At 70.0% G+C, this 54,832-nt stretch carries 56 protein-coding genes, 1 tRNA gene and 1 other RNA gene (2 of these 58 cut by a window edge); 31 read left to right on the forward strand and 27 right to left on the reverse strand.

Going from position 1 to position 54,832, the window contains the following annotated elements:
* Window positions 1–673, reverse strand: partial view of a 7-cyano-7-deazaguanine synthase QueC gene (gene queC, locus ABVN73_RS10140; protein WP_353857882.1) — the 5' portion only. Its footprint begins 23 nt before the window's first position; 673 of the gene's 696 nt are visible here — the first part of the coding sequence; the start codon lies at window positions 671–673; its stop codon lies off the left edge, out of view.
* Between the two features lie 343 nt (window positions 674–1,016).
* Here queC and ABVN73_RS10145 point away from each other — a divergent pair, with 343 nt between their 5' ends.
* From ABVN73_RS10145 to ABVN73_RS10165, 5 genes are all read left to right on the forward strand, one after another.
* Window positions 1,017–1,190 (forward strand): hypothetical protein, encoded by a 174-nt coding sequence (locus ABVN73_RS10145; protein ID WP_353857883.1) that lies wholly within the window; start codon window positions 1,017–1,019, stop codon window positions 1,188–1,190.
* Window positions 1,191–1,310: 120 nt separating this feature from the next.
* Complete coding sequence (locus ABVN73_RS10150) at window positions 1,311–2,330, forward strand: branched-chain amino acid ABC transporter permease (protein WP_353857884.1); 1,020 nt, start codon at window positions 1,311–1,313, stop codon at window positions 2,328–2,330.
* Window positions 2,327–3,100 (forward strand): ABC transporter ATP-binding protein, encoded by a 774-nt coding sequence (locus tag ABVN73_RS10155; RefSeq protein WP_353857885.1) that lies wholly within the window; start codon window positions 2,327–2,329, stop codon window positions 3,098–3,100. The genes ABVN73_RS10150 and ABVN73_RS10155 overlap by 4 nt, the downstream gene beginning before the upstream one ends.
* Complete coding sequence (locus tag ABVN73_RS10160) at window positions 3,100–3,801, forward strand: ABC transporter ATP-binding protein (RefSeq protein ID WP_353857886.1); 702 nt, start codon at window positions 3,100–3,102, stop codon at window positions 3,799–3,801. The genes ABVN73_RS10155 and ABVN73_RS10160 overlap by 1 nt, the downstream gene beginning before the upstream one ends.
* Window positions 3,791–4,633, forward strand: a complete 843-nt coding sequence (locus ABVN73_RS10165) for an alpha/beta hydrolase (protein WP_353857887.1) — start codon at window positions 3,791–3,793, stop codon at window positions 4,631–4,633. The genes ABVN73_RS10160 and ABVN73_RS10165 overlap by 11 nt, the downstream gene beginning before the upstream one ends.
* Window positions 4,634–4,713: 80 nt before the next feature.
* On the opposite strand, the gene ABVN73_RS10170 is transcribed toward ABVN73_RS10165, so the two are convergent.
* A tRNA-Ser gene (locus ABVN73_RS10170) sits at window positions 4,714–4,803 on the reverse strand.
* A 209-nt stretch (window positions 4,804–5,012) separates the two neighbouring features.
* Here ABVN73_RS10170 and rplU point away from each other — a divergent pair.
* From rplU to ABVN73_RS10195, 5 genes are all read left to right on the forward strand, one after another.
* Window positions 5,013–5,330 (forward strand): 50S ribosomal protein L21, encoded by a 318-nt coding sequence (gene rplU, locus ABVN73_RS10175; protein ID WP_014239459.1) that lies wholly within the window; start codon window positions 5,013–5,015, stop codon window positions 5,328–5,330.
* A 33-nt stretch (window positions 5,331–5,363) separates the two neighbouring features.
* Window positions 5,364–5,642, forward strand: coding sequence for a 50S ribosomal protein L27 (gene rpmA / locus ABVN73_RS10180; protein WP_174441246.1), 279 nt, complete (start codon window positions 5,364–5,366; stop codon window positions 5,640–5,642).
* 146 nt (window positions 5,643–5,788) lie between these two features.
* Window positions 5,789–7,018 (forward strand): GTPase ObgE, encoded by a 1,230-nt coding sequence (gene obgE, locus ABVN73_RS10185; RefSeq protein WP_353857888.1) that lies wholly within the window; start codon window positions 5,789–5,791, stop codon window positions 7,016–7,018.
* Window positions 6,963–8,171: a glutamate 5-kinase gene (proB, locus tag ABVN73_RS10190; RefSeq protein ID WP_353857889.1), complete on the forward strand. Its 1,209-nt coding sequence runs from the start codon at window positions 6,963–6,965 to the stop codon at window positions 8,169–8,171. Before obgE ends, proB begins: the two co-directional genes overlap by 56 nt.
* The gene (locus ABVN73_RS10195; RefSeq protein WP_353857890.1) at window positions 8,168–8,851 is read left to right on the forward strand and encodes an HAD family phosphatase; all 684 of its coding nucleotides are present in this window, start codon (window positions 8,168–8,170) and stop codon (window positions 8,849–8,851) included. Before proB ends, ABVN73_RS10195 begins: the two co-directional genes overlap by 4 nt.
* A gap of 22 nt (window positions 8,852–8,873) precedes the next feature.
* Here the strand turns inward: ABVN73_RS10195 and ABVN73_RS10200 are convergent, their stop codons facing one another.
* Entirely contained in the window at window positions 8,874–9,617 is a 744-nt protein-coding gene (locus ABVN73_RS10200; protein ID WP_353857891.1) for a sulfite exporter TauE/SafE family protein, read from the reverse strand.
* Window positions 9,618–9,726: 109 nt separating this feature from the next.
* Window positions 9,727–10,590 (reverse strand): cytochrome c, encoded by an 864-nt coding sequence (locus tag ABVN73_RS10205; RefSeq protein ID WP_353857892.1) that lies wholly within the window; start codon window positions 10,588–10,590, stop codon window positions 9,727–9,729.
* 198 nt (window positions 10,591–10,788) lie between these two features.
* Here ABVN73_RS10205 and ABVN73_RS10210 point away from each other — a divergent pair, with 198 nt between their 5' ends.
* The 9 genes from ABVN73_RS10210 (at window position 10,789) to ABVN73_RS10250 (ending at window position 20,076) form a co-directional block, all read left to right on the forward strand.
* Window positions 10,789–12,069 (forward strand): glutamate-5-semialdehyde dehydrogenase, encoded by a 1,281-nt coding sequence (locus tag ABVN73_RS10210; RefSeq protein WP_353857893.1) that lies wholly within the window; start codon window positions 10,789–10,791, stop codon window positions 12,067–12,069.
* 117 nt (window positions 12,070–12,186) lie between these two features.
* Window positions 12,187–12,804 (forward strand): nicotinate-nucleotide adenylyltransferase, encoded by a 618-nt coding sequence (locus ABVN73_RS10215; RefSeq protein ID WP_353857894.1) that lies wholly within the window; start codon window positions 12,187–12,189, stop codon window positions 12,802–12,804.
* Window positions 12,801–13,241 (forward strand): ribosome silencing factor, encoded by a 441-nt coding sequence (gene rsfS, locus ABVN73_RS10220; RefSeq protein ID WP_149468601.1) that lies wholly within the window; start codon window positions 12,801–12,803, stop codon window positions 13,239–13,241. Before ABVN73_RS10215 ends, rsfS begins: the two co-directional genes overlap by 4 nt.
* Window positions 13,242–13,282: 41 nt before the next feature.
* Window positions 13,283–13,741, forward strand: a complete 459-nt coding sequence (gene rlmH / locus ABVN73_RS10225) for a 23S rRNA (pseudouridine(1915)-N(3))-methyltransferase RlmH (RefSeq protein WP_353857895.1) — start codon at window positions 13,283–13,285, stop codon at window positions 13,739–13,741.
* Window positions 13,742–13,907: 166 nt separating this feature from the next.
* The gene (gene gpmI / locus ABVN73_RS10230) at window positions 13,908–15,473 is read left to right on the forward strand and encodes a 2,3-bisphosphoglycerate-independent phosphoglycerate mutase (RefSeq protein WP_353857896.1); all 1,566 of its coding nucleotides are present in this window, start codon (window positions 13,908–13,910) and stop codon (window positions 15,471–15,473) included.
* Window positions 15,474–15,606: 133 nt separating this feature from the next.
* A complete protein-coding gene (locus ABVN73_RS10235) occupies window positions 15,607–16,896 on the forward strand; it encodes a peptidoglycan DD-metalloendopeptidase family protein (RefSeq protein ID WP_353857897.1) in 1,290 nt (429 codons plus the stop codon).
* The gene (locus tag ABVN73_RS10240; RefSeq protein WP_353857898.1) at window positions 16,897–18,306 is read left to right on the forward strand and encodes a S41 family peptidase; all 1,410 of its coding nucleotides are present in this window, start codon (window positions 16,897–16,899) and stop codon (window positions 18,304–18,306) included. It begins immediately after the preceding gene.
* A 16-nt stretch (window positions 18,307–18,322) separates the two neighbouring features.
* Entirely contained in the window at window positions 18,323–19,573 is a 1,251-nt protein-coding gene (locus ABVN73_RS10245; protein ID WP_353857899.1) for a divergent polysaccharide deacetylase family protein, read from the forward strand.
* Window positions 19,574–19,578: 5 nt separating this feature from the next.
* Window positions 19,579–20,076, forward strand: a complete 498-nt coding sequence (locus ABVN73_RS10250) for an RNA pyrophosphohydrolase (protein ID WP_353857900.1) — start codon at window positions 19,579–19,581, stop codon at window positions 20,074–20,076.
* Between the two features lie 21 nt (window positions 20,077–20,097).
* Here the strand turns inward: ABVN73_RS10250 and ABVN73_RS10255 are convergent, their stop codons facing one another.
* The 6 genes from ABVN73_RS10255 to ABVN73_RS10280 all read right to left on the reverse strand — a co-directional run bounded on the left by ABVN73_RS10255 (window position 20,098) and on the right by ABVN73_RS10280 (window position 26,186).
* Window positions 20,098–20,916, reverse strand: coding sequence for an acyl-ACP desaturase (locus tag ABVN73_RS10255; protein ID WP_353857901.1), 819 nt, complete (start codon window positions 20,914–20,916; stop codon window positions 20,098–20,100).
* 197 nt (window positions 20,917–21,113) lie between these two features.
* Complete coding sequence (locus ABVN73_RS10260; RefSeq protein ID WP_353857902.1) at window positions 21,114–21,527, reverse strand: F0F1 ATP synthase subunit epsilon; 414 nt, start codon at window positions 21,525–21,527, stop codon at window positions 21,114–21,116.
* 90 nt (window positions 21,528–21,617) lie between these two features.
* A complete protein-coding gene (gene atpD, locus ABVN73_RS10265; protein WP_094301858.1) occupies window positions 21,618–23,057 on the reverse strand; it encodes a F0F1 ATP synthase subunit beta in 1,440 nt (479 codons plus the stop codon).
* Window positions 23,058–23,126: 69 nt separating this feature from the next.
* Window positions 23,127–24,017, reverse strand: a complete 891-nt coding sequence (locus ABVN73_RS10270; protein ID WP_353857903.1) for a F0F1 ATP synthase subunit gamma — start codon at window positions 24,015–24,017, stop codon at window positions 23,127–23,129.
* A gap of 70 nt (window positions 24,018–24,087) precedes the next feature.
* Window positions 24,088–25,617, reverse strand: coding sequence for a F0F1 ATP synthase subunit alpha (gene atpA, locus ABVN73_RS10275; RefSeq protein ID WP_094301856.1), 1,530 nt, complete (start codon window positions 25,615–25,617; stop codon window positions 24,088–24,090).
* Window positions 25,617–26,186, reverse strand: a complete 570-nt coding sequence (locus ABVN73_RS10280) for a F0F1 ATP synthase subunit delta (protein ID WP_038526237.1) — start codon at window positions 26,184–26,186, stop codon at window positions 25,617–25,619. The genes atpA and ABVN73_RS10280 overlap by 1 nt, the downstream gene beginning before the upstream one ends.
* A 425-nt stretch (window positions 26,187–26,611) precedes the next feature.
* Here ABVN73_RS10280 and ABVN73_RS10285 point away from each other — a divergent pair, with 425 nt between their 5' ends.
* On the forward strand, window positions 26,612–26,935 hold the full coding sequence (locus ABVN73_RS10285) for a hypothetical protein (RefSeq protein ID WP_353857904.1): 324 nt from the start codon (window positions 26,612–26,614) through the stop codon (window positions 26,933–26,935).
* 75 nt (window positions 26,936–27,010) lie between these two features.
* On the opposite strand, the gene ABVN73_RS10290 is transcribed toward ABVN73_RS10285, so the two are convergent.
* Window positions 27,011–27,514 (reverse strand): cache domain-containing protein, encoded by a 504-nt coding sequence (locus tag ABVN73_RS10290; protein ID WP_353857905.1) that lies wholly within the window; start codon window positions 27,512–27,514, stop codon window positions 27,011–27,013.
* 159 nt (window positions 27,515–27,673) lie between these two features.
* Window positions 27,674–29,932 (reverse strand): primosomal protein N', encoded by a 2,259-nt coding sequence (locus ABVN73_RS10295; protein WP_353857906.1) that lies wholly within the window; start codon window positions 29,930–29,932, stop codon window positions 27,674–27,676.
* A gap of 88 nt (window positions 29,933–30,020) precedes the next feature.
* Between ABVN73_RS10295 and fsa the strand changes: the two genes are divergently transcribed.
* Genes fsa through ABVN73_RS10310 form a run of 3 tightly spaced genes read left to right on the forward strand, consistent with a single transcriptional unit; the run spans window position 30,021 to window position 32,375 of the window.
* Complete coding sequence (fsa, locus tag ABVN73_RS10300; protein ID WP_353857907.1) at window positions 30,021–30,677, forward strand: fructose-6-phosphate aldolase; 657 nt, start codon at window positions 30,021–30,023, stop codon at window positions 30,675–30,677.
* Window positions 30,678–30,687: 10 nt separating this feature from the next.
* Window positions 30,688–31,401 carry a DUF484 family protein gene (locus ABVN73_RS10305; RefSeq protein WP_353857908.1) on the forward strand — a complete coding sequence of 238 codons (714 nt, stop codon included), beginning with the start codon at window positions 30,688–30,690 and terminating at the stop codon, window positions 31,399–31,401.
* A gap of 14 nt (window positions 31,402–31,415) precedes the next feature.
* Window positions 31,416–32,375 carry a tyrosine recombinase XerC gene (locus tag ABVN73_RS10310; protein ID WP_145681411.1) on the forward strand — a complete coding sequence of 320 codons (960 nt, stop codon included), beginning with the start codon at window positions 31,416–31,418 and terminating at the stop codon, window positions 32,373–32,375.
* A gap of 110 nt (window positions 32,376–32,485) precedes the next feature.
* On the opposite strand, the gene lpdA is transcribed toward ABVN73_RS10310, so the two are convergent.
* From lpdA to ABVN73_RS10325, 3 genes are all read right to left on the reverse strand, one after another.
* Window positions 32,486–33,886, reverse strand: a complete 1,401-nt coding sequence (lpdA, locus tag ABVN73_RS10315; protein ID WP_353857909.1) for a dihydrolipoyl dehydrogenase — start codon at window positions 33,884–33,886, stop codon at window positions 32,486–32,488.
* Window positions 33,887–34,094: 208 nt separating this feature from the next.
* Window positions 34,095–34,739, reverse strand: a complete 645-nt coding sequence (locus tag ABVN73_RS10320) for a hypothetical protein (RefSeq protein WP_353857910.1) — start codon at window positions 34,737–34,739, stop codon at window positions 34,095–34,097.
* A gap of 84 nt (window positions 34,740–34,823) precedes the next feature.
* Entirely contained in the window at window positions 34,824–35,705 is an 882-nt protein-coding gene (locus ABVN73_RS10325; protein WP_353857911.1) for an alpha/beta hydrolase, read from the reverse strand.
* Window positions 35,706–35,829: 124 nt separating this feature from the next.
* On the opposite strand from ABVN73_RS10325, the gene ABVN73_RS10330 reads away from it, so the two are divergent.
* On the forward strand, window positions 35,830–35,988 hold the full coding sequence (locus ABVN73_RS10330; protein WP_114857656.1) for an entericidin A/B family lipoprotein: 159 nt from the start codon (window positions 35,830–35,832) through the stop codon (window positions 35,986–35,988).
* Window positions 35,989–36,057: 69 nt separating this feature from the next.
* Here ABVN73_RS10330 and rfaE1 read toward each other — a convergent pair whose 3' ends face one another.
* Together rfaE1 and ABVN73_RS10340 are read right to left on the reverse strand one after the other, a co-directional pair.
* Window positions 36,058–37,503: a D-glycero-beta-D-manno-heptose-7-phosphate kinase gene (gene rfaE1, locus ABVN73_RS10335; protein ID WP_353857912.1), complete on the reverse strand. Its 1,446-nt coding sequence runs from the start codon at window positions 37,501–37,503 to the stop codon at window positions 36,058–36,060.
* A 70-nt stretch (window positions 37,504–37,573) separates the two neighbouring features.
* Window positions 37,574–37,906 carry a hypothetical protein gene (locus ABVN73_RS10340; RefSeq protein ID WP_137139239.1) on the reverse strand — a complete coding sequence of 111 codons (333 nt, stop codon included), beginning with the start codon at window positions 37,904–37,906 and terminating at the stop codon, window positions 37,574–37,576.
* Window positions 37,907–38,071: 165 nt separating this feature from the next.
* Here ABVN73_RS10340 and ABVN73_RS10345 point away from each other — a divergent pair, with 165 nt between their 5' ends.
* From ABVN73_RS10345 to ABVN73_RS10355, 3 genes are all read left to right on the forward strand, one after another.
* On the forward strand, window positions 38,072–39,541 hold the full coding sequence (locus tag ABVN73_RS10345; protein ID WP_353857913.1) for a HAMP domain-containing sensor histidine kinase: 1,470 nt from the start codon (window positions 38,072–38,074) through the stop codon (window positions 39,539–39,541).
* Between the two features lie 150 nt (window positions 39,542–39,691).
* Window positions 39,692–39,856 carry a hypothetical protein gene (locus ABVN73_RS10350; protein WP_353857914.1) on the forward strand — a complete coding sequence of 55 codons (165 nt, stop codon included), beginning with the start codon at window positions 39,692–39,694 and terminating at the stop codon, window positions 39,854–39,856.
* Window positions 39,857–39,889: 33 nt separating this feature from the next.
* Window positions 39,890–40,654, forward strand: coding sequence for a methyltransferase domain-containing protein (locus tag ABVN73_RS10355; protein WP_353857915.1), 765 nt, complete (start codon window positions 39,890–39,892; stop codon window positions 40,652–40,654).
* A gap of 9 nt (window positions 40,655–40,663) precedes the next feature.
* Here the strand turns inward: ABVN73_RS10355 and ABVN73_RS10360 are convergent, their stop codons facing one another.
* Complete coding sequence (locus ABVN73_RS10360) at window positions 40,664–41,200, reverse strand: DUF4405 domain-containing protein (protein ID WP_353857916.1); 537 nt, start codon at window positions 41,198–41,200, stop codon at window positions 40,664–40,666.
* Window positions 41,201–41,388: 188 nt separating this feature from the next.
* On the opposite strand from ABVN73_RS10360, the gene ABVN73_RS10365 reads away from it, so the two are divergent.
* Window positions 41,389–42,777 (forward strand): PAS domain S-box protein, encoded by a 1,389-nt coding sequence (locus ABVN73_RS10365; protein ID WP_353857917.1) that lies wholly within the window; start codon window positions 41,389–41,391, stop codon window positions 42,775–42,777.
* 1 nt (window position 42,778) lies between these two features.
* Here ABVN73_RS10365 and ABVN73_RS10370 read toward each other — a convergent pair whose 3' ends face one another.
* From ABVN73_RS10370 to ABVN73_RS10380, 3 genes are all read right to left on the reverse strand, one after another.
* Window positions 42,779–43,402, reverse strand: coding sequence for a ParA family protein (locus tag ABVN73_RS10370; RefSeq protein ID WP_353857918.1), 624 nt, complete (start codon window positions 43,400–43,402; stop codon window positions 42,779–42,781).
* 11 nt (window positions 43,403–43,413) lie between these two features.
* On the reverse strand, window positions 43,414–45,021 hold the full coding sequence (locus ABVN73_RS10375) for a CHAD domain-containing protein (RefSeq protein WP_353857919.1): 1,608 nt from the start codon (window positions 45,019–45,021) through the stop codon (window positions 43,414–43,416).
* Window positions 45,022–45,116: 95 nt separating this feature from the next.
* Window positions 45,117–46,211, reverse strand: coding sequence for a class I SAM-dependent methyltransferase (locus ABVN73_RS10380; protein WP_353857920.1), 1,095 nt, complete (start codon window positions 46,209–46,211; stop codon window positions 45,117–45,119).
* 150 nt (window positions 46,212–46,361) lie between these two features.
* Here ABVN73_RS10380 and ABVN73_RS10385 point away from each other — a divergent pair, with 150 nt between their 5' ends.
* The gene (locus ABVN73_RS10385; RefSeq protein WP_353857921.1) at window positions 46,362–47,558 is read left to right on the forward strand and encodes a phosphoglycerate kinase; all 1,197 of its coding nucleotides are present in this window, start codon (window positions 46,362–46,364) and stop codon (window positions 47,556–47,558) included.
* Between the two features lie 166 nt (window positions 47,559–47,724).
* On the opposite strand, the gene recR is transcribed toward ABVN73_RS10385, so the two are convergent.
* From recR to ABVN73_RS10410, 5 genes are all read right to left on the reverse strand, one after another.
* Window positions 47,725–48,318, reverse strand: a complete 594-nt coding sequence (gene recR / locus ABVN73_RS10390; protein ID WP_094301833.1) for a recombination mediator RecR — start codon at window positions 48,316–48,318, stop codon at window positions 47,725–47,727.
* Window positions 48,319–48,380: 62 nt separating this feature from the next.
* The gene (locus tag ABVN73_RS10395) at window positions 48,381–48,704 is read right to left on the reverse strand and encodes a YbaB/EbfC family nucleoid-associated protein (RefSeq protein ID WP_353857922.1); all 324 of its coding nucleotides are present in this window, start codon (window positions 48,702–48,704) and stop codon (window positions 48,381–48,383) included.
* Window positions 48,705–48,707: 3 nt separating this feature from the next.
* Window positions 48,708–50,558: a DNA polymerase III subunit gamma/tau gene (locus ABVN73_RS10400; RefSeq protein WP_353857923.1), complete on the reverse strand. Its 1,851-nt coding sequence runs from the start codon at window positions 50,556–50,558 to the stop codon at window positions 48,708–48,710.
* 99 nt (window positions 50,559–50,657) lie between these two features.
* An RNA gene (gene ffs / locus ABVN73_RS10405) (signal recognition particle sRNA small type) lies at window positions 50,658–50,755 on the reverse strand.
* A gap of 135 nt (window positions 50,756–50,890) precedes the next feature.
* A complete protein-coding gene (locus ABVN73_RS10410) occupies window positions 50,891–51,430 on the reverse strand; it encodes a cytochrome c family protein (RefSeq protein ID WP_137103483.1) in 540 nt (179 codons plus the stop codon).
* A gap of 238 nt (window positions 51,431–51,668) precedes the next feature.
* Between ABVN73_RS10410 and ABVN73_RS10415 the strand changes: the two genes are divergently transcribed.
* Together ABVN73_RS10415 and ABVN73_RS10420 are read left to right on the forward strand one after the other, a co-directional pair.
* A complete protein-coding gene (locus ABVN73_RS10415) occupies window positions 51,669–52,457 on the forward strand; it encodes a 3-deoxy-manno-octulosonate cytidylyltransferase (protein WP_353857924.1) in 789 nt (262 codons plus the stop codon).
* A 32-nt stretch (window positions 52,458–52,489) separates the two neighbouring features.
* Entirely contained in the window at window positions 52,490–53,374 is an 885-nt protein-coding gene (locus ABVN73_RS10420; RefSeq protein ID WP_035671375.1) for a prephenate dehydratase, read from the forward strand.
* 122 nt (window positions 53,375–53,496) lie between these two features.
* Here ABVN73_RS10420 and ABVN73_RS10425 read toward each other — a convergent pair whose 3' ends face one another.
* Window positions 53,497–54,832, reverse strand: the 3' portion of a protein-coding gene (locus ABVN73_RS10425; protein ID WP_353857925.1) for a SulP family inorganic anion transporter. Its footprint extends 155 nt past the window's final position; only the last 1,336 of its 1,491 coding nucleotides appear in the window; its start codon lies off the right edge, out of view — the gene reads right to left on this strand; the stop codon is at window positions 53,497–53,499.

Here is a 54,832-nt window from a genome sequence, read left to right on the forward strand (position 1 = left end):
GGTCGGCCAGTCCGGCCTCCGAGAATCCCTTCAGCCGCAGCAGGCAACTGTCGCAGGAGCCGCAGGCGGTGCCGTCCGGCGCCGGGTCGTAGCAGGAGTGGGTCAGGCCGTAATCCACCCCCAGCGCCATCCCGCGGCGGATGATGCCCGCCTTGTCGAGGGCCATCAGCGGGGCGTGGATCCTGAACCGGCTGGTGCCCTCCACCCCCGCCTTGGTGGCGAGGTTCGCCATGGTCTCGAAGGCGGCGATGTATTCGGGCCGGCAGTCCGGGTAGCCGGAATAATCCAGCGCGTTCACGCCGATGAAGATGTCCGACGCCTCCAGCGTCTCCGCCCAGGCCAGCGCGAAGGACAGGAACACCGTGTTGCGCGCCGGGACGTAGGTTACCGGGATGCCCGTCCCCAGCTCCGCCGCGCTGGCGTGCTTGGGCACGTCGATGGCGTCGGTCAGGGCCGAGCCGCCGAAGGCCCGCAGGTCGATGTCGGCGATGACGTGGCGGTCCACCGCCATGGCCGCGGCGACGCGCCTGGCCGCCTCCAGCTCCACCGCGTGGCGCTGCCCGTAGCGGAAGCTGAGCGCGTTCAGCCGGTACCCCTGCTCCCTGGCGATCGCCAGCACCGTCGTGGAGTCCAGCCCGCCGCTGACCAGCACCACCGCATTCTTCGCGTTCATGTCACCGCCTTTTCCCATCGCCACAGGCCGGCCCGGCATAATCCCGTCCTTGGCCCTGGGTCAACGCCGACGACGGATGGTGGACGACTTCCCGTGACCGGATTGAAGCGCTCCTTGTCCCTCCTCGCGGGGTCCCTCCTCGCGGGCCGAGGCCGGCGAGGACTCCGCCCCTCCCAGACACATGCGGTCCTGCACCGGGCGGCGGACGCTCAGGAGAGCCGGAGGAAAGGCACGGCGCGAATCGCGGAACTCGAAGACGATCCAGTGAGGTCCACATCCGGTCCAGGCGGCTGCCCTGCCGTTGGGCTCGCGCTCCCCCACAACCAAAAAGCGAGGCTTGGCCATGGTCACCCCTGCACGACTGGAGCTGGAAGCGTCAGAGGCCGCAGGCGCCGCCTATCTGAGCAGTCCCTTCGTCGACGAGGACCCAGAGGTGCCGGAGCACATGAAGCGCTGCACCGAACGCCAGCTCCTCCAGCGGTCGCGGCGGCGCCACCACGACACGCCCTGGGGGTGACCCGGCAGACATGAGCGGGCCGGCGCGACCTTTTGTGTTCAAGGCCGCCCATCTATGCGAAAAGACGGGCCTACCGATTGGCCTGCCGATTGGTTGACCGCCCCTCTTTTCCGGCCCTCCATGCCCCCGACCGCGCCCCGAACCGCCCTGCTCACCCGCCCCCGCATCGCCCTGCTGATCCTGCTGGCCGTGGCCCTGGCCCTGCCCACCGTCGCCGACTGGATGGGGGAACCCTTCTACGTGCGGCTGGCGACGCGCATCCTGGTCTTCGCCCTGGCGGCGGTCAGCCTGGACCTGATCCTCGGCTTCGGCGGGATGGTCAGCTTCGGCCATGCCGCCTTCGTCGGAATCGGCGGCTACGTCGTCGGCATCCTGTTCGCCCACCAGTCGGACGGATCGACGCTGTTCGGTTTTCCCGGCACGGTGAACGGGCTGATCGTCTGGCCGCTGGCCATGCTGGCCGGGGCGCTGGCGGCGCTGCCGGTGGGGGCCATTTCGCTGCGCACCACCGGCGTGCCCTTCATCATGATCACGCTGGCCTTCGCCCAGATGCTGTTCTACCTGATGACCGGGCTGAAGGCCTATGGCGGGGACGACGGAATCGCGCTGTGGAGCCGCTCCACCCTGCCCGGCCCGCTGAACATCGCCGACCACACCACCTTCTATTACGTGGTGCTGGGGTTGCTGGTGGCGGCGCTGGCGCTGGGCTGGCGGCTGGTCAATTCCCGCTTCGGGCGGGTGATCCGCGGCGCCAAGGACAACGAGCGGCGGATGGCCGCCCTCGGCTACCCGGTCACCCGCTACAAGCTCGCCGCCTTCGTCATCGCCGGGGCGCTGGCCGGGCTGGCCGGGGCGCTGCTCGCCAACGCCACCATGTTCGTCGGACCGCAGTACCTGCATTGGAGCCGCTCCGGCGACCTGATCGTGATGGTCGTGCTGGGCGGCATCGGCACGCTGATCGGCCCGGTGCTGGGCGCCGCCGCCCTCCTGCTGCTGGAGGAGTTCGTGCCGGAGCTGATGGACCTTGCCCACGCCGGGCTGGGCGAGCATTGGAAGATCGTGCTGGGGCCGGTGCTGATCCTTCTGGTGCTGTATGCCCGCAAAGGATTGTGGGGCGTCGTCGCGGGGAGGCGCCCGTGAGCGCCCCCCTGCTGAGCCCCCCTCTGCTGAGCACCGACTCGCTGGTCAAGCGCTTCGGCGGGCTGGCCGCCACCGACGGCCTCTCGCTGTCCGTCGCGGAGGGGGAGTTGCACGCCCTGATCGGCCCGAACGGGGCCGGCAAGACCACCCTGATCGGCCAGCTGTCGGGGGAGCTGACCCCCAATTCCGGGACCATCCGGTTCGACGGGCGCGACGTCACCCGTCTGCCCGTGCACAAGCGGGCCCGGCGTGGGCTGGCGCGCAGCTTCCAGATCACCTCGATCTTCCCCAGCTTCACCGCGCTCGACAACGTGGCGCTGGCGGTGCAGGCCCACGCCGGGCACAGCTTCCGCTTCTGGCGCGACGCCGGGCGCGACCGCCGGCTGACCGACCCTGCCCGCGCGGTGCTGGAGCGGGTCGGGCTGGGCGCGCGGGCCGACACCCGCGCCGACGCGCTGGCCCACGGCGAGAAGCGGCAGCTCGAACTGGCGATGGCCCTGGCGACCGGACCGCGGCTGCTTCTGCTCGACGAGCCGATGGCCGGCATGGGGCCGGAGGACTCCGCCCGCATGGTCGAGCTGCTGCAGGAGCTGAAGGGCGGCGTGACGATCCTGCTGGTGGAGCACGACATGGACGCCGTCTTCGCGCTGGCCGACCGCATCACCGTTCTGGTGCGCGGCAAGGACCTCGCCAGCGGCACCCCGGCCGAGATCCGCAACGACCCGGCGGTGCGCGAGGCCTATCTCGGTGACGAGCTGGAGGTCGCCTGATGCTGCGCGTCGCCAACCTGACCGCCGCCTACGGCTCCAGCCAGGCGCTGTTCGGCATGGAGCTGTCCGTCGACGCCGGCGAGGCGGTGACCCTGATGGGCCGCAACGGCATGGGCAAGACCACGACCATCAAGGCCATCATGGGCCTCGTGGCGCCGACCGGCGGCTCGATCACGTTCGAGGGGGAGGGGATCGCCGGGCGCCCGCCGCACCGCATTGCGCGGGCCGGAATCGCCCTGGTGCCGGAGGGGCGGCAGGTCTTCCCCACCCTGACCGTGCGCGAGAACCTGATCGCCACCGCCGCCAACCGCTTCGCGCGGCGCGATCCCTGGACGGTGCAGCGGGTCCACGCCCTGTTCCCCCGGCTGGCCGAGCGCGCCGGCAACCTCGCCCGCAATCTGTCGGGCGGGGAGCAGCAGATGCTCGCCGTCGGGCGCGCCCTGATGACCAACCCCAAGCTGCTGATCCTCGACGAGGCGACGGAGGGGCTGGCCCCGCTGGTCCGCCAGGAGATCTGGCACTGCCTCGCCCGCCTGAAGGACGAGGGGCAGGCGATCCTGGTGGTGGACAAGAACGTCCACGCCCTCGCCGCCCTGGCCGACCGCCATCACGTCATCGAGAAGGGGCGGCTGGTCTGGTCCGGCAGCTCCGCCGCCCTGCTCGCCGATCCCACGTTGAAGGAGCGCTATCTTGGCGTCTGAACCCCTGTATTCCGGCATGACCGCCGCCGAGATCGACCGCCAGTACAATTTCCGCAAGCTGGTGCCGGAACACCCAGCCTATTTCGCCCGCTGGCAGGCGGAGAGCGAGGCGGCGCGCGCCCGGCTCGGCGGGCGCTATGACATTCCCACCGGCCCGCACCCGCGCCAGCGCGCCGACGTCTTCCCCGCCGGACAGGGCGCGCCGGTGCTGGTCTTCATCCACGGCGGCTACTGGCGGGCCCTGTCGAAGGACCTGCATTCCTTCATCGCCGCCCCCTACGTGGAGCGCGGGGTGGCGGTCGTCCTGCTCGGCTACGGCCTGTGCCCGGACGTGACGATGGACGAGCTGTGCGGCCACGCCCAGGCCGGGCTGGACTGGGTGTTCGCCAACGCGGCCGGCTTCGGCGGCGATCCGAGCCGGGTGGTGGTGTCCGGCCATTCGGCGGGCGGCCATCTGACGGCCAAGCTGGTCTCGGAGAATCGCCACCGCGTGGCCGGCGGCATCCCGATCAGCGGCCTCTACGACCTGGAGCCGATGCTCGGCTTCGAGGTGAACGAGCAGCTGCGGCTCGATCCCGACTCGGCGCGGCGGCTGAGCCCGATCCATGCCGTTCCCGCCCCCGCCCCGCTGCTGATGCCGGCGCTGGGCGGCCTTGAGACCGACGCGATGCACCGCCAGCAGGCCGACTACGCCCTGGCTTGGGCGGCGCAGGGCAACGCGGTGCGGGAGATCGTGGAGCCGGGCGCCGACCATTTCAGCGTGGTCGACCGCTTCGCCCAGCCAGGCAGCGCGCTGTTCGACGCGGCGCTGGCGATGCTCAAGGAGGGCTGAGGGACGCCCAGGGCCGGAAACGAAAAAAGCCTTCCCGGTCGGGAAGGCTTTTTTCGTTTGAGCGTTCGCTCGAATGAGAGTGGCGGATGGGGGGAGATTCGAACTCCCGATACCCTTGCGGGTATGCCGCATTTCGAGTGCGGTGCATTCAACCGCTCTGCCACCCATCCGCTGCCCCGTTTCCGGGGTGGCGCGGAACCTACCCAAAAGCCTGGGGGGATGCAAGCCCTTGTTTGCAAGAAAATGAACGGGAAAATGCCACCATGCCTGTTGACTCCCGGTGGCCCATCGGTTAAATCCCCGCTCTCACGAACGGGCTTGCACCTCAAACGGTGGGCGAGCGGCCCTTCCGTTTGTTTTGAGATAGGCAGTGACGACGATGTTTGCAGTGATCCGCACCGGCGGCAAGCAGTACAAGGTCGCCAATGGCGACGTGATCCGCGTTGAGAAGCTCGAGGCCGAGGCCGGCGCTTCCATCACGCTCAACGACGTGCTGATGGTCAGCGACGGCGGCAGCACCACCCTTGGCACCCCGACGGTTGCCGGCGCTGCTGTGACCGCCGAGATCGTCGCCCAGGATCGCGGTCCGAAGATCATCGTCTTCAAGAAGAAGCGCCGCCAGAACTACCGCCGTAAGAACGGCCACCGCCAGGACCTGACCGTCCTGCGCATCACCGGGATCAACGGCGCCGCCTGAACGGCCGCCGACCAGTCACAGGAGTAACTCCCCATGGCCCATAAAAAAGCAGGCGGCTCCTCGCGCAACGGTCGCGACTCCGCTGGCCGCCGCCTCGGCGTGAAGCGTTTCGGTGGCGAGAACGTCGTCGCCGGCAACATCATCGTCCGCCAGCGCGGCACGAAGTTCCACCCCGGTGAGAACGTCGGCATCGGCAAGGACCACACCCTGTTCGCCAAGATGGACGGCGTGGTGGCCTTCAAGCACAGCGCCCAGGGGCGCACCTACGTCGCCATCGAGGCGGTCGAGGTCCCGGCGGTCGCGGCCGAGTAATCTCGTCCGGCCCGTACGGTGTGTTGGGATGATCGGGGGTTCGGGCAACCGGCCCCCGATTTTCTTTTGTTGATATGGTGGTCACCGCCCCCTTCCCTCGGTTGGAGGACGGTGCGCAAACGGTAGATTGGCCGGCACGGTCCCCGATGAAGTTCCTCGATCAAGCCAAGGTGTATCTGAAAAGCGGCGACGGCGGCCCCGGCGCCATCGCTTTCCGCCGCGAGAAGTTCATCGAGTACGGCGGACCGGACGGCGGCAACGGCGGCCGTGGCGGTGATGTCGTGATCGAGGTCGTGAACGGCCTCAACACGCTGATCGACTACCGCTACAAGCAGCATTTCAAGGCGCAGCGCGGCAACCACGGCATGGGTGCCAACCGCAACGGCGCCAGGGGCGAGGACGTGGTCCTGCGCGTGCCGGTCGGCACCCAGATCCTCGACGAGGATCAGGAGACCGTGCTGCTCGACCTGACGGAGCCCGGCCAGCGGGTCGTCATCCTGAAGGGCGGCGACGGCGGCTTCGGCAACGCCCATTACAAGACCCCGACCAACCGCGCCCCGCGCAAGTCCCACCCCGGCTGGCCGGGCGAGGAGCGCTGGGTCTGGCTGCGGCTGAAGCTGATCGCCGACACCGGCCTGCTCGGCCTGCCCAACGCCGGCAAATCCACCTTCCTGGCCGCGACCACCGCGGCGAAGCCGAAGATCGCCGACTACCCCTTCACCACGCTGGCCCCCAACCTGGGCGTCGTCCGCGCCGGTGACGAGGAGTTCGTCATCGCCGACATCCCCGGCCTGATCGAGGGCGCGCACGAGGGGCACGGGCTGGGCGACCGCTTCCTCGGCCATGTGGAGCGCACCCGCGTGCTGCTCCACCTGATCGACGGCACGGCGGAGGACGTGGTCCAGTCCTACACCACCATCCGCAACGAGCTGGTCGCCTATGGCGGCAACCTCGCCGACAAGCTGGAGATCATCGGCCTGAACAAGGCCGACGCCCTGCTCGACGAAGAGGTCGCGGAGAAGAAGGCGGCGCTGGAGGCGGCGTCGGGTGCGGAGGTGATGGTTCTGTCCGGCGCCACCGGCCAGGGCGTCCAGGCGGTGCTTTACCGCTTGCTCACGCTCATCAAACAGTCCAAGGAAGAGGAGCCCGACGTCATCCAGGCTCCGGTCACGCGCTCCATCCCCCGGCCCCCGGTCGGCCAGAAGATGGACGACGAGTATGCGGGCTGGAACGAGGAGACGGGCGAGTACGACGATCTCCCCGAGGAGGCGGACGACGGCTCCGACTCGGACGGGGACGACTGGGACGATGAAGGCGACGATGACGGTGACGACACCGAACACAGCGGCGACGGCGACGACAACGCCAAAGGCTGAGACCCTCTCCCTGCTTCCCACCCTGCTCCCCACGTTGGTCGAGGCGCGGCGGCTGGTCGTCAAGATCGGCTCCGCCCTGCTCGTCGACGGCGCCACCGGCCAGATGCGCCGCGAGTGGCTGGACGCGCTGGCCGACGACGTGGCCGCCTGCCGCAAGCGCGGCCAGGAGGTGGTGATCGTCACCTCCGGCGCCGTCGCCTGCGGGCGCGAGCATCTCGGCCTCGTCGGCCGCGCCCTGCGGCTGGAGGAGAAGCAGGCCGCCGCCGCCACCGGCCAGATCCGGCTCGCCGCGGCCTATCAGGAGACGCTGGCCCGCCACGGGCTGACCGTCGCCCAGGTGCTGGTGACGCTGGAGGACACCGAGGAGCGCCGCCGCCACCTCAACGGCCGCGCCACCATCGACACGCTGCTCAAGCTGGGCGCCGTCCCGGTCATCAACGAGAACGACACGGTCGCCACCGCGGAGATCCGCTTCGGCGACAACGACCGTCTGGCCGCCCGCGTCGCCCAGATGATCAGCGCTGACACGCTGGTCCTGCTGTCGGACATCGACGGGCTTTACACCGCCGACCCGCGCAAGGACCCCGACGCCCGGCACATCCCGGTCGTCCAGGAACTGACCTCCGACATCGAGAACATGGCGGGCGAGCCGCCGCCCGGCTACAGCTCCGGCGGGATGGTGACCAAGATCGTCGCGGCGCGCGTCGCGCTGGCCGCCGGCTGCCGCATGGTCATCGCCAAGGGCAAGCGCATGAACCCGCTGGCCGCGCTGGAGCGGCGGCCCGAGCAGGGCGGCGCGCTCTGCACGTGGTTCCTGCCCGCCGCCTCCCCCTCCTCCGCCCGCAAGGCGTGGATCGGCGGCAACCTGAACGCCCACGGCGCGCTGACCGTGGACGCCGGCGCGCTGTCGGCGCTCGCCCGCGGGGCCAGCCTGCTGCCCGCCGGTGTGCGCGCCGTCGAGGGCGACTTCGAGCGCGGCGACGTGGTGGTGGTCAAGGCGCCCGACGGGCGCGAGGTGGCGCGCGGCCTGACCGCCTACGCCGCCGAGGACGCCCGCCGCATCGCCGGCCGCAAGAGCCACGAGATCGAGCAGATCCTCGGCTACCGGGGCCGCGACGAGATGATCCACCGCGACGATCTGGTGGTGCGGTGACCGCTTCCCTGTCGGCCCGCCCGCCCCTCCAGGCCATCCTGTGGGACATCGACGGCACGCTGCTGGACAGCGAGCCCTGGCACCAGCGCGCCACCATCGCGGTCTGCCGTGTGCACGGCCATGCCCTGTCCGACGCGGACTACGCGGCCACGCTGGGCGTCGCCTTCCCGGAGCTGTACGCCCGGCTGCACGCCGCCCGGCCCATGGCGCTGACCTTCCGCGAATGGGCGGACGCCATCACCGACCTCTATCTGGAGCGCATCGCCGAGGTGGAGGCGCGGGCCGGCGCCCTGGCTCTGGTCGACGCCTTCGCCGCGCGGGGGTTGCTGCAGGCCTGCGTGTCGAACAGCGGGCGCCGGGTGGTGGAGGCCAACCTGCGCCACATGGGAAGCCCGCATTTCCTGTTCGGCCTCAGCCGCGACGACGTGACCAGGGGCAAGCCCGACCCCGAGCCCTACCTGACCGCCGCCGCCCGTCTCGGCGTGCCGCCGGCGGCCTGCGCGGTGATCGAGGACAGCCCGACCGGCGCCCGCGCCGCCAAGGCCGCCGGCATGCTGACCATCGCCTGGCCGCAGCACGCCGACCTGCTGTTCGACGCCGCCGACCATGTGGTCGCGGACCCGGCGGCGCTGGACTGGGACGGCCTGTGCGGCCTCGCGGAGCGCATGGCGGCGGACTGACCGCCGCCGCGCCGCCGGTGCCTCAGCCCTTGGTGACGAAGAAATAGACCGTCATCGCCACGCCCACGAAAATCACGAACTTGCGCAGGACCGGCGGCGGGATGTGCCGGGCGACGGCGGCCCCGGCATAGCCGCCGGCCATGGCGGCGACCAGCATGATCAGCGCCTCGTTCCAATAGACCGCGCCGCCGAAGACGAAGGCGACCACCGCCACCGCGTTGAGGCAGCCGGACACCAGCGCCTTCAGTCCGTTCATCGCGTGCAGGTCGGTCAGGCCGAAGACGCCCAGCGTCGCCAGGATCAGGATGCCGATTCCCCCGCCGAAATAGCCGCCGTAGATGGCGATGAAGAACTGCACGATCAGCACGGTGTTGTGACCGACCTTGAAGTTGCGGCGGATGTAGGCCGACACCTTCGGGCCGAAGGCGAACAGCACCGTCGCGAACAGCAGCAGCCAGGGGATGACCGCCTCGAACACCCGCTGCGGCGTCCACAGCAGGAGCAGCGCGCCCAGCAACCCGCCGACCAGGCTGACGCCGAGGAAGGCCGGCAGGCTGACCTCCTTGATGCGGCCAAGCTCCCGCCGGTAGCCGTAGGCGCTGGCCAGAGCGCCCGGCGACACCGCCACCGTGCTGGTCGCGTTGGCGTTCAGCGGCGGCACGCCGGCCATGATCAGCGCCGGGAAGGTCAGGAAGCTGCCGCCACCGGCCACGGCGTTGAGCACGCCCGCGAAGAAGGCGGAGACGATCAGCAGCAGGGTCAGCATGGGGCCATAGTCCGGCGGGTGGAAAAAGCCCGCGGACTATGCCCTCTCGGCAACGCTTACGGTACTGCGTTTTCGGCGGTGCGGTAATTCACATGCGGACGTTGTGGGTTCAGCGGACCGGCGGAAGCGTACGGAGATAGGCGACCAGGGCGACCAGCTCGCCGTCGCTCATGGACTTGTAATAGTGATAGCCCATGGGCGGGCTCAGCCGGCTGCCGTCGGGACGTACACCCTCGGTGATGGCCTTGCGGATCTCCGCGTCGGTCCAGCCGCCCAGCCCATGCTCCTTGTCCTGCGTGATGTTGCGGGACACGGCGTTGCCCCACGGCCCCGTGAAGTTGCGCCCGCCGGCCCCCATGCGCGTCGTGTCGAGCCGCCCGTCCGGCAGCATCGGCGTGTGGCATTCCATGCAGTGGCCGAGCGGACCGGCCATGTACGCGCCGTACGTCACCGGGTCCGTACGCGGCACCTCCGCCACCGACCCGACCGGCGGGCCGTAGGCGGCGGGCAGAGCCATGCGGTATTCCGACTTCGGGACAGAATGCCGCACCGGCGGAACGCTGCGCAGATAGGCGACGATGGCGCGCAGGTCGCCGTCCGACAGGCCGCGGTAGAAGCCGAAGGGCATCGGCGGGCCGATCAGGCTGCCGTCGGGACGCCTGCCCTCACGGATGGCGGTGATGAGCTGCTCATCGGTCCAACGCCCGATCCCCGTCTCCGGGTCCGGGGTGATGTTGGAGGCGTAGGCGGTGAAGGGCTCCTCGACGAAGGGGGTCCCGCCGGCCATCTCCCTCCCGGCGACCGGCCCGCCCGGCCCCTGCGGCGTGTGGCAGTTGCCGCAGGCGACGATCCCGTTGACCAGGGCGCGCCCCCGTTCCAGCGGCGAGTCCGGCGGCGTTTCGGCCCAGGCCGCTCCGCCCATCCACAGCACCACGACGGCCACGGCTGTGCCGCGGCGGACCAGCCCGTTCATGGAAGGCTCCCTCACCGATGTCGCATGACGGAACGCTACCCACGCAACAATCCGTGGCCCAGGCGAATTGTTGAGTATTCCGCTCAGCAATTCGGCCTAGCCGCCATGGCTTTCGCGGAAGCGCGGGATCGGCTATGGTTTCCGCCCTTTTTTGCTTTCCGGCCTTTTTGATTGGCGAACGCCACTGGAGTGAGACCGATGTCCGCCCTGCTTGAGACCACCGACGCCTTGCACGATCAGATGTTCGCCCTCGGCCGCGCCGCCCGCGCCGCCGCGGCGGAGCTGGCGACCGTGCCAAGCCCGTCGAAGGATCAGGCCTTGCGGGCCGCCGCCGCCGCGATCCGCGCCCGCAAGGCGGAGATCCAGGCGGCCAACGACGCGGACGTCGCCGCCGCCCGGGAGCGCGGCCTCGCCGGTCCCATGATCGAGCGTCTCGCCCTCAACGACGCCCGCATCGAGGCGATGGCCAAGGGGCTGGAGGACATCGCCGACTTCCCCGATCCCATCGGCGGCGTCATCGCCGAATGGACCCGCCCCAACGGTCTGGCCATCCAGCGCGTGCGCGTGCCGCTGGGCGTCATCGGCATCATCTACGAGAGCCGCCCCAACGTCACCGCCGACGCCGGCGGCCTCTGCCTGAAGTCGGGCAACGCGGCGATCCTGCGCGGCGGTTCGGAGAGCATCCGCTCGTCCCGCGCCATCGCCGCCTGTCTGGCCGACGGGTTGCGCGCCGCCGGCCTGCCGGAGGCGGCGATCCAGCTCGTTCCCACCACGGACCGGGCGGCGGTCGGCCACATGCTGACCATGCGCGACTTCATCGACGTGATCGTCCCGCGCGGCGGCAAGTCGCTGATCCAGCGCATCGCCGAGGAGAGCCGCATCCCGGTCATCAAGCATCTGGACGGCAACAACACCGTCTACGTCGACGCAGGGGCCGAGTTGGAGAAGGCGCGCAAGGTGGTGATGAACGCCAAGATGCGCCGCACCTCGATCTGCGGCGCCGCCGAGACGCTGCTGGTCGACCGCAGGATCGCCGACGCCGTCCTGCCGGTGCTGGTGAAGGACCTGCTGGACGCCGGCTGCGCCGTCCGCGGCGACGCCGCCGCCCAGGCCGCCGATCCGCGCGTGACGGCGGTGACGGCGGAGGACTGGGACACCGAGTATCTCGACGCCATCATCGCCTGCGGCGTGGTGGACGGGGTGGACGGGGCGATCGACCACATCAACCGCCACGGCTCGCACCACACCGACGCCATCGTGACCGAGGACCCGGCGGCGGCGGAGCGCTTCCTGCAGCGCATCGACAGCGGCATCGTGCTGTGGAACGCCAGCACCCAGTTCGCCGACGGCGGCGAGTTCGGCATGGGCGCGGAGATCGGCATCTCCACCGACAAGTTCCACGCCCGCGGCCCGGTCGGCGCCGAGCAGCTCACCAGCTACAAGTATGTCGTGCGCGGCGATGGCCAGACGCGGCCGTGAGGTCCACGGCCCTGGAGCTTACGTCTGCCCTCTCCCCGACCCTCCCCCGCCTTCGGCGAGGGAGGGGGATTGATTCCCTCCCCTGCGAAGCGGGGGAGGTTTAGGGAGGGGGCAAGCATGGCGCCACCCCCCCACCGCTACGCCGGCCCGCTCCATGCCGGCCTGCGCGTCGGGCTGCTCGGCGGGTCCTTCAACCCGGCCCACGCCGGGCACCGGCACATCAGCCTGTACGCGCTGAAGGCGCTGGGGCTCGACCAGGTGTGGTGGCTGGTCAGCCCGCAGAACCCGCTGAAGCCGGTGCACGGCATGGCGCCGCTCGCCGAGCGGCTGGAGGAGGCCCGGCGCACCGCCCGCCATCCAGCCATCCGGGTCACCGCCATCGAGCGGGAGCTTGGCACCCGCTACACCGCCGACACGCTGGCCAAGCTGACGCTTCGCTATCCCAAAACGCGCTTCGTCTGGCTGATGGGGGCGGACAATCTTCGGCAAATCCCCCGTTGGCGGCATTGGACGCGCATCTTCCGGCTGGTGCCGGTTGCAGTTCTCGCCCGTCCAACTTATTCTATAGGGGCGCTTGGTGGCATAGCCGCTCAGCGCTATGCCCGTCGCCGGGTCAGCATGCACAAGGCCAAGGGGTTGGCCGGTTCGAAAACACCGGCCTGGATTTTCCTCCGCAACCCGCTGCATCCGGCTTCGGCGACGGCGATCCGCCGGGCACGCGCCAGCGGGTCGTGACCCTGTATCGCGAGGTAGGTACCATCAACACGTTCATCGAACCGGCCGCGCCCGTTGTGCGGCCCGCGCCCGTTCCCGTTCCCCAGCCGGACGAACTGAAGGCGCTCGTCGAGAAGTCCCTGGACGACGATCAGGCCGAAGACGTCGTCGTCATCGACCTTGCCGGCAAGACCAGCATCGCCGACTACATGATCGTGGCGTCGGGCCGCAACACCCGGCACATCGCCGCCATGGCCATGAAGCTGGCCGACCGCATGAAGCAGGCCGGCCTGCGCGGCGTCGAGGTCGAGGGCCTGAGCCAGTGCGACTGGGTTCTGGTCGACGCCGGGGACGTCATCATCCACCTGTTCCGCCCGGAAGTCCGGACCTTCTACAACATCGAGAAGATGTGGGGTCTGGAGACGCCGCGGCCCTCCGCCGAGCGCATGAGCGCCTGACGGACGACGGTCGGGACGGGTGACGAACGGGAGTCGGACCGATGCGTCTGTGGCTTGCCGCGGTTGGGCGGTCACGGACCGGTCCGGCGCGTGATCTTTATGACGAGTATGCCGGCCGCCTGTCCTGGCCGCTGACCCTGCGCGAGGTCGAGGTGAAGAAGCGCCTCGCCTCCGACGAGTTGAAGCGGCAGGAGGCGGAGCTGCTTCTGGCCGCCATCCCCGCCGGGGCCATCGTCGTGGCCCTGGACGAGCGCGGCAAGACCATCACCAGCGAAGCCTTCGCCGCCAGGATCGGCGGCTGGCGGGACCAGGGTGTCGGCGACATCGCCTTTCTCATCGGCGGAGCGGACGGCCACGGCGACGCCGTGCGGGCGCGCGCCGATTTTCTTTTGGCCTTGGGCGCCATGACATGGCCGCATATGCTGGTGCGAGGCATGTTGGCGGAGCAAATCTACCGTGCCCAGCAAATTCTGGCCGGACACCCCTATCACCGTGCATGACTCCCATTGTGCGCGTGCGCAGGCATGCCATTTTCTGATCCGGACCAAGGCGATGCCCGCGCGAAAGGGGCATCGGCCATAAAAGAACCCCGGCCATAAGAACAATGGCATCAGACCGTTCGACCGAGACCCGCAACCCGACCGTGACAGGCGTATGAGGACCGTGATGACCGAGACCAATCGTCCCCGACCCGTAGTGCTGTGCATCCTGGATGGCTGGGGCTACCGCGAGGAGCGCGAGGACAACGCCATCGCGCAGGGCAACACGCCCAACTGGGACCGGCTGTGGTCGTCGGAGCCGCGCGCCTTCCTGGAGGCGAGCGAGGAGGAGGTCGGGCTTCCCAAGGGCCAGATGGGCAACTCCGAGGTCGGTCACATGAACCTGGGCGCCGGCCGCGTCGTCCGCCAGGATCTGGTGATGATCGACCACGCCATCGTCGAGGGCGAGCTGGAGCGCAACGCCGCGCTGACCAACCTCGCCAAGACGCTGCGGGCGTCCGGCGGGCGCTGCCACATCCTGGGCCTGCTGTCGCCGGGCGGCGTGCATTCGCACCAGGACCACATCGCGGCGCTGGCTGGCGTTCTGGCCCATGAGGGCGTCCCGGTCGAGATCCACGCCTTCACCGACGGCCGCGACGTGCCGCCGCAGAGCGCCAAGGACCAGATGGCCGAGTTCATGGCCGACGTGCACGCCCTGCCCGGCGTCACCGTCGCCACGGTCAGCGGGCGCTACTACGCCATGGACCGCGACAAGCGCTGGGACCGCGTCGCCAAGGCCTACGCCGCGCTGGTCAGCGCCGAGGGCGAAAAGGCCGCCGACCCGATCCAGGCCATCGAGCAGAGCTACGCCGCCGGCACCCACGACGAGTTTATCCTGCCGACCGTCATCGACGGCTACACCGGCATGAAGGACGGCGACGCCATCCTGATGGCGAACTTCCGCGCCGACCGCGCCCGCGAGATCCTGGCCGCCTTCGTCGACCCGGCCTTCGACGGGTTCGAGCGCGCCGCCGTGCCGAAGCTGGCCGCCGCCGTCGGCATGGTCGAGTACTCGTCCACCCTCGCCAAGCTGATGACGACCATCTTTCCGCCGAAATCCTTGACCAAGGTGCTGGGCGAAGTGGTCAGCGAGGCCGGATTGACCCAGTTGCGCATCGCCGAGACGGAAAAGTACCCGCACGTCACCTTCTTCTTCAACGGAGGCGAGGAGCGCGTGTATCCGGGCGAGGACCGCATCCTGGTGCCGTCGCCGAAGGTCGCCACCTACGATCTCCAGCCGGAGATGTCCGCCGCCGAGGTGACCGACAAGGTCGTCGCCGCCGTGGACAGCGGGAAGTACGATCTGGTGGTCATCAACTACGCCAACCCGGACATGGTCGGCCACAGCGGCATCCTGTCCGCCGCCATCAAGGCGGTGGAGGCGGTGGACGCCAGCCTGGGCCGGCTGGAGGCCGCCGTGCGCGCCCAGGGCGGCGTGATGCTGGTCACCGCCGACCACGGCAACTGCGAGCTGATGAAGGACCCGGAGACCAACGGCCCGCACACCGCCCACACGCTGGACAAGGTGCCGCTGGTGCTGGTGAACGGCCCCGCCGGGGTGTCGGCGATCCGCAGCGGCCGTCTAGCCGACATCGCCCCGACGCTGCTCGATCTGATGAAGCTGCCGCAGCCGGCGGAGATGACCGGCAAGAGCCTGATCGACCGCGCCAGCGCGCGGGCCGCCGCGGAATAAGGCAGAACCGGGCATGGGCGCAGGGCGCGATCATCCGGCGGGTGTTGCTCTGCTGCCCCTCCCCGTCTCCGTTGCGCGAGGCACCGGGCGGAGACGGGCGTTTCCCTGGCGGCCGGCCCTGCTGACCGCCACCTTGCTGGTCGTCTCCGCCGCCGCCGCGGCGCAGACCGAGTCGCCCGGCCAGACGCTGAAGCGGGTGGAGCAGGACCTCCAGGCCGACAAGGCCCTGCAACGGCAGCTCGACCGCCAGTCCCAGACGCTCCAGAAGGAGCTGGACGAGCTGCGCGACCGGCTGGTCGGTCTGGCTGACCAGGAACGGGCGCAGGAGGACGAACTCGTCCACCTCGAAGAGTCCCTGACCACCCTGGAAACTCAGGAGCGCAGCCAGGCCGAGAAGCTGGAGGGCGAGCGGCAGCAGATCGCCGCCCTGCTCGCCGCCCTGCAGCGCGTCGCCCGCATCCCCCCGGAAGCGGCGCTGGCCCGCCCGGACGGGCCGGTGGACACGCTGCGCTCCGCCCTGCTGCTGCGCGACACGGTGCCCGCCCTGCGCGCCCGCGCCGACGCGCTGGCCCAGGCGCTGACCCGGCTGGCCGAGACGCGCGAGGCGCTGCAGGCCCAGCGCAGCCGCACCTATGCCGCCCGCCTCACCCTGATCGACCGCCAGAAGGAAATCGGCCAGCTCGTCGCCCGGCGCGAGGAGCTGTCGCGCCAGACCGAGGAGGAGCGGCAGCAGGTCGCCCAGCGCACCGCCCGGCTGACCGGTCAGGCCGCCGACCTGCGCCAGCTGATGGAGCGCATCGAGGCCGAACGCCGCGCCGCCGCCGCCATGGCCGCCAAACGCGAGGCCGAACGCCTGGAGGCGGAGCGCCGCGAAGCCGAACGCCGGCTCGCCGAGCAGCGGGCCGCGGAGCAGAAGCTGGCGGAACAGAAGGCGGCGGAGCAGCGGGCCGCCGAACAGAAACTCGCCGAGCAGCGGGCCGCCGACCAGAGGGCCAGGGCCGAGGCGGAGACCGCCCGCGCCGCGCCCGGCGCGCCCGCCGGGGAACGCCTGCCGGTGGGCGGCCGGGTGACCGTGCGCTACGGCGAGGCCGACCGCTACGGCGCGACCAGCCGGGGCGTCACCATCCAGGCCCGCGCCGGCTCGACGGTGGTGTCACCGCAGGCCGGAACGATCGTCTTCGCCGGGCCGTTCCGCGGCTATGGCCAAATCTTGATCGTGGAACACAGCCACGGATATCATAGTCTCATCGCTGGATTTGGCCGCATCGACACGGCCGTCGGACGGCGCGTGGCCACGGGGGAACCCATCGGCCTGATGCCCGCCGACGGGTCACCCGATCTTTACTTCGAGCTTCGACGTCACGGACAGCCGATCAATCCACAGCGCGGTTTCGGCGCCCCGGAGGGGAAAGGACAAGGGTAGATGAGGATAGTCAAGCGTGCCGCCACCGCCGCGGCCCTGGTGTTTCTGGGGGCCGGCGTCGCCACCGTCACCGCGCAGGTGAACAGCACCGGCAACAGTTCCGAGACTTACCGTCAGCTCAACCTGTTCGGCGACGTGTTCGAGCGCGTGCGCGCCGAATATGTCGAGTCGACGACGGACGAGCAGCTCATCGAGTCCGCCATCAACGGCATGCTCACCTCGCTCGACCCGCATTCCAGCTATCTGAACCGCAAGAGCTTCCAGGACATGCAGGTTCAGACCCGCGGCGAGTTCGGCGGGCTGGGCATCGAGGTGACGATGGAGAACGGCCTGATCAAGGTCGTGTCCCCCATCGACGAGACGCCGGCCTTCCGCGCCGGGCTGCAGCCGGGCGACCTGATCATCCAGCTCAACGGCGAGGCCGTGATGGGCCTGTCGCTGAACGAGGCGGTGGAGAAGATGCGCGGCCCGGTGGGCAGCGACATCAAGGTCACCGTGCGCCGCGGCGAGGCCGGCGAGCCGTTCGAGGTCACGCTGACCCGCGCCGTCATCAAGGTGCAGTCGGTCCGCTACCGCACCGAGGGCGACATCGGCTACGTCCGCATCACCAGCTTCAACGAGCAGACGCAGCAGGGTCTGGAGAAGGCCATCGCCTCGATCCAGCAGCAGTTGGGCGACAAGCTGAAGGGCTACGTCCTCGACCTGCGCAACAACCCCGGCGGCCTGCTCGACCAGGCGGTCTCGGTCTCCGACACCTTCCTGGAGAAGGGTGAGATCGTCTCCACCCGCGGCCGCAAGGCGGAGGAGGGCACGCGCTACAACGCCAAGCCCGGCGACCTCGCCAAGGGCCTGCCGGTCGTGGTGCTGATCAACGGCGGCTCGGCCTCGGCGTCGGAGATCGTCGCCGGCGCGCTGCAGGACCACAAGCGGGCGCTCGTCCTCGGCACCCAGTCCTTCGGCAAGGGCTCGGTCCAGACGATCATCCCGCTGCCCGGCCACGGCGCCATGCGCCTGACCACGGCGCGCTACTACACGCCGTCGGGCAAGTCCATCCAGGCGCTGGGCATCACCCCGGACATCGAGGTGCACCCGGCCCGCGTCGAGGAGACCGACCAGGGTCTGATCCGCCGCCGCGAGAGCGACCTGCGCGGCGCACTGCGCAACCCGGACGCACCCCGCCCGGCCACCACCCAGCCGGCTCCGGCGCCGGGCGCCAGCAACGCTCCGGCCCCAGGGGCGGCTCCGGCAGCGCCGGGTGCGGCGCCGGCCCCCGCCAACGGCAACGCCCCGGCGGCGCCGTCCGCGGAGAATGGCGAGGGCGCACCCAACCAGCCGCCCTTCGACTACCAGCTGGCCCGCGCGCTCGACCTGCTGCGGGGCGTCGCCCTGTTCCAGGCCCGCGCGCATTGAGGGGAGTGACGGGTCCGTGAACGCTGCCGCCCTGCTGGGCCGCCTGAAGCCCGCGAAACGGGAACGTTCCGGACCCGGCCTGCTGGCCCGTCTCCGGCGCCGCAAGGGCGGCAGCGATTCGGACGAGGCTCCGCGCGCGCGCAAGGAGCGCCGCCCGCTGTCGCCCCTCGCCAAGAGGCTGCTCGGCGCCTACGCCGCGCTGGCCCTCGGGCTGGGCGGCCTCGGCGGCTGGCTGGCGATGAACGCGGAGCACACGACCGAGGCGTGGCGGGCCGCCATTCCCAGCGTCGAGGTGGCCGTGAAGGGCGCGCTGCCAGCGGCACCGCCGCCGCCGCCGCCCGCAGCGGCGGCCGCCGTTCCCGCCCAGCCGGCGCCGCCGCCCGCCGCCCCGGCGATTCCCCCGCCCCCCGCCGCGGTCGCGCCGCCTCCGCCGCCGACCGCCGTGGTTGTGAACGAGCCGGTCACCCTGACGCCGGCTCCCGTCCCCGGCTTGGTCGAGGATTCGCGCAACGGGCCGCTGCCGCGCATCGCCGAGGACGGGCGCAAGCCCTGGCAGGTCTACGCCCGTCCCTTCCCCGCCGCCGACCGCCGCCCGCGCATCGCCATCGTGCTGGCCGAGATGGGCATCTCCGGCGTGACCACCGGCAACGCCCTGCAGAAGCTGCCGCCGACGATCACGCTGGCCTTCGTTCCTTACGCCGAGCGGCTGGACAACTGGGTCGAGCGCGCCCGCGGCAAGGGGCACGAGGTGATGCTCTCCGTGCCCATGGAGCCGCAGGACTATCCGCGCAACGACCCCGGCCCCAACGCCCTTCTCACCATGCTGCCGCCCGAGCGCAACATGGAGCGGCTGGAATGGTCGCTGGGCAAGGCGGTGGGCTATATCGGCATCACCAGCACCACCGGCAGCAAATTCACCGCCAACCCCGACGCGGTGACCCCGGTCGTCGCGGCGATGAAGGCGCGCGGCCTGATGGTTCTGGACGCCCGCGCCAACCCGCGCAGCGTCGCTGGCACCCTGGCGGGGCAGGCGGGCGTGCCGCGGGCCTTCGCCGACCGGGTGATCGACCGCGACCTGTCGCGCGGCGCCATCGACGACCAGCTCGCCGAGCTGGAGGCTATCGCCAAGGCCAACGGCGCCGCGGTGGGCATCGGCGCCCCCTACCCCAGCACCATCGAACGGATCAACCTGTGGCTCACCGGGCTGGCCGACCGTGGCATCGCCATCGTGCCGGTCTCCGCCGTGGCCAACATGCAGAAGCAATAAGGCGCATGAGCAAGAAGCCCATTGACCGCGAGTCCCTCCCCTACCGCCCCTGCGTCGGGGTGATGCTGCTGAACGACCGCGGACAGGTCTTCGTGGCCCGGCGCTGCGACAGCAAGGACGCCTGGCAGATGCCCCAGGGCGGCATCGACGAGGGCGAGGGCGTGCATGAGGCCGCCCTGCGCGAATTGAAGGAGGAGATCGGCACCGACAAGGCCGAGATCCTCGGGGAGACGGCGGAGAAGCTGCGCTACGATCTGCCCGACCATCTGCTGGGCAAGGTCTGGAAGGGCCGCTGGCGCGGCCAGGAGCAGGTCTGGCTGGCCGCCCGCTTCACCGGCGCGGACAGCGACATCGACCTCGCCACCGAACACCCGGAATTCGACGCCTGGAAATGGGTCGACGCCGACGACCTGCCCGGCCTGATCGTGCCCTTCAAACGCCCGGTCTACGAATCGGTCCTGGCGGAATTCGCCTCGGTGATCGCGGCGCTGCGGCGGGACTGATTCCCGCCGCGTCCGATCCGCTTACGCGACCTTGGCGAGCCGCTTGGCGCGGCTTTCGATCAGCCACCAGGCGCCGCGGGCGGCGACGCTGTAGAAGCGGGTGTGCGGCTTCAGCCCGCAGGCCTTGAAGACCATCGCCACCGCGCGATCGACGTGCTTGGGCCTGTAGCGGCCGTAGGCGCGGCGCATGTAGGCTTGGTTGTAGGTCTTGTGCGCGTAGGGCTCGCCCTCCGGCGCGTTGGCCGCGTAGTAGGCGTAGGCCAGCTCGTCGTCCTCCGACTCGCCGATGCGCGACAGCGCCACCTTGAGCCGCTGGAACTTGTTGAGCTGCTCCAGCTCCAGATACTTCTTCGTGTAGGTGTAGAAGAGCTTGAAGTGGCGCAGCTCGTCGGCGGCGATGTTCTTGCAGATCAACTTGAGGACCGGCTCGTCCGTCGAGTCGCCGATGGCCGCGTAATAGCTGCTGGTGCCGGTTTCGACCATGCAGCGGGCGATCATCTCGCCGGTGCGCGAGCCGCGGACCGAGGCATCGAGGTCAATCGGCACCTTGTAGCCGGCGCGGAAGCGCTCCACGGCCCGGTCGAAGTCGAAGGTCGGATCGACCAGCTCCGCCCACTTGCCGAGCGCCCGGCCATGCTGGACCTCCTCGACCGCCCAGCCATGCGCGACCTCCTGGAATTCGGGGTCGTCGTGGAAGACGTTGCAGAGATAGGCCGTGTAGTCGTCGGCGTTGAACTCCACCAGGGCCGCCGCCTTGATGAGCGGGACGAGATCGGGATCGACCTTGCCGTGGTCCAGTTGATCCCAGGGAAGCTCTTCGTATTTCCAGTGCAACGCCACACTCCACTCCCGCTGCTGGCCGCCGTTCCGGGCCGGTTGTTCCACGCTCTGACGGAGAATAGGACGATAAAAACAAAAACGCCTCGACGGACGGGCCGGGAGGCGTTCGATCCCCTAGGGGATACTATGTATGGCTGCGATGGCGCAATGCAACGGAAACGGCCCGGCCGGCGGTTGCCGCCGGGCCGCGCCCGCTGTCAATGCGTGGTCGCGCCGGTCGCGTCGAGCTTGGCGCGGGCGACGGCGATCTTCGCCTCCACGCGGGCCTTCTCGTCGTCGGACTTGGCGTCCTCCAGATCCTCGCCCAGGTCGCGGATCTCCTGCTCGACCTTGGCGCGGTCGATCTCGGCGACCGCGATGGCCTCCTCGGCCAGGACGGTGCAGCGGGTCTCGGTCACCTCGGCGAAGCCGCCGGCGACGAACACCCGGTCAACCACGCGGTCAGCCTCGTAGACGTCGATCACGCCCGGACGGACGGTCGAAATCATCGGCGAGTGGCCGGCGAGGACGCCGAAGTCACCTTCCGAACCCGGCACCACGACCATGTCGACGGGCTGCGAGGTCAGCAGCTTCTCCGGAGAGACCAGCTCGAATTCGACTTTATCGGCCATGGGTTTCCTGGTGCCTCTTCATAAGAACCCCCTCCCCCGCGCGGGCGGAGGAGAGGGTTAGCCTCGTTACCGAACGTCAGCCGGACCTGATCAGGCGGCTTCGGCGGCCAGCTTCTTCGCCTTGGCGATGGCTTCGTCGATGGTGCCGACCATGTAGAAGGCCGCTTCCGGCAGGTGGTCGTAGTCGCCGTTCACGATGCCCTTGAAGCCCTTGATGGTGTCTTCCAGGCTGACGAGCACGCCCGGGGTGCCGGTGAACACCTCGGCGACGTGGAACGGCTGCGACAGGAAGCGCTGGATCTTGCGGGCGCGGGCCACGACCAGCTTGTCCTCTTCCGACAGCTCGTCCATGCCCAGGATCGCGATGATGTCCTGCAGCGACTTGTAGGTCTGGAGGACACGCTGCACCGAACGGGCGACGGTGTAGTGCTCCTCACCGACGACGCGCGGGTCCAGGATGCGGCTGGTCGAGTCCAGCGGGTCCACCGCCGGGAAGATCGCCATTTCGGCGATCGAACGCGACAGCACCGTGGTGGCGTCCAGGTGGGCGAAGGAGGTGGCCGGGGCCGGGTCGGTCAGGTCGTCGGCGGGCACGTAAATGGCCTGCACCGAGGTGATCGACCCCTTCTTCGTGGAGGTGATGCGCTCCTGCAGGGCGCCCATGTCGGTGGCCAGCGTCGGCTGGTAGCCCACCGCCGACGGGATGCGGCCCAGCAGGGCCGACACTTCCGAACCGGCCTGCGTGAAGCGGAAGATGTTGTCCACGAAGAACAGCACGTCCTGGCCTTCCTCGTCGCGGAAGTATTCCGCGAGGGTGAGGCCGGACAGGGCGACGCGGGCGCGGGCGCCCGGCGGCTCGTTCATCTGGCCGTACACCAGGGCCACCTTGGAACCCGGGCCGTCGAGCTTGATGACGCCCGACTCGATCATCTCGTGGTAGAGGTCGTTGCCCTCACGGGTGCGCTCGCCGACGCCGGCGAACACCGACACACCGCCGTGCGCCTTCGCGACGTTGTTGATCAGCTCCATGATGGTCACGGTCTTGCCCACGCCGGCGCCGCCGAACAGGCCGATCTTGCCGCCCTTGGCGTAGGGGGCCAGCAGGTCGATGACCTTGATGCCCGTGATCAGCACTTCGGCGTCCGTCGACTGCTCAACGAAGTCCGGGGCCGAACGGTGGATCGGCAGGGTGCGCTCGGCGCCGAGGTCGCCGCGCTCGTCGATCGGCTCGCCGATCACGTTGATGATGCGGCCGAGGGTGGCCGGGCCGACCGGCACGGCGATCGGGGCGCCGGTGTCGGTCACTTCGGCGCCGCGGACCAGGCCGTCGGTGCTGTCCATGGCGATGGCGCGGACGGTGCTCTCGCCGAGGTGCTGGGCAACCTCGAGCACGAGGACCTTGCCGTCGTTCTGGGTGTGCAGAGCGTTCAGAATGGCCGGCAGCTCGCCGTCGAACTGGACGTCGACAACGGCGCCCGTGACCTGCGTGATCTTGCCGACGGCGTTCGTCGCCTGGGTGGTGGTGGCCATGGAGTAAAGCTCCCTCGGAACTCGATAATTGTCGGATGTGCCGTCGTATCGACCGCGAACGCTGCGCCGTTAAACCGCCTCGGCGCCGGAGATGATCTCGATCAGCTCCTTGGTGATGTAGGCCTGGCGCGTGCGGTTGTAGGTGATCGTCAGCTTGTTGATCATGTCGCCGGCGTTGCGCGTCGCGTTGTCCATCGCGGTCATGCGGGCGCCCTGTTCGGACGCGGCGCTCTCCAGGAGGGCGCGGTAGACCTGGATCGACAGGTTGCGCGGCAGCAGTTCGGCGAGGATCTGCTCCTCGTCAGGCTCGAACTCGTAGATCGCCTTGACGTCGGAACCGGCCGCCTCGTCCTCGGCCTGCGCCTCGACGGCGAAGGGCACGAGCTGCTGGACGGTCACGATCTGGGCGATCGCCGACTTGAACTTGTTGAAGATCACCGAGCAGACGTCGAACTCGCCGGCCTCGTACAGCGACAGCACCTTCTGGGCGATCACGTCGGCGTCGGCGAAGGACAGCTTGCGGCGGCCCACATCCTCGTAGGTCTCGACGATCAGCGAGCCGTACTCGCGGCGCAGCTGGTCGCGGGCCTTGCGGCCGACGGTGAGCAGCTTGACCGTCTTGCCTTCCGACAGGAGGCGCTGGATCTGGCGGCGCGACTCACGGACGATGGAGCCGTTGAAGGCGCCGCACAGGCCGCGGTCGGAGCTGATGATGATCAGGAGGTGCACCTGGTCGGAACCGGTGCCCGTCATCAGCTTCGGGCCGTTGCCCGAATCCTGCACGTTGGCCGCGAGAGAGGCCAGCATGCGGCCCATGCGCTCGGCGTAGGGACGACCGGCTTCCGCCTGCTCCTGCGCACGGCGGAGCTTGGAAGCGGCGACCATCTTCATCGCCGAGGTGATCTTGCGCGTCGACTGGACGCTGGCGATCCGGTTTTTTAGGTCCTTAAGGCTTGGCATGCCGGCCCTTCATTCCGCTCGGGGTCGATCGGTAGGAAAGCGGGGGCGGCCGAACCGCCCCCGCCGTCGATCAGACGAACACCTTGGAGAAGTTGTCGAGGAAGGCCTTCAGGCGCTCCTCGGTCGCAGAGGTGATCTGCTTCTCGTTGCGGATCGTCGCCAGGATGTCGGCACCCTTGGACCGGATCTCGGCGAGGAACTTCTGCTCGAAGCGGTTGACGTCCTCGACCTTGATCTTGTCGAGGTAGCCCTTCACGCCCGAGAAGATCGACACGACCTGCTCTTCGACCGGCAGCGGCTGGAACTGCGGCTGCTTCAGCAGCTCGGTCAGACGGGCGCCGCGGGCCAGCAGGCGCTGGGTGGCGGCGTCGAGGTCCGAGGCGAACTGCGCGAAGGCGGCCATCTCACGGTACTGGGCCAGCTCCATCTTGATGGTGCCGGCGACCTGCTTCATCGCCTTGATCTGGGCGGCGGAGCCGACGCGCGACACCGACAGGCCGACGTTGATGGCCGGACGGATGCCCTTATAGAACAGGCCCGTCTCCAGGAAGATCTGGCCGTCGGTGATCGAGATCACGTTCGTCGGGATGTAGGCCGACACGTCACCGGCCTGCGTCTCGATGACCGGCAGGGCGGTCAGCGAGCCGTTGCCGTGGGCGTCGCCCATCTTGGCGGCGCGCTCGAGCAGGCGGCTGTGGAGGTAGAACACGTCGCCCGGGTAGGCTTCGCGGCCCGGCGGACGGCGGAGCAGCAGCGACATCTGACGGTAGGCGACGGCCTGCTTGGACAGGTCATCGTACACGATCAGGGCGTGCATGCCGTTGTCGCGGAAGTACTCGCCCATCGTGCAGCCGGTGTACGGCGCCAGGAACTGCAGCGGAGCCGGCTCCGACGCGGTGGCGGCGACGACGATCGAGTATTCCAGGGCGCCGGCGTCTTCCAGGGTCTTGACGATCTGGGCGACGGTGGAGCGCTTCTGGCCGACGGCGACGTAGATGCAGTAGAGCTTCTTGCTCTCGTCGTCGCCCTGGTTGATCGGCTTCTGGTTCAGGAAGGTGTCGATGACGACGGCGGTCTTGCCGGTCTGGCGGTCACCGATGATCAGCTCGCGCTGGCCGCGGCCGATCGGAACCAGGCTGTCGACGGCCTTCAGGCCGGTCTGCATCGGCTCGTGCACCGACTTGCGCGGAATGATGCCCGGAGCCTTGACCTCGACGCGGGTGCGGGTGACGTCCACCAGCGGGCCCTTGCCGTCGATCGGGTTGCCCAGGCCGTCCACGACGCGGCCCAGCAGACCCTTGCCGACCGGCACGTCCACGATGGTGCCCGTGCGCTTGACGGTGTCGCCTTCCTTGATCTCGCTGTCGGTGCCGAAGATCACGACGCCGACGTTGTCGGTCTCGAGGTTCAGCGCCATGCCCTTGATGCCACCGGGGAACTCGACCATCTCGCCGGCGCGCACGTTGTCCAGGCCGTGCACGCGGGCGACGCCGTCACCCACCGAGAGGACCTGGCCGACCTCGGCGACGTCCGCCTCGGTCCCGAAATTCGCGATCTGCTGCTTGAGGATCGCAGAGATTTCTGCGGCGCGGATATCCATCAGACTGATCCCCCTGAGGCCTTCATGGCGAGTTGCAATTTGTTCAGCTTCGTGCGCACCGAGGTGTCGACCATGCGCGAGCCGAACTTAACGATCATGCCCCCGATCAGCGCGGGATCGACCGTGGTGTTGATCAACACCTTGGAGCCGATCGACGCCTTCAGCGCGTCGGTGACCGCGGCCAGCTGAGCGTCGCTCAGCGGCTGGGCCGAGGTGACCTGGGCGGTCACTTCGCCACGACGGCGGGCCAGTTCGGCGAGATAGCCTTCGATCATGCCTTCCAGCGCGAACAGGCGGCGGTTCTTGGCCACCAGCCCGATGAAGCGCTTGGTCAGATCGGACACTTCGGCGCGGTCCAGAACCGCGGCCATCGCCCGGCCTTGGTCGGCGCGGCTGATCACGGGACTGCGGACGAGGCGGCGAAGGTCGGCGCTCTCAGCCAGGATTTGCTTCAGCGCAACCAGATCGCTCGCGACCTGATCCAACGCTTTGTTCTCGTCCGCAAGCTCGAACAGCGCGATGGAGTAGCGCGTAGCGAGTTCGGAAACGCCTGTACCTTCGATTGCCACCTGATCCCTCGAATTGAGTTCGGTAGACGGTGAATTTTCAGGGCCTTAAATAGGGCAAAACCCACATCGCGGCGGCCCAGCCCGCGAAAGCGAGCGGTCCAATATCACAGGATTAGGCCCTGCGCAACGGGGTCTGGACAATTTGCGCGCGGGGTGAGTGCGGCGTTTTGCGCCCCTGCGGGGTGGGGTCCGTTCTTGGCGGCGGGCGCTGGAAATGGGCATACCACTTCACAACCGAAACGGATCACCTTGGCATCTGAAGGGCCTGCCCTCCCCGGGGCCGGCCCCGGAGCCGGATTTCCGGAGCCTGCCGCGCGGCGGTCCAGAGACCAGACTGTGACCTAACGCCCCGCTTAACACCCGTTTAACCATTCACGCGCACGGTCGCCACACAGCCCGTCTGACAGGACAAACCCAGGCCAATCATGACCGTCGTCGCCTTCTCCTGCGCCCGCTTCACCCCCGCCGACCTCAACGAGTTCGAGGCGGTGGCCGAGCCGAAGCTGCGCCTTGGCCATTGGGCCGGGGTCATCCGCGAAACGGGCCGGGAGCATGACCGGCTCCTCGTTCTCCTCCCCGGCGTGGACCGTCCCGTCTTCCGGTTCGAGCGCGACGGGCGCGGGCGCTACAGCCTGTCCTTCAACGACCGCTCCGGCTGGTACGGCATCGGCTCGGGCAGCAGCGCCTCCGAATGCCTGTCGATCTGGCGCCCCCGCCCCCGGGCCGACCGTTCCGTCTCGGTGCTCTGAGCCGCTTTTTCACCCTTCGGAAAAGTCCGATTCGGCCGCCGCCGGCCTGCCGGGCCGCCCGCCGACGCCCCCCGCTCAGCGATACACGCCGACCGACAGCAAATAGGGCTCGCCGTCCAAAACGATGCGGCGCACGATCATCGTCTTCGGCGCGATCTGGCCGGACAGCGGGTCCGTCCATTTGTAGCTGACGGCGCCCGAGTCCCGATCCGCCACGATGTCCAGCGCCTCCTGGATGAAGGGCTTGCCGTCGACGTCCTTCAGGTCCTTGAGGTTCGCGCCGTTGAGCGACGGCGTCCAGCCGTGGGCGACCATCACGCCGTCGCGGTCGATCAGCATCGGGTAGAGGTCGCGGTCGATCAGCGCGCCGTCCCTCTGGGCGAAGGCGTCCGGGGCGGCGTCCGCGCCGTGCTGGCGCAGATAGCCGCTGGTCTTGTCGAGCAGCGCCTTGGCGTCCGATTCCGTCCCCCGCGTCTGGGCGGGCACGCCCGCCGCCAGCGCGATGATCGCCAGCAACGCGAGAACCGGGAGAACCGTCAGCAAGGTGGGGAGGTGGAAACGACCGCGCAGCCTGGACATGAGATCGCTCGGCGAAAGATGACTTCCATACTCTGGTAATACCATGACCCGCCGCCCGCAACGGGCCAAACGTCACAGGTGCCCTGCGGAGCGCGCAGAGACAATCCGTCGCAGCCCCCCTTTACAGAGGTCCGGTATTTCTCAAAGGGTACGGCATCTCTACAGGAAGCTGTAGGGATCGACGTCCACCTGCACGCGCACGTTGGGTGGAATCTCCACCTGCTCCAGCCAATGCGCGATCAGGGGTTGCACCTGGACGGTGCGCGGCGCCTTCAGCAGCAGGCGGCGCCGATGGCGCCCGCGCAGCAGGGCGAGCGGCGCCGGGGCGGGGCCCAGCACCGCGACGGTGTCGCTGCGCGGCGCGGCGCGGCCCAGGGCGATGGACAGTTTCTCCACCGCCGCCGCGTCCTCCCCCGACACGATCAGGGCGGCCAGGCGCCCGAAGGGGGGCATGCCGGCCTCCAGCCGCATCTCCGCCTCCAGCTGGTAGAAGCCGTCGCGGTCCCCGGCGGCCAGCGCCTGCATCACCGGATGCTCGGGCATGTAGGTCTGCAGCATCACCCGTCCCGGCCGCTCGCCGCGCCCGGCGCGCCCGGCCACCTGATGGAGGAGCTGATAGGTCCGCTCCCCCGCCCGCAAATCGCCGCCGGCCAGCCCGAGGTCGGCGTCGACCACCCCGACCAGGGTCAGCATGGGGAAATGGTGGCCCTTCGCCATGACCTGGGTGCCGATCAGGATGTCCAGCTCGTGGTCGGCGATGCGGCGGACCATCTCCTGGATGGCGCGGGGGCCGAACAGCGTGTCCGACGCCATGATGGCGGCGCGGGCCTCGGGGAACAGCTCCGCCACCTCCTCGGCGATGCGCTCCACGCCGGGGCCGCAGGCGGCCAGCGTCCCTTCCTCGCCGCATTCCGGGCAGGTCGGGGAAAGCGGCTGCGACAGGCCGCAATGGTGGCATTGGAGCTTGCGGGCCAGCCGGTGCTCGACCAGCCACGCCGTGCAGTTGGGGCATTGCAGCCGGTGCCCGCAGGCCCGGCACAGGGTCAGCGGGGCGTAGCCGCGGCGGTTGAGGAACAGCATCACCTGCTCCTTCTCCGCCAGCGTCTGCTCGATGGCCGTCTTCAGAGACGGGGCCAGCCAGTGGCGGGCCGGCGGCCGGTCCTTGCGCAGGTCCACCAGCTCGACGTCGGGCAGCACGGCGCCGCCGTGGCGGCCCGGCAGCTCGATGCGGGCGTAGCGGTTGCTGTCGGCGTTGACCTTGGTCTCCAGCGACGGCGTGGCGGAAACCAGCACGGTGGGGATGCCGCCCAGATGCGCCCGCGCGACGGCCATGTCGCGGGCGTGGTAGATCGACCCCTCCTCCTGCTTGTAGGCGGAGTCGTGCTCCTCGTCGATGATGATGACGCCGAGGTTCTTGTAGGGCAGGAACAGGGCGGAGCGGGCGCCGACCACCACCGGCACCTCGCCGTTGGCCACCGCCCTCCAGGTGTCGCGGCGCTGCGCCCCGGTCAGCTCGGAATGCCACTCCGCCGGCGGCGCGCCGAAGCGGCGGGCGAAGCGCTCCAGCCATTGCGCCGACAGGGCGATTTCGGGAAGCAGCACCAGCGCCTGCTTGCCCGCCTTCAGGGCGGCGGCGATGGCCTCGTAATAGACCTCCGTCTTGCCGGAGCCGGTCACCCCGTCGAGCAGAACGGTGGAATAGACGCCGGACTCCACGCGGGCGCGCAGGTCCGCCGCCGCCGCCTCCTGGTCGGCGGACAGGGTGGGGCCGGGACGGTGGCAGTCGGGCCGCCCGAGCCTGGTCGGCTGCAGCAGCACCGGCTCCAGCAGCCCGGCCTCGGCCAGCCCGCGCACCACCGTGACGCCGCAGCCGGCCTCCTCGGCCAGCTCCGCCGGGGTGCGCGGCGGGCCGTCGTCCAGCAGGGCCAGCACGCGCCGCCGCGGCTCGGTCATCTTGAAGCCGGGCGGCGGCTCCGCGTCCGGCTTGCGCAGATAGGCGAGCGTGGCCTTCGCCGGCTCCAACGCCGAGGGCACGCTGATCGCCATGCGCAGCACATGGCCCGGCGGCGTCATGGTGTAGGCGGCGACCCACTCCACGAACTTGCGCTCGACCTCCGGCATCGGCGGCACGTCGAAGCGGCGGACCACCGGCTTCAGCCGGGCGGCCTCCACCACGCCGGCGCCGGCGCCCCACACCACCCCCAGCACGCGGCGCGGCCCCAGCGGAACCTCCACGTAATCGCCGGGGACGAGGGTCATCCCGGCGGGCACGCGGTAGTCGTAGGCCTCGCGCAGCGGCAGCGGCAGCAGCACGCGGACGCGCGGGTCCGCATCCACCGGCACCGTGCCCGGCAGAAGCGCCTGCGCTGAATCTCCGGAACCGGATTTGGCCCCGGATCTGGCGGAATTTTCACGCATCGGCTAGAGTGCCCCCTGGCCGCGACGCCGGGCAGCGAATCCCGGGAAACAGGGCACGGTCTTCCTCAGCAAGTATGGATTCCAGGTCATGAAGTTCTTCGTTGACACCGCCGACATCGCCGAGATCCGCGATCTGGCCGACACCGGCCTGCTGGACGGTGTTACCACCAACCCCTCCCTCGTCGCCAAGACCGGTCGCAGCTTCCTCGACCTCGTGGCCGAAATTTGTGATGTGGTGAGCGGCCCGGTCAGCGCCGAGGTGGCGTCCACCGACTTCGAGACCATGCTGGCGGAAGGGAAGAAGCTTGCCAAGATCGCTGACAACGTCACGGTCAAGGTTCCGCTGACCCAGGCCGGCCTGAAGACCTGCAAGGCGCTGTCCTCCGAAGGGACGATGGTCAACGTCACTCTGTGCTTCTCCCCGGCCCAGGCGATCCTGGCCGCCAAGGCCGGCGCCAGCTTCGTGTCGCCCTTCGTCGGCCGACTGGACGACATCGGGCAGGACGGCATGGGCCTGATCGCCGACATCGTGGAGATTTACAGCAATTACGATTACTTCAAGACCGAAGTGCTGGTCGCCTCGATCCGCAACCCGATCCACATCGTCGACTCCGCCCGCCTGGGCGCCCACGTCGTCACCGCCCCGCCGTCGGTCCTGAAGCAGCTCTTCAACCATCCGCTGACCGACAAGGGCCTCGCCCAGTTCGTCGCCGACTGGCAGAAGACCGGCCAGTCCATCCTCTGAGGACGGCGGCATGGGCCGGGAACCGGGACACACCCCCCAGAGGAAGGACGCGCCGACCGCCGAGGAGGTGTGCGCCTATCTGCGGGACCATCCCGACTTCCTGGTCCATCACGGCGAGTTGATCCACCACCTCACCCCGCCGTCGCAGGACCGCGGGCGCGGGGTGGTGGACCTGCAGGCCTACATGGTCGAGCGCCTGCGCGGCGAGGTCCGCCTGCTGAAGGACCAGCAGCGCGAGCTGCTCGGCACCTCGCGCGCCAACATGAACAGCCAGAACCGCATCCACGCCGCGGTGCTGTTCCTTCTCGACGCGCAGAGCTTCGAGCAGCTCATCCAGACCATCACCACCGACCTGGCGGTGCTTCTGGACCTGGACGTCGCCTGCCTAATCGTCGAATCGAACGGCCACGACACCCCGCATGTCCAGACCTCCGGCGTGCGGGTGGTCGAGCCGGGAACCGTCGACCGCTGGCTGGGCAAGGCCGACGTGGCGCTGAACGCCGACATCCAGGGCGACCCGGAGCTGTACGGCCCCGGCGCCGGGCTGGTGCGGTCGGAGATCCTGATCCGCCTCCAGGTGTCCAGCGAGACGCCGGACGGCATGCTGGCCTTCGGCAGCCGCGAGCCGGACACCTTCCACGGCGGCCAGGGCACCGAACTGGTCGGCTTCCTCGCCCGCGTGGTCGAGCGGGTGATCCGCGGCTGGCTTGAACTGCCGGCCTGAACCCGACCGCACGCATGACCGGAAAACAGAATCCCGTCCTTGGTTTCGCCGCCCAGCCCGACGTGCAGGACGTGCTGGTGCACTGGCGCCGCTGGATGGAGAGCGAGCGCAACGTCTCGCCCCACACGCTGACCGCCTACATCGGCGACGTCGCGACCTTCCTGGAGTTCATCACCGGCTATCAGGCGAAGCCGCCGTCGATGAACGACCTCGCCGCGCTGACCGTCACCGACTTCCGCTCCTGGCTGTCCCACCTCGCCATGAAGGGGATCGGCTCCAACAGCCGGTCGCGCGCCCTGTCGTCGGTGCGCAACCTGTTCCGCTGGATGGACCGCGACGGGCGCCTGCACAACCCGGCGATCAACACCTTCTCCGGCCCGCGCATCAAGCGCCCCGCGCCGAAGCCGCTGACCGTGCTGGACGCCGACCGCCTCTTGGAGGAATCGGAGAAGGAACCGGACGAGCCCTGGGTCGGCAAGCGCGACCGGGCGCTGTTCACCCTGCTCTACGGCTGCGGCCTGCGCATCTCCGAGGCGCTGAACCTGACGCGCCGCGAGGCGCCCTTGGGCGAGACGCTGCGGGTCACCGGCAAGGGCAACAAGGAGCGGATCGTGCCGGTGCTGCCGGCGGTGACCGAGGCGGTGCGGGCCTACATGGACGCCTGCCCCTACCGCCAGGGGCCGGACGCGCCGCTGTTCGTCGGGGTGCGCGGCGGGCAGCTCGCCCCGGCCATCGCGCAGCGGCGGATGCGCGACCTGCGCCGCCTGATGGGGCTTCCGGAAACCGCGACGCCGCACGCGCTGCGGCACAGCTTCGCCACGCATCTGCTGGCGGACGGCGGCGATCTGCGGGCGATCCAGGATCTGCTGGGCCACGCCTCGCTGTCGACGACGCAGCGCTACACGGACGTGGAGAGCGAGCAACTGATGCAGGTGTACCGCTCGGCGCACCCGCGGGCGAAGAAGACGCCGTAGGGCCGAAGGGCGGGAGATGCTTTGCCCCCTCCCCCGCCCTCCCCCGCTTACGCAGGGGAGGGAGAGAAGAGACCTCCCCCGCTTCGCGGGGGAGGGAAAGGAGATGCGCCTCAGATGTGCAGGGCGCGGCCGTCCACGGCGAGGGCGGCCTCCTTGGTCACTTCCGACAGGGTCGGGTGGGCGTGGCAGGTGCGGGCGATGTCCTCGGCGGACGCGCTGAACTCCATCGCCACGGCCAGCTCGCCGACCATCTCCGACACGTTCGGGCCGACCATGTGGACGCCCAGCACCTTGTCGGTGCGCGCGTCGGCGAGGATCTTCACGAAGCCGTCGGTGGTGCCGCTGGCGCGGGCGCGGCCGTTGGCGGTGAAGGGGAACTTGCCCGCCTTGTAGGCGACGCCGGTGGCCTTCAGCTCCTCCTCGGTCTTGCCGACCGCGGCCACTTCCGGCCAGGTGTAGACGACGCCGGGGACGAGGTCGTGGTTGACGTGGCCCGCCTGGCCGGCCAGCAGCTCGGCGAGAGCGACGCCCTCCTCCTCGGCCTTGTGGGCCAGCATCGGGCCTTCGACCACGTCGCCGATGGCGTAGATGCCCGGCACGTTGGTCTCGAAATGCTTGCCGATCTTCACGCGGCCGCGGTTGTCCATCTCGACGCCGACGGTGTCGAGGCCCAGGCCGTTGGTGAAGGCGCGGCGCCCGATGGCGACCAGCACCACGTCCGCCTCGATTTCCTCGGCGGTGCCGCCGGCGGCGGGCTCGACCGACAGGGTGACGCCGGTGTTGGTGACCTTGGCGCCGGTGACCTTGGAGCCGAGCTTGAAGGTCATGCCCTGCTTGCCGAGGATGCGCTGCATCTGCTTGGACACCTCGCCGTCCATGGTCGGCAGGATGCGGTCCAGGAACTCGACCACGGTGACCTGCGCGCCGAGACGGCCCCAGACCGAGCCCAGCTCAAGGCCGATCACGCCGCCGCCGATGACGACGAGGCGCTTCGGCACCTCCGGCAGATCCAGGGCGCCGGTGGAGGAGACGATCTTCTGCTCGTCGATCTCGATGCCCGGCAGCGGGGTGACTTCCGAGCCGGTGGCGATGACGATGGCCTTGGAGGCGGTGACGGTGCCCACGCCCTCGACCTCGACGGTGTTCGGGGCGGTGATGCGGCCCGCACCCTTCAGCCAGGCGATCTTGTTCTTCTTGAACAGGAACTCGATGCCGCCGGTGTTCTCTTTGACGACCTTGTCCTTGTGGGACAGCATGCCCGGCAGGTCCAGCTCGACGCCGCCGACCTTGATGCCGAACTTGGCAAGGCCGTGCTTGGCCTCCTCGTACTTCTCCGACGCGGCGAGCAGCGCCTTCGAGGGGATGCAGCCCACATTCAGGCAGGTGCCGCCCAGCGCGCTGCGCTTCTCGACGCAGGCGACCTTGAAACCGAGCTGCGCCGCACGGATCGCGCAGACATACCCGCCGGGACCGCCGCCGACCACGACGACGTCGAAAGTGCTTTCAGCCATTGGGGGCTTTCCTTCCGCCATTTTTGTGTTTGCCAAAAGCCTTCCCGTCCAGCGGGGAGGGCCGCGCGCCGATTTATGCCGCCGCTCAGGCCAACTGGCAACGGGACAGTTCGTCCGGGGGGAGGGATGCCGGGTTGAACGACCGGCATGGGAAGGGCCGGAACCCATGCCGGAACGGGAGGAGCCGGGGCTCGCGCCCCGGCCCGTGTCACACCGAAACGGCGATCAGGAACAGGCGCGGGGCGCCGCCCTGGGCCACGTTCGCCAGGGTGGTGACCTGATTGTTGGCCACATCGTACACATAGGCGGTGCGCCCGCCCGCCCAGTACCAGCCGAGGTTCGGGTTGGGTCCCGCCACGTCCGCGGCCTGGAAGGTGCCGAAGGTCGCCAGAAGCGAGACATAGTTCAGGCCGGCGTTGCCGCCGCGCAGGGTCTGCTGCTTCACGACGTCGGCGTTGAAGCGGTTCCAGGCGTCCTGGATGGGCGTGGCGTGGGCGGGCAGGATGCACTTCAGTTCGATATAGACGTCGTCAGCCACCCCGGCGTTGCGGCGCAGGTAGAAGTCGGCGCGGGCGGCGGCGGCGGCGTTGTTGGAGGCTCCCCAGGCCGGGCCGCCCACCGTCGTGTAGGTCAGGTAGGGATTCGCGACGTTGGTGGATGGATAGGCCCACTCCCGGTCGCAGGTCCAGTTGCCCGCGACGTTCAGGAAACCATGTGCGATCTCGGCTTGGAGCCAGCCCTCCCAGCCGCCGCGGATGTTGGCGTTCTGGGCCAGCACCGTGGCCCGCGGGCCGTTGATGCTGCCGTTGGCGACGCAGCCCTGGATAGTTGTTAAAAACTGCTGACAGCGCATGGTGGCGTCTCCTTCCTCGATGCCGGTCCGGACGAAGGTCCGGGCTTCGACAAAGGGACGGTTCCGCAATGCGCGGCGTGAGGATCAGCCGGTGAAGAAATCCAGCAGAGCCTGCGCCGTCTCCTCCGGCGCCTCCTCGGGGATGAAGTGGCCGGCGGGCATCTCCTGCCCCGCGATGGCCGGGGCGTAGCCGCGCCAGATGCCCAGCGGGTCGTCGTAGAGCCGCCCGACCGCGCTGTTGCGGCCCCACAGGAACAGGGCGGCACAGTCCACCTTGCGGCCCGCCGCCCGGTCCGCGCGGTCGTGCTCCAGGTCGATGCTCGCCGCGGCGCGGTAGTCCTCGCACATGGCGTGGACGGTGGCGGGGTCGCGGAAGGCCGCGCGGTAGGCCTCCATCGCCTCCGGCTCGAAGATGTCGGCGCTGCTGCCGATGGAGCCGAGCACCTGCCCCAGATAGAAGTCGGGGTCCGACCCGATCAGCCGCTCCGCCAGGTTGTTCGGCTGGATCAGGAAGAACCAGTGGTAATAGGCGGTCGCCATGCGCTGGTCGATGCGGGCAAAGACCTCCAGCGTCGGCACGACGTCGAGGAAGGCCACGCGCTCGACCCGGCCGGGATGGTCGAGGACGAGCCGGTGGGCCACCCGCGCGCCGCGGTCGTGCCCGGCCAGCCGGAAGCGGTCGAAGCCCAGCGCGGCCATCACCGCCACCTGATCGCGCGCGTTGGTGCGTTTGCAGTAGGTCTCGTGCGCGGAATCGCCCGGCGGCTTCGACGATCGGCCGTACCCCCGCAGGTCGGTCAGCACCACGGTGAAGCGCTCGGCCAGCCGCGGCGCGACCCGGTTCCACAAGGCGTGGCACTGCGGAAACCCATGAAGCAGAAGGAGCGGCGGCCCCTCGCCGCCGACCAGCGTGTGGATCTCGGCGCCGTCGGTGGCGATGCGGTGGCGGGTGAACCCTTCGAACATGCGCGCCCTCCCCTATCCGTTTGAGTGTGGAGAACTGTCCTTCCGCATCGCGGGTCTTCGGAAACCTTGGGTGGGTTTCTCGCGTTTTTCAGCCGATTGTTTTCGACCTCAAGAGGAAAATGCCATGCGCAGCCTGAAGAAGCTCGTCCTTTTCGCCGCCCTGGGTGCCGCCCTGACCACCAGCCTCGCCGCCTGCAACACCGTCGAAGGCATGGGGCAGGACGTGCAGGCGGGCGGCCGCGCCATGGAGCGCTCGTCGGACAGCGTCCAGAAGAAGATGTGATCGCGCGGCGCGGACGCCCCGGAGCTTCGGCTCCGGGGTTTCAGCGCCCCGATGTCCGCATCCCAGCGCTCAGCGCTGCATGCGCCTGATGGTGTTGGTCGTGCTCTGGCCGTCCACGAGGTCGGCCAGCACGACCTTGCCGCCGTAGCTCTGCACGAATCCCGCGCCGACCACGGTGGCGACGGTGTAGTCCGCCCCCTTGACCAGCACGTCGGGCCGCAGGGCGCGGATCAGCTCCTCCGGCGTGTCCTCGCCGAAGATCACCACCAGATCGACACAGGCCAGCGAGGCGAGCACCGTCGCCCGCGCCGTCTCGGTCTGCACCGGCCGCGTCTCGCCCTTCAGCCGCTTCACCGAGGCGTCGCTGTTCAGCCCGACCACCAGCACGTCGCAGGCGGCCTTGGCTTGATTCAGCAGCGAAATGTGGCCGGGGTGCAGCAGGTCGAAGCAGCCGTTGGTGAAGCCCACCCGCTTGCCGCGGGCGCGCCAGCGCGCCGCCCGCTCCACCGCCTGCTCCAGCGTGTCCACCTTCTCCTCGCCGCTGCGCCATTCCTGCTCGTGCAGGGCGGACAGCAGCTCCGGCGCACGGACCACCGCGGTGCCGACCTTCCCCACCACGATCCCGGCGGCCAGATTGGCCAGCCACGCCGCGTCGGCCAGCTCCACCCCCACCGACAGGGCGGAGGTCAGGGTCGCCACCACCGTGTCGCCGGCGCCCGACACGTCGAAGACCTCGCGCGCGTCGGCCGGCAGATGGGTGGCGCCGTCGCGGGTCACCACGGACATGCCGTGCTCGCTGCGCGTGGCGACCACCGCGTCGATGCCGCAGGTCTCCAGCAGGTAGCGGCAGGCGGCCTCGACCTCGGCATCGCTGTCGGCGGGCATCCCCGTCGCCTGGATCAGCTCCTTGCGGTTGGGCGTGATCACGCTGGCCCCGCGGTAACGCCCGAAATCGTCGCCCTTGGGATCGACCACCACCGGCAGCCCGGCCTCCCGCGCCGCCTGGATGAGCTGCGCGACCAGGGCGTCGGTCAGCACGCCCTTGCCGTAGTCGGACAGGATCACCGCGCCCGCCGTCAGCATGCCGGTGCGGGCGGCGACCATCACCTCCTCCTCCGAGGCGATGGCGGCAACGGTCTCGGCGTCGGCGCGCAGGAGCTGCTGGCGGCCGGCGATGAAGCGCGTCTTGACGGTGGTCTGGCGCCCCGGCTCGGCGACCAGCCCGCCGCCGTCGCCCGTCTCCTTCGCCACGAGGCGGACCAGCTCCAGCCCCGCCGCATCCTCGCCCACCACCGACACGAAGCGGCAGCCGGCGCCCAGCGCCATGACGTTGGCGGCCACGTTGCCGGCGCCGCCGAGCATGGCCGTCTCGCGCTCGATCCGCAGGACGGGGATCGGCGCCTCGGGGGACACGCGGTCGACCGACCCGTAGACGAAGCGGTCGAGCATGACGTCGCCGACGCACAGCACGCTGGCGCGGGACAGGGAGTCGATGTGACGGGCAAGGTCGCTCATGCCGGTTCTACTACCAACCTTGCGCGCGGGGCGCCAGAGGGGAGCGTGGCCCCGGGACGGAGCGCGGCGCCTATTCGAAGGCCGGGACCTCGTGCCGCAGGTCGCCGGTGCCCTTGGCGAAGGTCAGGGTCAGTTGTCCCTGCAACTCCCGCTCCGCCGCCTCGCCGGTTCCCGGAAGGGAGGGCGGCAGCGGCGGGCTGACCAGGATGCCGGCGGCGGCCAGCGCATCGCCGAGCGCCGTCGTCCGATTGGCGGGAACGCAGAAGGCGATGACCGCCATCACGTCGGAGAACAGCGTGTGGTCGACGATCCAGCCGCCGTTGCCGGTGATGCCGTCGGCCGCCGCCATCAGAGCGGCGGTCCGGTCGGTCTGCAGGACCGCTTCGAATCTCAGGATGGACATGGCGTGTCCCCTCTCGGGCTGCTCGGAGGGTTCAGTATGGGCCGGCGGGACCGCCTCCTCAACCGGGCAAACCCCCGCGGCCGCCCCGCGTCGGCTAGGCAGCCGCCCCCGCCTGTCCTATCTTCCGGCATCCCCTCCTCCAGACAGCGACCCTCGAAAACCGCCATGCCCCTGCCCTCCGTGACGCGCAGCCTGTCGGCCAAGCTGCTGGTGCTGACCGTGCTGTTCGTCCTGCTGGCGGAGGTGCTGATCTACACGCCGTCCATCGCGCGCTACCGCCTGACCTATCTGGAGGAGCGGCTGGCCGCCGCCCATCTCGCCGCCCTGTCGGTGGAGGCGACGCCGGACATGATGGTGGCGATGGAGCTTCAGAACGAGCTGCTCGCCCATGTCGGCGCCCACGCGGTGGAACTGATCCGGCCGGACAGCCGGGTCTACATGCTGTCCCGCTCCATGCCGCCGACGGTGGACGCCGTCTTCGACCTGCGCGCCACCATGGCGCCGCGGCTGGCCGCCGACGCCTTCATGGCGCTGGCCCAGCGGCGCGACCGGGTGATCCGGGTGATCGGGCCGTCGCCCAAGGACCCCGCCTTCCAGGTCGAGATGGTGATCGACGAGCGTCCGATGATCCGGGCGATGATCGACTTTTCGGGCCGGATCCTGGCGCTGTCGGTGGCGATCTCGCTGATCGCGGCGGTTCTGGTCTTCGTCTCGCTGACCCGGCTGCTGGTGCGGCCGATGCGCCGCCTGACCGAAGGGCTGGTCGCCATCCGCCGCGACCCCGACGGCACGCCGCCTTTCCAGCCGAGCGCCCGCAGCGACGAGATCGGCGTGGCCGAGCGCGAGCTGGCCGACATGCAGGCCACCATCCGCAGCGCGCTGCGCCAGCGCGAGCGGCTGGCCGCTCTGGGCACCGCGGTCGCCAAGATCAACCACGACCTGCGCGCCATCCTGTCCACCGCCGCCCTGCTGTCGGAGCGGCTGGCCGAGAGCGCCGACCCGGAGGTGCGGCGGGTCACGCCGCGGCTGATGGCCTCCATCGACCGCGCGGTGGAGCTGTGCGGCCAGACCATGACCTACACCCGCGACGGGCTGCTGCCCCTGGCGCGGGCCGCGGTGCCGCTGCGCCCGCTGGTCGAGGAGGCCGGGGCCACGGCGCTGGCCGCCCTGCGCCCGGACGTCGTGCGCCCGGACGGGGAGCGGGCGGAGCTGCATTGGGACAACCGCGTGCCGGAGGGGCTGACCATCCGCGCCGACGCCGCCCAGCTGTCCCGCGCGCTGGTCAATCTGGGGCGCAACGCCGCCCAGGCGGGGGCTGCGGCGGTGACGGTGACGGCGCTGACGCGGCCCGGCGGCGGGCTGCTCCTGCGGGTGGCCGACGACGGGCCGGGCCTGCCGCCGCGGGCGCGGGACAACCTGTTCCAGCCCTTCGCCGGCTCCGCGCGGGCGGGCGGCGTCGGGCTGGGCCTCGCCATCGCGCGGGAGGTGCTGCGCGCCCATGGCGGCGACCTGCGGCTGGTGGAGAGCACCGCGGCGGGCACCGTCTTCGCGCTGGAGCTTCCTCCGGGGATCGTCGTGGAGGACGCCGGCCGGTTGGGCGAAATGCCCACATCGGATTCGCCCATCCCGGATTGATTTCCGGCGCCCGCTCCACCAGAATTCGCGGCACGGTCAACCCGTCGGCATCCCGCCGGGCGGACGCCCCGCGCGGGACCGGCAACGAAGGAAGGGAACGGGACTTTGGAAGGCACGGGCAAGTGGATCACCGGGGGAATCCTGGGCTTCATGGCGTTCATCGGCCTGCTGGCGGCGTCGCGCGCGGCGGATTCGGCGTTCTATTACGGCGGCTGGCTGCTGGCCATCGGCTGCATCGGGACGATCTTCATGATGGTCACGAAGCACTACAACCAGATGGACGAGCGGATCGCCCGCCAGCGCGAGCAGGACTGACCGCGACGCCCCTTCAACCGGTGGAGGCCGGGCATGCCGTGGGACCCCGAACAATACGCACGGTTCGAGTCCTGGCGCCGGCGCCCGGCCCACGACCTCGTGGCGGCCCTGCCCTCCCTGGCCCCGCGGATGGTGGTGGACCTCGGCTGCGGGGCCGGGCAGCTCGCCCGCCGGCTGGCCGAGCGTTGGCCGGAGGCCGAGGTGCTGGGGGTGGACAATTCCCCGGCCATGCTGGAACGCGCGCGGACCGCGCCGTCCCGCGTGCGCTGGCTCCAGGCCGACCTGCGCGTCTGGCGCCCCGAGCGGCCGGTCGATCTGCTGGTCTCCAACGCCGCCCTGCACTGGCTGGACGGGCACGAGCGGCTGTTCCCGGACCTGCTGCGGGCGCTGGCCCCCGGCGGGGTGCTGGCCGTGCAGATGCCGCGCAACTTCGACGCGCCCTCGCACCGGCTGCTCTACGAGACGGCGGCGGACGGCCCCTGGGCCGAGCGGCTGGCGCCGGTCCTGCGCACCGCCCCGGTGCACGCGCCTGACGTCTATTACGGCTGGCTCGCCCCGCTCACCCAACGCCTGGACCTCTGGGAAACGGAGTATCTCCAGGTTCTGGAGGGCGACGATCCGGTGCTGGAATGGACGCGCGGCACGACGCTGCTGCCCGTCCTCGACACGCTGAAGGGCGCTGAGCTGGACGCCTTCCTGGCGGCCTACCGCGCCCGGCTGGACGCCGCCTACCCCCGGCGCCCCGACGGCCGCACGCTGTTTCCCTTCAAGCGGCTGTTCCTCGTGGCGCGGGTCTGAGGCGAAGCCTTACGACGCTGGCCCGCCTGAAGCCGACCTGGGCTGCTTGGCGGCGGTGAGGATGTTCGCGACGCCCACCGCGTTCATGCCGGCGCGGCTGCCGATGGCCGACAGCGATTCGCCGGGCTGCGCCTCGATGTTGGCGGCCTTGAGCGCCTGGATGGCCTTGTCGGCGTCCAGCCCGAAGACCGGCGCCACCGTCGCCAGCGGGGCGTTCGCCACCGCCCGCATCATCGCGCCGGGGCCGCCGGTGGAGGCCGGGGTTCCGGTCATCGCCGTGAAGACCAGCGATCCGGCGACGCTGACCACGAAGGCCGACAGGGCGACGTTGCGCTTGAAATACTGCAGGAAGGCCGTCCAGTTGCGCGCCAGATGCCACAGGCCGATGGCCGAGAAGCCGACGCTGAGCCATTCGTGGGAGAAGCGCACCAGATTGCCGTTCCAGTGCAGAAGCAGCATGATTCCCGTCACCGTGGAGACGACGAACAGGACGATGGTCACCGGCGTGACGATCTGCCGGGTGATGGTGGAGGTGACGGAGGGCATGGAGGACGGCTCACAGGTTGAACGGAATGCGGCCAAAATGGGGCCCGATTGTAACCGCTTGATGTCCCGCACCGCCGCCGAACGTTACAGAGTGTAACGGCGCCCATCGCCGTCCGCGCGCTTGACCGCCCCGCCCCACGGTCCAGATGGCTGCGTGATCATGGTGCAACCACCGGGGCTTGCGGTTCATGGGCACGCAGGAACAGCCGGAAGGATGGCGCGACGAGAGCGAGGAGCGCCTGCGCGCCTACATCGAAAGCGCCCCGCGCAAGATGTGGATCGCCCGCACCGACGGCACGGTCGAGTTCTTCAACCGTGAATGGCGAGATTACACCGGGCAGGGCGGCGCCGAGGACATGCTGAACTGGCGGGAGGCCATCCACCCCGCCGACCGTCCACGCCATGAGGAGGTGCGCAACCGGGCGGTTCCCCTGGGCCAGCCCTACGATGTCCAGGTCCGGCTGCGGCGGCACGGCGACGGCCAGTACCGCTGGCACATCGGGCGGGTGTCCCCCGTCCATCTGCAAGGCCGACTGATCGCCTGGATCGGGGCCGCGACCGACATCGACCACCGCGTCCGCGCCGAGGCCGCGCTGCGCGAGAGCGAGGCCAACTTCCGCACCATGGCCAACGCCATCCCGCAGCTCGCCTGGATGCGCGATCCCGCCGACTACAGCATCTGGTACAACCAGCGCTGGTTCGACTTCACCGGCACCTCGATGGAGCAGATGCAGAACGACGGCTGGTGGACGGTCATCCACCCCGACCACGCCGACCCGATGCTGGACGCCGTCACCGCCGCGCGGGCGGAGGGCCGGTCCTGGGAATACACCGCGCCGCTGCGCCGCCGCGACGGCGTGTACCGTTGGCATCTGTTCCGCGCCGTGCCCATCCGCGACGAGACCGCCGGCACCATCACCCGCTGGTTCGGCACCAGCACGGACATCAACGAGCAGCGCGAGGCGCAGGAGCGCCAGCGGCTGCTGACCCAGGAGGTCAGCCACCGGGTGAAGAACAGCCTGTCGCTGGTGGCGGCGCAGCTCTCGCTGCAGGCCCGCGCGTCGGACGACGACGACGCCCGCAGCGTCCTGATGGACGCCTACAGCCGCGTCCTGACCATCGCCGGCGTTCACGACCATCTGTGGCGGCAGTACGACGCGAGCTTCATCGACATGTCCGGCTTCCTGCACGGCCTCTGCCGGAAGCTCCAGGAAACCGCGCCGGGCCATGACCTGAGCTTCACCGGCGATCGGGTCATCGTGCCCACCGATCAGGCCGTCCCCATCGGGCTGGTGGTCAACGAACTGGTCACCAACGCCCTGAAATACGCCTATCCCGGCGACCACGGGGGGCCGATCCGGGTGACCCTGCGCCGGGACGGCGAGGACGCGATGGTGTTGGAGGTGATCGACCAGGGGGTCGGGCTTCCCGCCGGGTTCGACCTGTCGGCGCCGACAAAGAGCCTCGGCATGCGGTTGCTGGTCAACACCGTCCGGCAGATCAACGCCACCGTGGACGCCGAACGCCTCGATCCGGGAACCCGCTTCGTCGTCGCCATTCCGGTCGGGCGGGGATGACCTACGCCTTCTCGATGTAGGCCAGCAACGGTTCCCAGTCGGCGCGGTGCTCGGCGGCGCGCTTGCCCGTCAGGTCGAACAGGCTGAGACCGGAGGCCGCGGCGTCGGCGTAGATCTGGCTGTCGCGCAGGCGGGTCACCACGCTGTGCCCGACTCCGCCGAGGAACTGGTCAAGACGGTCCGCCGCCTTGGTGCGGGCGCGCAGGCGGTTGCCGACCACCGCCACCGACTTGCGGTTCTTGGCGATCGACTTCAGCTCCTCCAACTTGCCGAGGAAGCGCTGCGTCGCCTGCTCGTCGAAGGCGCTGGGCAGCACCGGCAGCACGACGACGTCGGCCATCCGCACCAGATCCTCGATCTGCTTGGTCTTCAGCGCGGCCGGCGCGTCGATGACGAGGCGCTGGATGCCCTTCGGCGCGTCGGACAGGTCCTTGGCCCAGTCCAGACCCACCAGGGCGGCGGCCGTGGCCGGGCGGCGGGCCAGCCAGCCGAGCGACGAGCGCTGGCGGTCCACGTCGGCCAGCGCCGTGCTGTGCCCCGCGGCGGCGCTGGCCGCGGCGAGGTGTGTGGCGATCGTGGTCTTGCCGCAACCGCCCTTGATGTTGGCGACGAGGATGGTCCGCATGGGCGGGAAGATTACCCCTCCCGGTCGGGCTTTGACCAGAAGGCTTTCGCGTCGGCGAACTCCTTCCACAGGTCGCGCAGCGCCGGTTCGGATTCCGCCACGCCGCGGGCGTGCCAGCCGATGACGATGCCGGCGGCGCGCGGCTCGCCCGGTTCGGAGCGGCTGCCGTCGTCGTGCAGCTCGTGCAGCAGGCGGGTCGCCGTCGCCACGTCGTTCAGGTGGCCCAGCGCGTCCTGGAACGCCGACAGATCCTGGATGTAGCGGCGGGCCGGCTTGTCGTCGTAGAGGCTGCGGAAGAACTCCGCCGCGTAGCGCAGCTTCTTCAGGGCGATGCGCAGCTCGTGCCGCTCGGTCACCGAGAGGCCGGCGAAGCCGTGGCCGGCGCGGCGGGCCTTCTTGGCGCGGCGCGACAGCAGATGGTCGGCCAGATCCTCCACCGGGTCGAACAGCCGGGCGGAATGCTCGCTGACCGGCTGGTCGCGCCAGCCCCGCGACTCGACCCAGGCGCCGAACTTCAGCAGGAAGGTGGTGTAGCGCTCGGACCGGATGGCCTCGCGCACCCCTTCGTAGGCGCGGTCGCGCCGCGCGCGCGCCGCGGCGGCGAGGGCGTCGATGTCCTCCTGGAGCGGCTTGCCGTGGCCGTCGGCGCGGTGGAAGGAGTCCTTCACCGGCTCCAGCAGCTCGGCCAGGAAGACGTCCCAGTCGCGCGCCGGGCCGAGGCTGCCGCCCAGCCACTTCACCTCGCCGACCAGCCAGGCGTAGGAGTCGGCGGGGATGAAATGCTTGAACAGGGCGAGCGCCGAGCGCAGGCGGCGCAGCGCCACGCGCATCTGGTGGACGCCCTCCGCGTCCTCGCCGACCAGGGTGACGGCCTCGTTCGCCAGCATATGGCCGATGCAGGAGCGCAGGATGCGGGCCAGCGCGCCTTCCACCGTGGTGTCGGCGTCAAGCTCCAGCCTGCCCGCCTTCACCACCCTGTCCACCGTCCCGTCGGCGAGCGCGTAGCCGCGCTCCGCCTTGGTGCGCGGGTCGAGCCGCAGCGGGGCGGCCTGGGCCAGTTCCAGCGCCAGTTCGTAGAGGGCGGCGGCGGAGCCCTCGAGAAGCTCCAGCTCCACCTCCGACACGGGGATGGAGGCACCGTCGGGGCCGCGGATCTCGCCGCTGTCGAAGGCGACCTCGATGCGGCTGGCCTCCTCGCCCTCGCCCATCGTCACCACGCGCACGGTGCGCTGGATGAGGGTGGTGAAGAGCGGCTGCAGCTCCGCCGCTCCGACCGAGCCCAGCAGGTCCAGCGCCTCCGGCGATTCGATGGCCGACAGGTCGGGGGCCGGTCCGGCGACCGGATGCTCCCACTCCGCCCGGCCAAGCTCGCCGCGCTCCGGCGCGCCCTTGACGGTCTGGAGATGCTGGTTGCCGACCTTGCGCACGCGCAACGTCACCAGCCGCCCGGCCAGACGCCGGTCGGCGGTGTCGTAATAGGTGCTTTCCAGGGTCTTGGTGCCGGCTTTGCCCTTGGCACGGGATGCGACCGCCGGGCAGGACCGGAGCTTCGCCATGTCTTCGGCCCTGACGGCCAGCTTCAGCTCGGTTTCCCGGTTGGACTCCGCTTCGACCACCATTCGTGCCCCGTCGTTTCCGGTGGGTTCCCGTTTTGCACAGGCCCCAGCCACGGTCAAGTTACAGAACCATGACGCTTTTGTTGCAGCCCCCGCAATCAGGGGTCCGCCTTTTCCAGCACCAGGAGCTTGGACATGTAGGCGAGCGACGTCTCGCGCAGGCGCAGCCCGGCGGCGGCGAACAGGGCGGGCAGGTCGTCGCGGGCGTAATGGGCGTAGAAGGGCTCGTGGAAGGACTGCGGGAAGCGGTCGATCAGCCCGTCCATCATCGGGTTGTCGCCGTACTGCACGCTGTCCATGAAGACCAGGATGCCGCCGGGCTTCAGCACGCGGGCCATCTCGGCCGCGGCCTGGGCGCGGATCTTCGGCGGCAGTTCGTGGAACAGGTAGATGCAGGTCACGATGTCCTGCGACCCGGTGGCCAGCGGGATCGCCTCGGCCGCCGCCTGGACCAGCGCGCTGCTGCGCGCCCAGGGCGCGAGGTTGCGCCGCGCCTCGCGCAGATAGGCCGGGGAGAGGTCGAGCGCGGTCACCGGCAGGCGCGGGTGGTTGTCCTTCACGAAGGTCAGGAAGCGCCCCGTCCCGGCGGCCACGTCGAGCAGGCGGCAATCCGCGCCGCGCCGCGTTTTCAAATGGTCGAAGATCGGCACCAGGACCTGCCGGCGCATGGCGTCGGCGCCGCCGCCGAACAGCACCTCCACCTGATGGTCGTAGAGGCGGGCGCTCTCCTCCGTCAGGTAGCCGCCGGTCTGGTAATGGAAGTTCTGCCGGTAGTAGGCGGGCAGCCCTCCGCTGCCGGGCGGCGGGTTGGCGCGCACCTCCACCGCCGCGTGGTCGCGGCGGCGTCGCGACACCTCCGGCACGTCGCGCAAGAAGGCGGCGGCGTCGGTCAGCAGCCGGCGTGGGTCGGGCATCAGGTCGTGCGGCAGGCGGTAGCAGCCCGCCTCGATGTTGGCGAGGTCGCGGGCCAGCAGGGCGCGCAGCTCCTCCAGGATCGCGCGGGTGCCGGGCACCGGACGCCCGCCGGGCGGGGTGGTCCGCGGCGGTCCGGTGATCCGCCGGCCGATCCGCGCGGCCATCATGTACTGGCCGAGGAACCAGGCGACGCGGGCGGACTGGCTGGCCGCGTAAGCCAGCCGGGGGGCCAGCCGGGGTAGCGGCCGGGCGGAGGACGGCGGGGTGATGCTGTTCATGGGAATAGAAATGGGATCGGCGGTCCCGCCCGCCCAGAGCCCGGTCCATTCGCCGCATGGGGCAACCGGTCGCCCACGCGGGCCGTTGCAAAGCGGCCGCCCCTGTGCTGGATTGCCCGGCAAAAGTTCAACCCGTGGGAAACAGCAGCCATGACCGAGTTCAACACCATCGACGACCTCGACGTGAACGGCAAGACGGTGCTGGTGCGTGCCGACCTCAACGTCCCGATGCAGGACGGCAAGGTCTCCGACACGACCCGCATCGACCGTCTGGCGCCGACTCTGACCGAGCTGGCGAAGAAGGGTGCGAAGGTCGTGGTTCTGTCGCACTTCGGCCGCCCGAAGAACGGTCCGGACGCCAAGAACTCGCTGCGCAACGTGCTGGACGCGCTGAGCGCCGCCGTCGGCCAGACCGTCGCCTTCGGCGAGGATTGCGTCGGCGACAAGGCCAAGGCCGCCATCGACGGCGTCCAGCCGGGCGCCATCGTGCTGCTGGAGAACACCCGCTTCCACGCGGAAGAGGAAAAGAACGACCCGGCCTTCGCCAAGCAGATCGCCGCTCTCGGCGACCTCTACGTCAACGACGCCTTCTCCGCCGCGCACCGCGCCCACGCCTCGACCGAGGGCGTCGCCCGGTATCTGCCGGCCGCCGCCGGCCGCCTGATGCAGGCCGAGCTTGAGGCGCTGACCAAGGCGCTGGAGAAGCCGGAGCGTCCGGTGGCCGCCGTCGTCGGCGGCGCCAAGATCTCCACCAAGCTGGACCTGCTCGGCAACCTCGTGAAGAAGGTCGACATGCTGGCGCTGGGCGGCGGCATGGCCAACACCTTCCTCTTCGCCCAGGGCGTGGATGTCGGGGCCTCGCTCTGCGAGAAGGACATGGCCGATCAGGCCCGCGCCATCATGGAGACCGCCAAGGCCGCCAACTGCGAGCTGCTGCTGCCCAAGGACTTCATCGTCGCCAAGGAGTTCAAGGCCGGTGCGGCCAACCGCGCCGTCCCGGCGGACGGCATCGGCGCCGACGAGATGGCGCTGGACGTCGGCCCCAAGACGGTCGAGTTCCTGGGCCTGAAGCTCCAGGGTGCCAAGACGGTGGTGTGGAACGGTCCGCTGGGGGCCTTCGAGATCCAGCCCTTCGACGGCGGCACCAACGCCGTCGCCGGCCTCGTCGCCGAGCGCACGTCGGAAGGCGGCCTGCTGTCGGTGGCCGGCGGCGGCGACACCGTGGCGGCGCTGGCCCATGCCGGCGTCGAGGAGAAGTTCACCTACATCTCCGCCGCCGGCGGCGCCTTCCTGGAGTGGCTGGAAGGCAAGGAACTGCCGGGCGTGGCCGCGCTGAAGAAGAAGTAAGGGTTTGGGGGAATGGGTGGGCGGTCGAGGCGGGCCCCCACCCTTCCCACGGCTTGCGCCGCGGGCCCCTTCCCTCCCCGCTGCGCGGGAAAGGGAATCTTAGTCCCCTCCCCTGCTTTAGCGGGGGAGGGTTAGGGTGGGGGCAAGACCCACCCTCCCAAACACATTACAAAGGCCGCCGCGCCTTCAGCGCCGCGGTCAGAGTCCCGTCGTCCAGATAGTCCAGCTCCCCGCCCACCGGAACGCCATGGGCCAGACGGGACACGGAGACCCCGCTGCCGGACAGGCGGTCGGTCACCACATGGGCGGTGGTCTGGCCGTCCACGGTGGCGTTCAGCGCCAGGATGACCTCGGTCACCGCCGGGTCCTTCGCGCGCTCCACCAGGGACGGGATGTTCAGATCGTCCGGCCCCACCCCCTGCAGGGCCGACAGCGTGCCGCCCAGCACATGGTAGGTGCCGCGGAAGGCGCGCGTGCGCTCCAAAGCCCAGAGGTCGCCGGCGTCCTCCACCACGCAGATGGTCGAGCGGTCGCGGCTGTGGTCGGAGCAGACGGAGCAGGGGTCGCGGCTGTCGAGGTTGCCGCAGACCGAGCAGTTGCGGATGGCCTCCGCGGCGAGCGCCATGGATTCGGACAGCGGCACCAGCAGGCTGTCGCGGCGCTTCATCAGGTGCAGCGCCGCCCGCCGCGCCGACCGCGGCCCCAGCCCCGGCAGCTTGGACAGGAGCTGGATCAGGCGCTCGATTTCAGGTCCGATCATTCACGGCTTCGTTTTTTTAAAGGGTGGCCGGACCGCGACTGCGGCGGCCCGGCCATGACAACTCAGAACGGCAGCTTCATGCCCGGCGGCAGCTTCATCCCGCCCATCAGGCTCTGGGTCTCGTTGGCGACGTGCTGCTCCACCTTGGCCTTGGCGTCGTTGAAGGCGGCGATGATCAGGTCCTCCAGGACCTCGATGTCCTCCGGATCGACGATCGACTTGTCGAGCTTGATCTTCTTCATCTCGCCCTTGCCGTTCACCGTCACGTTGACCATGCCGGCGCCCGACTGGCCGGTCATCTCGACCTCGCCCAGGCGGGCCTGCATCTCCTGCATCTTGGCCTGCATCTGCTGGGCCTGCTTCATCATCTGGCCGAGGTTCTTCATGGGTCAGAAATCTCCTTCATCGTCGAGCGGGTAATAGACCCCGTCGTCCTGCTGCATGACCATAAGGTCGGGATTCTCCCCGTCATCCGCAACCTGGGGCTCGGCCTCGACCGCCGCCTTGAGGTCGCGGACATCGGTGATCTTGGCGCCGGGAAAGGCGTCCAGAACGGCGCGCACCACCGGATGCGCCTCCGCCTCCTCCAACGCGCGCTTCTGCGCGGCCTGCTCTTGCTGGATCAGCGTCGGCTCGCCCGGCGCGTCCGAGACGATGACGACCCAGCGCTGGCCGGTCCATTCCGTCAACAGCTGGCCGACGCGATTCGGCAGGGTCGCCGGGGCCAGGGTCGTCAGACGCAGCTCCAGCCGCCCCGGCTCCATGCGCACCAGATGGACGCTGCCGGTCAGATGGCCGTAGAGCGCGCCCTCGCGCTTCTCCGCGAAGACCTGGACCAGCGTGCGGAAGTCGCGCGGCATCGCCACGCGCTCCTCGTCCGCCACCGCGACGGCGACGGTTTGCACAGGCTGCTGGCTCGGCTGCGCTTGGTGAGCGACGGCGCGCACGGCGGAGCCGCCCACCGCCACCGGCCCGCCGCCGGGACCGCGCGGCGCGGAACCGCCACCGCCCTGTCCGCCCTGTCCGCCGCCATTCTGCGCGTTCTGGAACTGGCGGATCAGGTCGCCGGGGGTCGGCAGATCGGCGGCGTAGGACAGCCGCACGATGACCATCTCCAGCGCCTGCTGCGGCACCGGGGCCGCCTGCACCTCGCCCAGCCCCTTCAGCAGGAGTTGCCACGCGCGGGTGAGCGCCGGCATGCCGAGCTTCGCCGACAAGGCGGCGCCGCGGGTGCGCTCCGCCTCGGGCAGGCCGGGGTCGTTGGCGCTGTCCGGCACGACCTTCAGCCGCGTCAGATTGTGCACGAGATCGAGAAGGTCCTGGAGGATCACCACCGGATCGGCGCCGACGCGGTGCAGGTCGGACAGCAGGTCCATCGCCTCCGCCGGCTTGGCCGAGACGGCGGCCTCGAACAGGTCGATCACCTTGCTGCGGTCGGCCAGCCCCAGCATGTCGCGGACCTGCTGCGCGGTCACGGTGCCGGCGGCCAGCGCGATGGCCTGGTCGAGCAGCGACAGTCCGTCGCGCACCGACCCGTCGGCGGCCCGCGCGATCAGCGCCGCGGCGTCCGGCTCGATTCCCGCCCCCTCCAGCCCGGTGACGCGGGTGAAATGCTCCTTCAGCACCTGGGCGTCGACGCGCCGCAGGTCGAAGCGCTGGCAGCGCGAGAGCACCGTCACCGGCACCTTGCGGATCTCGGTGGTGGCGAAGACGAACTTCACATGGGCCGGCGGCTCCTCCAGCGTCTTCAAAAGCGCGTTGAACGCGCTCTTGGAGAGCATGTGGACCTCGTCGATGATGTAGAGCTTGTAGCGCGCCGAGACCGGGGCGTAGCGCACGCCGTCGATGATCTCGCGGATGTCGTCCACGCCGGTGTGGCTGGCCGCGTCCATCTCCATCACGTCGACGTGGCGGTCCTCGGCGATGGCGCGGCAGTTGTCGCAGACGCCGCAGGGCGTCACCGTCGGCCCGCCGGTGCCGTCCGGCCCGGTGCAGTTCAGCGCGCGGGCGATGATGCGGGCGGTGGTCGTCTTGCCCACCCCGCGCACGCCGGTCAGCATGAAGGCCTGGGCGATGCGGCCCGAATTGATGGCGTTGGTCAGGGTGCGGACGAGCGCGTCCTGCCCGATCAGCTCGGCGAAGCTCTTCGGACGGTACTTCCGCGCCAGCACCCGGTAGGCGAGGCCTCCGGACGTTCCGGAAACGGAAGAGGACATATCGGCAACGGTGGTATCGGTCACGCGGCTGGCCCGGTAATCGGCTTCACGACGGAGCGCAGAATAGCGTCACGGCACGGGGCTGTCGCCGTTTCAATTCGCTGCAGGACTTTATGGGGAAGGGTGGGAGGCTGGACGAACGACCCGAGCCGAAACTCGTTACGGCTGCTTCCTTCCGGACCTGACCGGGTTGGCGAGGGACTCGTCCGTCGCCAGCCTCCCGCGCCTTATATCGGCGATCACGCCGCCCCATGCAAGGCCAAACTGCGGGCTTTCCGTTTGAGGCGGAACGAAAAAGCCCCGCGTCCGGCGGAACGCGGGGCTTTTGCCGGTTTCCCGGATGGGACCGCCGGAGGTTACTGCGGCAGCGGCGCCGGGCTGTCGGACAGGGAGCGCAGATAGGCGATGATGTTCGCCCGCTCCTGGTCCTTCTTCACGCCGGCGAAGGTCATCTTGGTGCCCGGCGCGTAGGCCTTCGGGTCGTAGAGGAAATGGTTCAGCTCGTCGTAGTTCCAGGGGCCGGCCTTGCCCTTGATGGCGTCGGAATAGGCGAAGCCGTCCAGATGGCCGTGCGGGGCGCCGACGATGCCGTACAGGTTCGGGCCGACCTTGTTCGGGCCGCCCTTGTCGAAGCTGTGGCAGGCGGCACAGGCCTTGGCCGCGGACTGCCCGGCGGCGGCGTCGGCCTTGGCGAGCAGCGGGGCGATCTCGGCGGGGCCGGACGGGGCGGCGCCACCGCTGGGGGCCGGAGCGGCGCCCTCCGGCATGGCCACCACATAGCCGGGCTTCTCAGGCGTTTTCGGGTGCACCAGAACTTCCGCGGCGAAGCCGGCCAGCATGGCGATCAGACCCGCCAGCAGCACGGCGCCGAAAATCTTGTTCCACTCCATGCTCATAACGTCTTGTTCCCCTTTTTTGTCGTGCCGCGGGCCCGTCGCCAGGGCTGGCTGGTTCTCCGCCGCACGATAGCGTGGCCGCGGCGGCTTGTCACCGCTTCGGCCCCCTCCCTTGCCACAGGAATATCGGTTCCCCGACTGTTGGCCAGTTGAATATTGGAGTGACGCCGCTTGACGCAAAGGGCGATCCATGGTTCACCCGCCCCACCTTTCCGACGCGACAGGGGGCCGTTCCACCATGAACGCCAACGCAGATATCCAGAGCACGGCGAACCCGCCGCCCTCAAATCCAATCGTCGTGATTCCCGCCCGCATGGCCTCCACCCGCCTGCCGGGGAAGCCGCTGGCCGACATCGGCGGGGCGCCGATGATCGTGCAGGTGTGGCGCCGCGCCATGGAGGCGGAGATCGGCCCGGTGGTGGTCGCCTGCGCCGAGCCGGAGATCGCCGCGGCGGTGGAGGCGGCGGGCGGCACCGCCGTGCTGACCCGGCCCGACCATCCCTCGGGCTCCGACCGCATCTTCGAGGCGGTCAGCCTGCTCGACCCGGAGGGGAAATACGACGCGGTGGTGAACGTGCAGGGCGACCTGCCGACCATCGAACCGGCGGTGGTGCGCGCCGCCTTCGCCCCGCTGTCCGACCCGCAGGTGGACATCGCCACGCTGGTGGTGGAAATCACGCGGGAGGAGGAGCGCACCGACCCCAACGTGGTCAAGGCCATCCTGGAGCTGCCGCCCGGCGCCCGGCGGGGCCGCGCCCTCTATTTCAGCCGCGCCACCGCCCCGTGGGGCGACGGCCCGCTGTTCCACCATATCGGGCTGTACGCCTACCGCCGCGCCGCGCTGGAGCGCTACGTCCGGCTGCCGCCCTCGGCGCTGGAGCAGCGGGAGCGGCTGGAGCAGCTCCGCGCGCTGGCCTTCGGGATGCGCATCGACGCCGCCGTCGTTGACGCGGTTCCGCTCGGGGTCGATACTCCCGCCGACCTGGAGCGCGCCCGCGCGATCCTCGCCAAGCGCGCGTCCCTTTAAAAGACGATGCCCCTTTAAAAGAAGACCTTCCGATGACGACCTCGAACGTGATCGCCTTCCAGGGCCTGCCCGGCGCCTACTCGGACCTGTCCTGCCGGACGGTCTTTCCGGAGATGACGACGCTGCCCTGCGCCACGTTCGAGGACGCCTTCGCCGCCGTGCGCGAGGGGCGCGCGGCGCTCGCCATGATCCCGGTGGAGAACTCCATCGCCGGGCGCGTGGCCGACAACCACCATCTGCTGCCCGAAGGCGGCCTGCACATCATCGGCGAGCATTTCCAGCGGGTGAACCACCAGCTCCTCGCCCCGAAGGGCGCGACGCTGGCCGGGCTGAAGACGGTGCGCAGCCACATCCAGGCGCTGTCCCAATGCCGCAACATGACGCGGGAGCTGGGGCTGACGGCGATCTCCCACGCCGACACCGCGGGCGCCGCCGCCGAGATCGCCAAGCTGGGCGACCCGCAGCACGCCGCCATCGCGTCGTCGCTGGCCGCGGACATCTACGGTCTGGACATCCTGAAGGGCGGCATCGAGGACGCGGAGCACAACACCACCCGCTTCCTGATCCTGTCGCGCGAGCCGAAGACCCCGCCGCTGCCCGCCGAGGGGACCGGGGCCAAGATCATCACCACCTTCGTCTTCCGCGTGCGCAGCGTGCCGGCGGCCCTCTACAAGGCGCTGGGCGGCTTCGCCACCAACGGCATCAACATGACGAAGCTGGAAAGCTACATGGTCGGCGGGCACTTCACCCAGACCCAGTTCTACGCCGACGTGGAGGGCCATCCGGAGGAGCGCTCCCTGCGTCTGGCGCTGGAGGAGCTGGCCTTCTTCGCCCGCGCCGGCGAGGTGAAGATCCTGGGCGTCTACCCCGCCAACCCCTTCCGCTACCAGGAAAGCCAGCGCATCGGCGAGGATTGAGGGGCCGGGCGGGCCGTGCCTGCCCCCACCCTTCCCTACCCCGCTGACGCAGGAGAGGGAGCTTGATTCCCTCCCCTGCGAGAGCGGGCGAGGGTTAGGGAGGGGGCAGAGCGCCCCGGCCCTCAGTGCCCCGCAGCGGCCGCCGCGGCGTCCGGCTTGTCGAAGCGGCCCAACCGGTCGATCAGGGTGGCGCTGGCCTCGTTCATGCCGGCCACCCGCACCTCGGCACCGCTTCGGCGCAGGCGCTCCACCGCCTTGTCGATGGCGGCGACGGCGGTCAGGTCCCAGAAATGGGCGTGCGTCAGGTCGACCAGCACCCGTTCGACCCCCGCCGGAAGCGTCCCGAAGGAGCGGACGAAGCGGTCCGCCGACCCGAAGAAGATCTGCCCATGGGCGTGGTAGGTGCGCTGGCGCCCGTCGGCGCTGTCCTCGACCCGCACCCCGGCGTGGCGGGCGACCTTGCGGACGAACAGCACCGCGCTCAGCAGAACGCCGACGAAGACGCCCTTCGACAGGTCGTGGGTCGCCACGATGGTCCCGGTCGTCACCAGCATGACCAGCGTGGACCCCGCCGGCACGGTGGCGATGCGGCGCAGCGAGCCCCAGTCGAAGGTGTTGACCGACACCATGATCATCACGGCGACCAGGGCCGCCATGGGAATGCGCACCAGCCAGTCCTGGAGCGCCACCACCAGCACCAGCAGAACGCTGCCCGCGACGAAGGCCGACAGGCGCCCGCGCCCGCCCGACGTCACGTTGATGACCGACTGGCCAATCATGGCGCAGCCGGCCATGCCGCCGAACAGGCCGGAGACGATGTTCGCGATGCCCTGGCCGCGCGCCTCGCGGTTCTTGTCGCTGCGGGTGTCGGTCAGGTCGTCCACGATGGCGGCGGTCAGCAGCGATTCGAGCAGCCCGACGAAGCTCAGCGTGATGGACACCGGCAGGATGATCCACAGCGTCTCCAGCGTCAGCGGCACGTCGGGCAGCGCGAAGCCGGGCAGCTCGGTGGGAAGCTGGCCCATGTCGCCCACCGTCCGCACGTCGGCGCCGGTCGCCACCGCCACGGCGGTCAGCAGGGCGATGGCGATCAGCGGGGCGGGCACCGCCCTGGTCAGGCGGGGCCAGCCGACCAGGATGGCCAGACCGGCGGCGACCATCGCGTAGGTCTGCCACGTCACGCCGATCAGCTCGGGCGTCTGGGCCATGAAGATCAGGATGGCCAGCGCGTTGACGAAGCCGGTCATCACCGACCGCGACACGAAGCGCATGTAGCGCCCGAGCCGCAGCGCGCCGAGCGCGATCTGGATGACGCCGGTCAGCAGCGTCGCCGCCAGCAGATAGTCCAGCCCGTGGTCCTTCACCAGATCCGCCATGACCAGCGCCATCGCGCCGGTCGCCGCGGAGATCATGCCGGGCCGCCCGCCGACGATGGCGATGGTCACCGCGATGCAGAAG

The organism is Azospirillum formosense (assembly GCF_040500525.1).
Classification (GTDB): Bacteria; Pseudomonadota; Alphaproteobacteria; order Azospirillales; family Azospirillaceae; genus Azospirillum; species Azospirillum formosense_A.

Bases quoted from the DNA above. Each gene is read 5' to 3' on its own strand.
- ABVN73_RS10375 (WP_353857919.1), bottom strand. From the start codon at position 45,021: ATGGTGGTCGAAGCGGAGTCCAACCGGGAAACCGAGCTGAAGCTGGCC.
- ABVN73_RS10320 (WP_353857910.1), bottom strand. From the start codon at position 34,739: ATGCGCTGTCAGCAGTTTTTAACAACTATCCAGGGCTGCGTCGCCAAC.
- ABVN73_RS10285 (WP_353857904.1), top strand. From the start codon at position 26,612: ATGACCGTCGTCGCCTTCTCCTGCGCCCGCTTCACCCCCGCCGACCTC.
- ABVN73_RS10325 (WP_353857911.1), bottom strand. From the start codon at position 35,705: ATGTTCGAAGGGTTCACCCGCCACCGCATCGCCACCGACGGCGCCGAG.
- ABVN73_RS10250 (WP_353857900.1), top strand. From the start codon at position 19,579: ATGAGCAAGAAGCCCATTGACCGCGAGTCCCTCCCCTACCGCCCCTGC.
- ABVN73_RS10330 (WP_114857656.1), top strand. From the start codon at position 35,830: ATGCGCAGCCTGAAGAAGCTCGTCCTTTTCGCCGCCCTGGGTGCCGCC.
- ABVN73_RS10310 (WP_145681411.1), top strand. From the start codon at position 31,416: ATGACCGGAAAACAGAATCCCGTCCTTGGTTTCGCCGCCCAGCCCGAC.
- ABVN73_RS10240 (WP_353857898.1), top strand. From the start codon at position 16,897: ATGAGGATAGTCAAGCGTGCCGCCACCGCCGCGGCCCTGGTGTTTCTG.
- ABVN73_RS10160 (WP_353857886.1), top strand. From the start codon at position 3,100: ATGCTGCGCGTCGCCAACCTGACCGCCGCCTACGGCTCCAGCCAGGCG.
- rfaE1 (WP_353857912.1), bottom strand. From the start codon at position 37,503: ATGAGCGACCTTGCCCGTCACATCGACTCCCTGTCCCGCGCCAGCGTG.
- ABVN73_RS10260 (WP_353857902.1), bottom strand. From the start codon at position 21,527: ATGGCCGATAAAGTCGAATTCGAGCTGGTCTCTCCGGAGAAGCTGCTG.
- ABVN73_RS10200 (WP_353857891.1), bottom strand. From the start codon at position 9,617: ATGCTGACCCTGCTGCTGATCGTCTCCGCCTTCTTCGCGGGCGTGCTC.
- ABVN73_RS10410 (WP_137103483.1), bottom strand. From the start codon at position 51,430: ATGAGCATGGAGTGGAACAAGATTTTCGGCGCCGTGCTGCTGGCGGGT.
- ABVN73_RS10215 (WP_353857894.1), top strand. From the start codon at position 12,187: ATGGCGCCACCCCCCCACCGCTACGCCGGCCCGCTCCATGCCGGCCTG.
- obgE (WP_353857888.1), top strand. From the start codon at position 5,789: ATGAAGTTCCTCGATCAAGCCAAGGTGTATCTGAAAAGCGGCGACGGC.
- rlmH (WP_353857895.1), top strand. From the start codon at position 13,283: ATGCGTCTGTGGCTTGCCGCGGTTGGGCGGTCACGGACCGGTCCGGCG.
- ABVN73_RS10365 (WP_353857917.1), top strand. From the start codon at position 41,389: ATGGGCACGCAGGAACAGCCGGAAGGATGGCGCGACGAGAGCGAGGAG.
- ABVN73_RS10290 (WP_353857905.1), bottom strand. From the start codon at position 27,514: ATGTCCAGGCTGCGCGGTCGTTTCCACCTCCCCACCTTGCTGACGGTT.
- gpmI (WP_353857896.1), top strand. From the start codon at position 13,908: ATGACCGAGACCAATCGTCCCCGACCCGTAGTGCTGTGCATCCTGGAT.
- ABVN73_RS10295 (WP_353857906.1), bottom strand. From the start codon at position 29,932: ATGCGTGAAAATTCCGCCAGATCCGGGGCCAAATCCGGTTCCGGAGAT.
- ABVN73_RS10345 (WP_353857913.1), top strand. From the start codon at position 38,072: ATGCCCCTGCCCTCCGTGACGCGCAGCCTGTCGGCCAAGCTGCTGGTG.
- ABVN73_RS10205 (WP_353857892.1), bottom strand. From the start codon at position 10,590: ATGAACGGGCTGGTCCGCCGCGGCACAGCCGTGGCCGTCGTGGTGCTG.
- ABVN73_RS10305 (WP_353857908.1), top strand. From the start codon at position 30,688: ATGGGCCGGGAACCGGGACACACCCCCCAGAGGAAGGACGCGCCGACC.
- atpA (WP_094301856.1), bottom strand. From the start codon at position 25,617: ATGGATATCCGCGCCGCAGAAATCTCTGCGATCCTCAAGCAGCAGATC.
- ABVN73_RS10145 (WP_353857883.1), top strand. From the start codon at position 1,017: ATGGTCACCCCTGCACGACTGGAGCTGGAAGCGTCAGAGGCCGCAGGC.
- rpmA (WP_174441246.1), top strand. From the start codon at position 5,364: ATGGCCCATAAAAAAGCAGGCGGCTCCTCGCGCAACGGTCGCGACTCC.
- fsa (WP_353857907.1), top strand. From the start codon at position 30,021: ATGAAGTTCTTCGTTGACACCGCCGACATCGCCGAGATCCGCGATCTG.
- ABVN73_RS10150 (WP_353857884.1), top strand. From the start codon at position 1,311: ATGCCCCCGACCGCGCCCCGAACCGCCCTGCTCACCCGCCCCCGCATC.
- lpdA (WP_353857909.1), bottom strand. From the start codon at position 33,886: ATGGCTGAAAGCACTTTCGACGTCGTCGTGGTCGGCGGCGGTCCCGGC.
- ABVN73_RS10360 (WP_353857916.1), bottom strand. From the start codon at position 41,200: ATGCCCTCCGTCACCTCCACCATCACCCGGCAGATCGTCACGCCGGTG.
- ABVN73_RS10270 (WP_353857903.1), bottom strand. From the start codon at position 24,017: ATGCCAAGCCTTAAGGACCTAAAAAACCGGATCGCCAGCGTCCAGTCG.
- rplU (WP_014239459.1), top strand. From the start codon at position 5,013: ATGTTTGCAGTGATCCGCACCGGCGGCAAGCAGTACAAGGTCGCCAAT.
- ABVN73_RS10370 (WP_353857918.1), bottom strand. From the start codon at position 43,402: ATGCGGACCATCCTCGTCGCCAACATCAAGGGCGGTTGCGGCAAGACC.
- recR (WP_094301833.1), bottom strand. From the start codon at position 48,318: ATGATCGGACCTGAAATCGAGCGCCTGATCCAGCTCCTGTCCAAGCTG.
- ABVN73_RS10340 (WP_137139239.1), bottom strand. From the start codon at position 37,906: ATGTCCATCCTGAGATTCGAAGCGGTCCTGCAGACCGACCGGACCGCC.
- atpD (WP_094301858.1), bottom strand. From the start codon at position 23,057: ATGGCCACCACCACCCAGGCGACGAACGCCGTCGGCAAGATCACGCAG.
- proB (WP_353857889.1), top strand. From the start codon at position 6,963: ATGACGGTGACGACACCGAACACAGCGGCGACGGCGACGACAACGCCA.
- ABVN73_RS10420 (WP_035671375.1), top strand. From the start codon at position 52,490: ATGACGACCTCGAACGTGATCGCCTTCCAGGGCCTGCCCGGCGCCTAC.
- ABVN73_RS10395 (WP_353857922.1), bottom strand. From the start codon at position 48,704: ATGAAGAACCTCGGCCAGATGATGAAGCAGGCCCAGCAGATGCAGGCC.
- ABVN73_RS10385 (WP_353857921.1), top strand. From the start codon at position 46,362: ATGACCGAGTTCAACACCATCGACGACCTCGACGTGAACGGCAAGACG.
- ABVN73_RS10350 (WP_353857914.1), top strand. From the start codon at position 39,692: ATGGCGTTCATCGGCCTGCTGGCGGCGTCGCGCGCGGCGGATTCGGCG.
- ABVN73_RS10355 (WP_353857915.1), top strand. From the start codon at position 39,890: ATGCCGTGGGACCCCGAACAATACGCACGGTTCGAGTCCTGGCGCCGG.
- ABVN73_RS10210 (WP_353857893.1), top strand. From the start codon at position 10,789: ATGTCCGCCCTGCTTGAGACCACCGACGCCTTGCACGATCAGATGTTC.
- ABVN73_RS10415 (WP_353857924.1), top strand. From the start codon at position 51,669: ATGAACGCCAACGCAGATATCCAGAGCACGGCGAACCCGCCGCCCTCA.
- ABVN73_RS10380 (WP_353857920.1), bottom strand. From the start codon at position 46,211: ATGAACAGCATCACCCCGCCGTCCTCCGCCCGGCCGCTACCCCGGCTG.